Here is a 57159-nt window from a genome sequence, read left to right as displayed (position 1 = left end):
CGGCTGGTGAGTACGTACGACAGGCCCTCCGTGCCCAGGCGGCCGTCGGTGAGGCTGGGGGCGGCCAGCAGCGCGGCGAGTACGAGCAGGGAGGCCAGCACGCCGGCCGTGGTGAGCGCGGACAGGATCGTCCGGGGCGCGACCCGGCGCGGGTGGCGGGTCTCCTCGCTCATCTCGCCCGCGCTGTCGAAGCCGATCATGACGTAGGCAGCCGCGAAGGAGCCGATCAGCAGCGCGGCACCCCCGCCACCGCTGTGTACGGTGACCGAGGGCGTCCGGTCCGCGTGCGTGAAGAGCAGGACGACGATCAGTACCGCGCCGACGATCTCGGCGGTCACACCGATCCGGTTGACCAGCGACATCACCCGGTTGTCGAGCAGATTGACCGCGGTGGTCAGCGCCAGCAGCGCGATGCCGAGCACCGCCGCGTTGGCCGCGCCGTCCGACGAGACCGGTGAGGTGTCGGCGCCGACGAACTGGAACCCGGACCACACGGCGGGCAGGACGACCTGGAGCGCCAGCGCCGCCGCGGCGACCACCACGATCTGGCCGAGAACCATGATCCAGCCCGCGTACCAGCCGAAGACCTTGTTGCTGAGCCGGCTCGACCACTGGTAGATCGCCCCGGAGATCGGGTAGCGGGCGGCGAGTTCGGCGAAGCACGCGGCGACCAGGAGCTGCCCGATCAGGACCGCGGGCCAGGTCCAGAAGAAGCGGGGGCCGCCGAAGGAGTACCCGAAGGCGAAGAACTGGAAGACGGTGGTGAGGACCGAGATGAAGGAGAAGCCGGCCGCGAAGGAGGCGTACCGGCCGAGGCTGCGGTGGAGTTCCTGCCGGTAGCCGAAGCCGGCGAGGCCCGCGGTGTCCGGGCCGGTCCCGCCGGCTCCTTCGGGCGGGTCGGGGCGTACGTCGGAAGGTGCGGTGGCGGTCATGGCCGTCCCCCTGTCACGAATTCCTGTCGGGCGACAGAAATTAGGGACCCGGTGTTTCACCGCGATGTCCCGGCCATGTCGGCGACGGGCCGAAGTCCTCACGCGGGCGATCGGCGCCTGCGCCGCGGCCCCGCGGGCCCGCGGGCCCGGGCATCCGGCGCCGCGTGGGCCCAGGCATCCGGCCCCCGGGCCCCGGCCCCGGGCATCCGGGCCCCCGCCCCGGGCATCCGGCCCCGCGCGTGATCGGCTACTGACCGCCGCGCAGATAGCGGGTGACCATGGCCACCAGTTCGTTCTCGAACGTCCCGACCGGGGCGGTCCGCGGGTAGGCCATGAGCTTGTGCGTGTTCGTCTCCACGGTGAACACGATCAACTCGGCCGCGGTGTCGAGGTCTTGTACGTGGACGTCGGGGTGGCGGGCGAGGAGGTCGCGCACCTGGTCGACCCGCTTCTTCTCGTGCCGGGCGATGGTGTCGAGCAGTTCCCGCGAGACCGGCGCCTCCTCGAACATGATCCGCAGCAGCTGCGGGTCGTCGCGGTGGTTGTCGATCGCATCGCGGACCAGTGCTCGGACCGTCGCCGCCAGACTCCCGGCGGACAGGTCGAGTTGGTCGGCCTGCGTCCACTTGCCGCGGTCGATGTGCCGCACCAGCAGCTCGGCGAGGATGGCGTCCTTGTTCGGGAAGTACTGGTAGAGCGAGCCGATGGAGATGCGGGCGCGCTCGGCGATGCGGTTGGTGGTGCCCGCGGCGTAGCCGTGCTCGGCGAAAACGTGAGCAGCCGCGGTCAGGACGCGGTCCCGCGTGAGTTCCGCGCGCACCTGGCGGGGCTTGCGACGTGGCTGAAGACGGCGGTCGGCCGAGGGCATCCGGGGGCCTCCTCAAGGCGCGGAAAGCGAGTAGCCAAAGAGCTGAGCTATTGCTCACAATAGTGCCATGACCTGCGAAAACAAGGCCGTGCCGAATGTCGGGGGCAGGCCGTGATCCCCAAGGTGTACCTGCCCGAGTCACGCACGATGATCACAGCGGAGGTGCGCTGCCGTGAGGTCCTGCCGGCCGCCTCTACACCCTGGGTCGCGGGCGGGTCCCGGCTGGCTACGACGTTGCGGCGGCACCTGGTCAACGACCGTGGCGTGCCCCAGCGGGACATCTCCTTCTTCGGCTACTGGCGCCTGGGCCGGTCGACCCCCGGCTGAAAGGAATCCTTGTGCAGCGAGAAAACCAGGTGAGCGCACCGCGCCGGCTGACGACGGTGGACGAGGTCGAGGCCACCGTCGGCCGCCCGGCGCCGGCGGTCGTGCTCAAGCAGATCAGTTCCCTCGACGAGGGCTGCCGGACCGTCCTCGCCCGGTGCCCGATCGCGGCCCTCGGCTACCGGGACGCGGACGGCACCAGCAGAACGACCTTCATCGGCGGCGTACCGGGATTCGCACACGTCCACTCGCCCACCCGGATCTCGTTCTCCCTGCCCGGGGCCGGCGACCCGCGCGGTCCGGTCTCGTTCTTCTTCCTCCTGCCGGGCGTCGGGGAGATCCTGCGGGTCAACGGTTCGGTGGCCGCGCGGAAGGGCGCGGAGACGACCGTCGACATCCAGCAGGCGTACGTGCACTGCGCCCAGGCCGTCCTGCGGTCCCGCCTGTGGCAGCCGCCCGCCCCGGCCGGGCCGGTCACCGGGGTCGCGGGGGACGGCCCCCTGTGCCGGCCCGGCGTCGCCGGGTTCCTGGCCGCGGCACCGTTCCTCGCGCTGTCCACGTGGGACGCGTCCGGTGGGAGCGACACGAGTCCCCGCGGGGACCGGGGGGCGGCGGCACGGATCCTGGACAGCCGCACGCTCGTCATCCCGGACCGGAAGGGCAACAAACGCGCCGACACGCTCCACAACCTGCTGCAGGACGACAGGCTCTCGTTCGCCGCGCTCGTACCGGGCCGCAGCGGTGTGCTGCACGTCCGCGGCCGCGCCGCGATCACCGACGATCCCGCGCTGCTGGAGACGATGGCGCTGCGCGGGATGCCCCCGCACCTGGCGCTGCTCATCGACGTCGAGCACGCCGAGGTGACCGGCAACGACGCCGTGGCCCGCGCCCGGCTGTGGACCCCCGGCGCACACCTCGACCGGAGTACGGCGCCGAATCTGATAGCGATCGCGGGAGAACACCTCGCCGCCGGTTCGGCCGACGCCGAGGGCGGCCCACCCGCCTTCCTGCTGAAGCTCGTCGGGGCGGTCCCGGGGGTGAGCGGGCTGCTACGGCTGGCGGCGAACCGTCTCTACCGCTCGGGGCTGCGGAAGGAGGGCTACGAGGATCTCGAGCCCGGCGGGGAAGGGCGGCGCCGTGGCTTGCCGCGCCGGCGTCCTGCCGACGGCGGCGGGACGAAGGACGCCGGGCCGAAGGACGCCGGGACGGGCAGCCCGCTGCGGGAGGTGCGCGTCACCGAGGTGCGCAGACAGACACCGACCGCGGTCACCCTCGTACTTGAGGACGCCGGCCGGAACCCGGGACCGTTCGACTTCCGGCCCGGCCAGTTCTTCACCCTTGTCGCCGACATCGGCGGACGCCCGGTACGACGGGCCTATTCGGCCTCGTCGGCACCCGGATCGTCCCGGCTGGAGGTCACCGTCAAGCACGTCGAGGGCGGCCGGTTCTCCGGCTACGTGCACCGGAGCCTCCGGGCCGGGGACCGCCTCGCGGTGCGTGGCCCGTCGGGGTCCTTCCACACCGAACCGCAGCCCCCGGACGAGATCGTGCTCGTCGCGGCGGGCAGTGGCGTGACGCCGATGATGAGCATGATCCGCACCCGGCTCGCCGACCGGCAGGGCCGCGACCGGATCGCGCTGCTCTACAGCAGCCGCAGCACGGACGAGATCATCTTCGCCGAGGAGCTGACCCGGCTGGCGAAGGACCACCCCGGCCGGCTCTCGGTCACCCACGTCCTGACCAGCCGCGACGGGCGGATCGAGGCGGACGGCGTACGCCGCTGGATCACCGGCCTGGCCCCGGCAAGGGACGCCCACTACTACACCTGCGGTCCCGAACCGCTGATGGACGCGGTCCAGGGCGTCCTGGCCGGGCTGGGAGTCCCGGCCGGGCTGGTGCACCAGGAGCGCTTCGCCAGTGCGGCGGGCACCGGGGCCGAAGTGACGGTGCCGCGGGAGATGACCGTCGAGGAGGACGGGCACGCCGTCGGCACGGTGGTGGTCGAGCCCGGCCAGACACTGCTCGACGCGGGGCTCGCCGCGGGGCTGCCGATGCCGTACTCCTGCACGGTCGGGAACTGCGGGGACTGCATGGTGCGACTCCGCAGCGGAGAAGTCACGCAGAACGAGCCGAACTGCCTCACGCCGCAGCAGCGGGCCGACGGCTATGTCCTGGCGTGCGTGAGCTGCCCCCTGTCGAAGGTCACCCTCGACATCGCGGACCCGTGATCGCCGTCCTGCCGCCCCTCCGGGCCCAGCGAAACCAGGCCCGCACCCGCGGACGCCGACAGAGCGGGAAGGCCGGTGCGTCCTGGGCGGGTGCGTCGCCCTGCCCGGACCTGGCGGGCCTACCGGTCGGCGGTGCCTCGGGCGGCGGGGGTCAGGACTCCTGTTCGCGCTCCACCTGCTCGTTCCACTCCCGCTTCGACGCCTGCCAGCCGTCCTCGTCGGCGCCGCGCCGCCAGTAGCCGGAAATGGACAGGCGCTCGCGGGGGATGGCGCGGTCGAGGCGGAGGTGGCGGCGGAGGGTCTTGACGAAGCCCGCCTCGCCGTGGACGAAGACGTGCACGTCACCGGGCGGGAAGTCGAGCGCGGTGACGGCTGAGACGAGCGCGTCGCCGACGGGCCGGCCGGCCCGGTGGATCCAGCGGACCTCCGCCTCACCGGAGCTGAGCAGCTTCTGCTCCTCCGCCGGCCCGGACACCTCGACGAAGACCTTGGCGGACGCCCCCGGCGGCAGTTGCTCGACCGCCGCCGCGATGGCCGGAAGCGCGCTCTCGTCACCGGCGAGCAGATGCCAGTCGGCCGCCGGATCGGGCGCGTATCCCCCGCCGGGGCCGAAGAAGTCGATGGTGTCGCCGGGGCGGGCGGCGGCCGCCCAGGGCCCGGCCAGGCCCTCGTCGCCGTGGTGGACGAAGTCGACGGTGAGTTCGCGGGACGCGTCGTCCCAGGCCCGGACGGTGTACGTACGGGTCCGCGGCCACTGCTCGCGCGGCAGATCGCGCCGGATCGCTTCGATGTCCAGCGGCTCGGCGTAGCGCACGCCCTCCGGCGCGAAGAGCAGCTTGACGTAGTGGTCGGTGCACTCGCCGATGTCCAGCTGCGCGGCCGGATCGACGGCCAGCACCACCCGGATCATGTGCGGGGTGACCCGCTCGGTGCGCAGGACCGTACCCCGCTTGGCCGTGGGGGTCCTGCGCTGCGGTCGTTCGGCCATGAGTTCCCCGCTCTCTCGCTGATCGTACTTAGGTAAGCCTAACCGATAGCCCGGATTCGGCCAGGCCCTCGTCCAACTCGCCTTCTTCCGCCGCCGTTTCGCCGGGACGGCATCGTGCGTACCCCCTAGGCATACCGACTGGTCGGTACTAGCCTCTGCGGAACTCGGACCAGGGCCGGTCCTGCGGTGACCGCGCTGCTCCGAGGTCACTCCCACCCGGTTACCCGCATCTCCAGGAGGGGCCGCATGTCCGCCACCCCGACGTCCTTCGACGCCGACAGACCCGGGCCGGGGGCCCCGGCAGATCCCCGCGCCCGTACGGCGCTGTCCTGGCTCTACCGCCGCGACCTGGCCGCGTATCCGGCCACGGGGCGCCGGATGGCCTACCTCGCGATCGTGGTGCTGACCACGGTCGTGCTCTACTACATGCTCTACATCCAGTACGCGGTCGCCACGTCGATCATCACCCACTTCGGCATGACCTACCGGTACTTCGTCTGGGTCTCGGTGATCGGCAACGCGGTCGGCGCCTTCTCGTCCCTGATCGCCGGGCTCGCCGACCGCTGGGGCCGGGCGAACATGGTCGTGTACGGCCTGCTGATCGCCGCCCTGCTGGTCTTCTTCGGGCTGCCGAACGCCGGCGGCAAGACCACGTACCTGGTGCTCTTCGCCCTGGTCAGCTTTATCGAGGGCATCGTGCTGGTGGCGACCCCCGCGCTGATCAGGGACTTCTCACCGCAGCTCGGCCGGGCCACCGCGATGGGCGCCTGGACGATGGGCCCGGTGGTCGGCAGCCTGGTGGTCACCTCCGTGACCAGCGCCACCCTGGACAGCTCCAGCTGGCAGGACGAACTGCGCTACTCCGGGATCGCCGGCTTCGTCGTCCTGGTGGTGGCCCTCTTCGCGCTGCGCGAGCTCTCCCCGGGCCTGCGCGACCAGATCATGGTGAGCCTGCGGGACCGGGCGCTCGTCGAGGCCCGGGCCAAGGGCATCGACCCGGCCGCCGCCCGCCGCGGGGAGTGGCGGCAGATGATGCGGCTCGACGTGACCGGCTCCGCGCTGGCCATCGCGCTCTTCCTGCTCCTGTACTTCGCCGCCGTCGGCAACTTCGTGGTCTACTTCGCCACCACCTACGGCTACACCGAGCAGCGCGCCAACGCGGTGGCGAACTGGTACTGGGCGGCCAACGCGATCGCCCTGGTGGTGGTCGGGCTGCTCTCCGACCGGATCAAGGTGCGCAAGCCGTTCATGATCGTGGGCGCCGTCGGCTCGATCGTGGTGACCGCGGTTTTCGCCGGCCTGGCCACCCACCCGGCCACCGGCTACTACACCTTCGCGTGGCTCTTCGTCGGTATCGGTGTCTTCAGCGGGGTGGCCTACGGACCGTGGATGGCGAGCTTCACCGAGACGGTGGAGAAGCACAATCCGGCCGCGACGGCCACCGGCCTGGCGGTGTGGGGCTGGACCATCCGGATCGTGGTGGCCGTCTCGGCCGCCTTCATCCCGGTCCTGGTCACCTCGGTGACGCCGCTGGTTGACCACGGACCCCAGGTGACCGCGGCGCAGCGCCAGGCAGCACCGGCACTGGCCATCGTCAACGCGCATCCGCAGCTCTTCGCGGAGCTGGGCAAGTACCCGCCCGGCAAGGCGCCGGCCGCGCTGGGTGCCCAGGCGGTCCAGGAGGTCGGTGCTGCCGACCTCGCGGTGGTGCAGAAGGCGCAGCCCCAGCTGGCGGTGCTCACCAGGTACGGCGCCAAGGTGCAGAAGGCCGCACACGACGGTCCTGGGCAGTGGCGGACCTGGTGGTGGATCTGCGTCGGCGGCCAGGTGCTCTTCGTGCCGTTCGTCTTCCTGATGGCCGGACGGTGGAGTCCGAAGAAGGCCCGCGAGGACGCCGAACTCCACCAGCGGGCGGTCGATCAGGAGATGGCCGCGCTGGCGGCGGAGCGGGCGTGAAACAGGGCTGAAACACCGGCCGCCGGCGGGCCGGGCCGGCGGCCACCGCACGGGCGCGGTGGCCGCCGGCCGCGTTGGCGAATACCGGGTCTTGACACGGCCGGGCGGCTAGAGTTCCCGATCATGACCGAACGTCCGTTTGAGGCACTGGGGTTGAGCGCCGACGCGGACCGGGCCTATCCGTTGCTGATCGGCACACGCGGAATCACGGCGGAGGAACTGGCCCGGCAGCTGGCGGTGTCACCGGAGCGGGCCGAGGCCGCCTGCGGCGAGCTGGCGGCCCGCGACCTGGTGCGGCTCGGCCACGACGGCCGCTGGTATCCGCTGCCGCCGGAATCCGGGCTGCTTCCGCTGGTCTCCCGGGCCCAGGAGCAGTTGCGGCAGGGCCGGGAACTGCTCGACCGGCTCGGCGTCGAGTACCAGCGGGTGCACGAGGGGCACCGGGCCGAGGAGATCGTCCAGGTGGTGGAGGGGCCGGCCGCGGTCCGCCGGCGCATCGCCTCGGTGTACGCCGACACGCACACCGAACTGGCCGTCTTCGCCCGGCCGCACGGCAAGGCGGGGGACGCCTCGCCCGGCCACCTGCCGTGGGCGGGTGTCGGCACCTCCGCTGACATCGGAGGCGGAGCCGGGGCTGGAACCGGAGCCGGGGTCGGAACCGGGGCTGGACCCTCGGCCGGCCCCGGCCCCGGCCCCGGCACCTCGCCGGGCCCGCGCCGCCGGATCGTCGTGGAGCGGGCCGGCTTCGAGGCGCTGGGCGACGCCGGCCTCACGGTCACCCCGGCGACCCGCATCCGGGTCGCCGAACACGTACCGGTCCGGATGTGGATCGCCGACCGCGCGCTGGCCCTGCTGCCGCTGGCCGCCGCCGCGCCGCCACCGGACCCCGTTCTGCTGGTGATCCGGCCCAGCGGCCTGCTGGACGCGCTGGTCACCCTCTTCGAGAGCCTGTGGGCGACCGGTGTCCCGGTGGCCCGCCCCGACCCCGAACACCCGCGGATCGCCCTGCACTTGAGGATTCTCGCGATGCTGGTCAGTGGCAGCACGGACGCGGCCATGGCCCGCTCGCTGGGGGTCGCGGTGCGGACCGTCCAGCGCCATATCGCGGCGATGCAGCGGACCGCGGGCGTCGACAACCGTATCCAACTGGTCTGGCACGCCGCCCGCCACAACTGGCTCGACGACGCCCCGCCCGTCGCCCCGGAGATCTGACTCCGGCTACTGACGCTCCGTCACACGGCACGCCCGGGACCGCTGCCGGTCCGGGCCGCCGGGCCGCCCTGTGCTGATGACGGGAAACCGCCGCCGGGCAGCGGCACCTCGAATGTCAGGTATCCGACAAGGTGTTCGGGATTCCGGTGGGGCGAGTGATGCACAGATATACGCCAGCGGTTCGATCGGACCGCGACCGGGGGGGAATTTCCATCGTGCCCGAGCCCGGTCCATTCGGAGGTCTCCAGGGAGATACGCCTTGCGCATACCCGTTCCCAGACCGAGCCGGCGCGCCGCCACCGCGGTGGCCGCCCTCGCCTCGGCCGCCATGGCCGTGCTCGGACTGCAACTTCCCGCCGCCGCCAGCGCGTTCGCGGCACCCGCCCAGCAGCACGCCACCGCGCCGGGGGCGAACTCGCCCCGCTCCGACGTGGTACGGCAGTGCGGCGAAGCCAAGGCCGGGCAGTTCTCCTGCCTGGCACTGCGCCGTACCGACATCCCGGCCAAGGCCGGCCTGCAGCCGCACGACGCCACCCCGGACGGCTACGGCCCCGGCGACCTGCAGAGCGCCTACGCACTGCCCGCCGACGGCGGCGCCGGCCAGACCGTGGCCATCGTGGACGCCTTCGACGACCCCACCGCGGAAGCCGACCTGGCCATCTACCGCGCGCAGTTCGGCCTCCCCGCCTGCACCACGGCCAACGGCTGCTTCACCAAGGTCGACCAGCGCGGCGGCACCGACTACCCCACGCCGGACCCGGACTGGGCCGGCGAGATATCCCTTGACGTCGACATGGTCTCGGCCGCCGCGCCCAACGCCCATATCCTGCTGGTCGAGGCGGACACCCCGAACTTCGAGGACCTCGGCGCGGCGGTGGACGAGGCGGTCGCGCTCGGCGCGAAGTACGTCTCCAACTCCTACGGCACCGGCTACTCCTCGGTCCCCGGCAGCGGCGAGGACCCCTCCGAACTCACCGCCATGGACCCGTACTACAACCACCCGGGCGTCGCGGTGGTCGCCTCCTCCGGTGACGACGGCTTCGGCGTCAGCTACCCGGCGGCCTCGCAGTACGTGACGTCGGTGGGCGGCACCGCGCTGACCCCGGACGCCGGCTCCCCCCGGGGCTGGACCGAGTCGGTGTGGAACAACGCCTTCGGCGGCCCCGGTTCGGGCTGCTCGGTGTACGAGCCCAAGCCGGCCTTCCAGACCGACACGGCCTGCGCCAAGCGTTCCGTCACCGACGTCTCGGCCGTCTCCGACCCGGTGACCGGCGTCTCGGTCTACCAGACCTTCGGCGGTGGCGGCTGGTCGGTGTACGGCGGCACCAGCGCCGCGTCCCCGCTGATCGCGGGCATCTACGCCTCGGCCGGCACCCCGACGGCAGGGACGTACCCCAACTCGTACCTGTACGCGCAGAAGAGCGCCTTCAACGACGTCACCCAGGGCAACAACGGCACCTGCACCCCGGCCGCGCTCTGCACCGCGGGACCGGGCTACGACGGCCCCACCGGCCTTGGCACTCCCAACGGCCTGGCCGCCTTCCGCAGCGGTCCGCACGGCGTGATCAGCGGCACCGTCACCGACCACGCGACCGGCGACCCGCTGGCCGGTGCCACCGTCAAGGCCGGTGACTACACCGCCACGGCCGACGCCACCGGCGCCTACAAGCTCGATATCCCGCCGGGCAGTTACGACCTCACCGCCAGCGCCTACGGCTACGCCGACGGGACCGCCACCTCCGTGGTGCTCGCCGACGGAGCCACCGTCACCGAGTCCTTCGCCCTCGACGCGGTGCCGACCAGGACCGTCTCCGGCAAGGTCACCGACGGCTCGGGCCACGGCTGGCCGCTCTACGCCAAGATCACCGCGGCGGGCGTGCCCGGCGGCCCGGTCTTCACCGACCCCGCCACCGGCGCCTACTCCCTCACGCTGCCGGAGAACACCTCCTACACCCTGCACGTCGTGGCCAACTACCCCGGCTACACGGCCGTCGACAAGACCGTGCAGATCGCGGCCGCCGACCGGACGGTGAACTTCGCCGTACCGGTGGACGCGGTCACCGCCGAGGCACCCGGCTACAGCGTGCACCTCAGCGGCCCGACCGAGCCGTTCACCTCGACCACCGGCCCGCCGGCCGGCTGGAGCGTCGTCAACGGCCCCGGCACCACCGGTGGCTGGAGCTTCGACGACTCCGGGTCGCGCGGCAACCGCACCGGCGGTGACGGCGGCTTCGCCATCATCGACAGCGACCACATCGGCCAGGGCCTGGAACAGGACAGCACCCTGCTCTCGCCGTCCTACGACCTGACCGGCCAGACCAACCCGGTGCTCGGCTTCGACACCGACTACCGGGAGTTCTCCAACTCCACCGCGGACGTGGACGTCTCGGCCGACGGCGGCACCACCTGGACCAACCTGTGGAAGCAGACCACCACCTCGGTGACCGGTCCTGCCCACTTCGACATCCCGCTCACCGACTACGTCGGCAAGACCGATGTGCGGCTGCGCTTCCACTACACCGGCAGCTGGGCCTACTGGTGGGAGCTCGACAACGTTTTCGTCGGCCAGCGCAGCTACGACCCGGTGCCCGGCGGCCTGATCGTCGGCAACGTCACCGACGCCAACACCAAGGCGGGCGTCAACGGGGCCACGGTGACCAGCGCCGACGCCCCCGACGACCACACCACCACCACGGCGACGCCCGACGACCCGAACCTGGGTGACGGCTTCTACTGGACGTTCTCGCACCTCACCGGCAAGCACCCGGTGACCGCTTCGGCGTCCAAGTACACCTCGGTCACCGCCACCGCCAACATCCCCCCCGACGGGACCGTCAACCGTAACCTCAAGCTCACCGCAGGCCAGTTGAAGGTCACCCCGGCGTCCATCGCCAAGACCGTCGGCTGGGGCAAGACCGCCACCCAGAAGGTGACGGTGAAGAACACCGGCACCGCCCCCGCCACCCTCACGGTCGGCGAGAACTCCGGCGGTGTCGTCGTCCAGCAGGCCGGCGCCCCGCTCAACCTCGTCAAGGGCCAGTACTCGCGGCTCTCGCTGAAGGCGCAGAGCGGCAAGTCCGGTGCCAAGCCGGGCGCGAAGGCCGGCGCCGATGCCTCCCCGGGGGCCGCGGGCGACGCCTGGCAGGCGGCTCCTGACCTGCCGGTCGCCACCGGTGACAACGCGGTCGCCACCTACCAGGGCACCGTCTACTCCGCGTTCGGCTTCACCGGCAGCACCGACACCAGCGACCTGTACGCGTACAGCACGGACGCGGGCGCCTGGACCAAGCTCGCCTCCGCCGCCGACACCCGTGAGGCCCCGGCCCACGGCATCATCAACGGCAAGCTCTACGCGGCCGGCGGCTGGGGTGCCTCCGGTGACCCCGACGCCAAGCTCGAGATCTACGACATCGCCTCCAACACCTGGAGCACCGGGGCGAGTACCCCCAAGCCGTACGCCGGTTCCGGCAGTGCGGTGCTCGACGGCAAGCTGTACGCGGTGGGCGGCTGCACCGCCAGTGCGTGCGGTACGACCGATGTCACCGTGTACGACCCGGCCACCAACTCCTGGTCCAGCGTGGCGGCTTACCCGAAGCCGGTGTCGTGGGAGTCGTGCGGCGCCATCGCCGGCAAGCTCTACTGCGCCGGCGGCACCACCGACGCGGGCAGCTTCGCCGACGCCTACGTCTACGACCCCGCCGCCGACGCCTGGTCGCCGATCGCGGACCAGCCGACCGACGCCTGGGGCGCGTCCTACACCGCCGCCAACGGCCTGCTGCTGGTCGAGGGCGGCGCCGTCAACGGGGGCGCGGCACTGACCAACCAGACCTGGGCCTACCAGCCCGACGACAACACCTGGACGGCACTGCCGAACTCCAACGCCTCGCTCTACCGCGGTGGCGGCGGCACCGGCTTCTACGCGGTCGGCGGCCTGGCCGGCGGTCAGCCGGCCGTCCCGGCCAAGACCACGGAGGTGCTGCCCGGCTACGACCAGGGCGAATCCAGCGATGTGACCTGGCTCAGTGAGAGCACCGACACGGTGACCGTGGCGGTGGGCGCCAGCGCGACCTTCACCGTCACGCTCGACGCATCCGTGCCGGAGATCACCCAGCCGGGCACGTACACCGCGTCGCTGAGCCTCGGCTCCGACACGCCCTACCAACTCGCCCCGATCGGGGTGTCGTTCACGGTGAACCCGCCCGCGACATGGGGCAAGATCGCCGGCACCGTGAAGGCGTCCGGGGGCGCTCCGCTGGCCGGGGCGACCGTGCAGATCAACACCTGGGCGACGCACTACACCCTCAAGACCGGGACCGACGGCACCTATCAGCTGTGGCTCGACACCCGGAACAACCCGCTGCAGCTGATCGTGGCCAAGGACGGCTACCAGCCGACCACGGCCACCGTGAAGATCACCAAGGGGGCGACCACCACCAGCAACTTCACGCTGCTGAAGGACTGACCGGTCCGGTGGCGGGCCCTTGCCGGCCGGGGCCCGCCACCGGCACCTCGCACGCTGTCATTCCAGACCGGTGACCCGCAGGGTCACATTGAGCCGGCCACTGGTCAGTCCGGTGGCCGGCTCGCCCGTGCCGGGCCGCACCTTGGGCACCCCGTGGAAGGCGAAGCGCGAAGGACCGCCGAAGACGAAGAGGTCGCCGGACTCCAACTCGACGTCGGTGTACGGCTTTCCGCGTGTTGCGGTGTTCCCGAACCGGAAGACGCAGGTGTCGCCGATGCTCAGCGACACCACCGGCGCGGCGGACTTCTCGTCCTTGTCCTGGTGCATGCCCATCGTCGCCCCGTCCTGGTAGAGGTTCACCAGGGCGGTGTCCGGACGGTACGCGGCGCCGGCTGCCGGGTCCCGGTAGGCGGCGGTGACCGCCCGGCGCCCCAAGTCGCCCAGCCAGTCGGGGAATTCCGGTACCCGGGCGCCATTGACATCGCCGGCGGTCCGCTCGTAGGCGTACGGGCGCCAGTGCCAGCCCACACCGAGCGTCCGCACCGACATCACGCCGCCGCGCGGCAGGCGGGTGTGCCGCATCGGCACCGGGCCCATCGCCCAGGCCCGGCACGCGGTCACCAGCTCCCGCTGCCCGGCGGGCGACAGCCACCCGGGCACGTGGACCGCGCCGGGCGCGACCTCCCGGCGGGGCCGCGGGATCAGCGCGTCCACGCGGTCCCTCCGTCCGGTCCTCCGGTCCGCGCTGTCATACGCTCCCGTGTCCTTCGGGCCTCGGCGGCCGGAGCGGTGTCAGCGACTGCCGGGTGACCTGCTCGCCGCAGTGCGTGCAGGTCAGCTCAAAGGCCAGCTGCTCGCCGCAGATGTGCCGGAAGACCACCGCGGGGGAGTCGACGGCCCACTTGTCGCCCCAGCGCAGCAGGCTGATCATCACCGGGAAGAGCTCCCGGCCCGCCTCGGTGAGGTGGTACTCGTAGCGCGGCGGGTGCTCGCTGTACTGCCGGCGCTCGATGACGCCGGCCTCCTCCAGCTTGCGCAGCCGGTCGGTGAGGATGTCGCGGGAGGCGCCGGTGAAGCCGGCGATCTTCGCGAACCGGTGCACACCGTAGGCCATCTCCCGCACGGCCAGCAGCGACCAGCGCTCGCCCAGGATCTCCAGCGAGGCCGCGAGCGAGCAGGGCCGCACCCTCAGCGGTGCCTCGGCCATCACGTTCCGCCGGCCCGGCGCGCCGGCACCGCCGTCTTCCCTCGTGGCCTTCGTCTCCATGCCTCCAGCGTAAACCGCCGTCGGTTGTTGTTTCCTACTCACTCCTGCTAGCGTCCCGAGTCGGTAGGAAATCACAACTCACCGGGTCGACGAGACTCCCACGACACTCTGGACGAGGGGCACCATGACCATCCCCGAGGAGCGGACCTCCGCCACCGGATCCGTGCCGTCGGCCGCGGCGGCGCAGGAAGAAGCCCCCCAGGAAGAGACTCCACAGGAGGAGGCCCCCCAGGACCCCGCGGCCAGACGGCGCGCACTGCAGGTCCTCGCGCTCAGCAGCCTCGGCGTCTTCGTGGTCTTCCTCGACACCACGATCGTCAACGTCGCCTTCGAGACGATCAGCCGCAGCTTCCACACCACCACCGACCACCTGGCGTGGGTGCTCAACGCCTACAGCCTGGTCTTCGCCGCGATGCTGATCCCCGCCGGACGGCTCGCCGACCGGTACGGGCGCAAGCGGATCTTCCTCATCGGCATCAGCGGATTCGCGCTGACCAGCGCCCTGTGCGGGCTCGCGCCCAGCTCGGGCATCCTGATCGGCGCGCGGGCCCTGCAGGCCGCCTTCGCCGCCCTGGTCACCCCCACCTCGCTCGCCCTGGTGCTGCCGGAGTTCCCGGCGTCCCGCCGGCCGGTGGCGATTGGCACCTGGGGCGCGATGGGCGCCGCCGCCGCGGCCCTCGGCCCCACCCTGGGCGCGCTGCTCACCCAGTACGCGTCCTGGCGGTGGATCTTCCTGGTCAACGTGCCCATCGCGGTGGTCGTCGTCTCCTTCGGCCTGCGGCTGCTGCGCGAGAGCCGTGACCCGCAGGCCAGCGGGCTGCCCGATCCGCTGGGCGTGCTCCTGGTCGCCGCCATGCCCGCCTCGCTGAGCCTGGCCATCATCGAGGGGCCGAAGTGGGGATGGGCCGACCCGCGGGTGATCGCCGGCTTCGTCCTGGCCGCCGCGCTCCTGCCGGTCTTCCTGCTGCGCACCCGGGCCGCGGCCCAGCCGGTGATGGACCTCGCGCTCTTCAAGGTCCGGCAGTTCCGGCTGGTCAACGCGGCGACCCTGCTCTTCGCCGCCGCCTTCTACGGCATGCTGCTGGGCAACATCATCTTCCTGCAGACGGTCTGGCACTACTCCGTGCTGCGCGCCGCGCTCGCCACCGCGCCCAGCCCGCTGGTGGTCACCGTGCTGGCCCGCACCGCCAGCCGGCTCTCCCACACCTACGGCCCCCGGCGCATCCTGACGGCCGGCGCCCTGCTGTGGACCGCGGGCCTGTCGCTGAACGCGAGCATCGTCGGCAGCACCCCGCACTGGACCGTCCACTGGCTCCCTGGGGCGCTGCTGATGGGCCTCGGCATCGGCATGACCCTGCCGGTCCAGTCCGGCGCCGCCGTCCAGGCGCTGCCGCCGAACAGGTTCGCCGTCGGCTCGGCCGTCAACGCCGGCTTCCGTCAGCTCGGCGCGGTCCTCGGCATCAGCGTCTTCGTCGCCGTCCTCGGCGCCCCCGGGCCGTCCACCGCTCTCGACGCCTTCCACCACATCTGGTGGGTGCTCGCCGGGCTGGGCCTGGCCGCCGGACTGGTGCTCCACCTGCCGCGGATCCGCCGGGCCGGCGAACTCGGCCAGGCCGGCCCGGCCTGACGGCCCGACCGGACCCGCGCCCGCCCCTCGGCGGTTCCGCTCAGACCTTCGCCTTCTCCAGGGCGTCCAGCAGGCGAGTGAGGGAACCGCCGAGACCCCAGCGCACGGCCAGTTCCTGGAGCGCCTCCGGGTGGGTGGCCCCGGCCGGCAACGCCGGGTCGAAGTCCGGCAGCGGGACGTCGGTGGCGACCCGGACCACCTTCGGGGCCACGTCGAGGTAGGGGCCGGCGTCGGTGATGTTGCGGCGGCGGGACGGGGTGAGCCGGGAGAACGGGTCGGCGGCGGCCGCCCGTACCCCCGCCAGGTCGCCGTACCGGGTCACCAGTTCCGCCGCGGTCTTCTCGCCGATGCCTTTCACGCCCGGCAGCCCGTCGCTCGGGTCACCGCGCAGCGCCGCGAAGTCGGCGTACTGGCCGGCGCGGACGCCGTACCGGGTGAGGATCGCCTCCTCGTCGATCAGGTCGTAGTCCCCGACGCCCTTGCGGGGGTAGAGGACGCGTACGTCACGGGCGTCGTCCACCAGCTGGAAGAGGTCGCGGTCGCCGGTGACGATGGCCACCGGGACGGCGGAGCGGGTGGCGAGGGTGCCGATGACGTCGTCGGCCTCATAACCGGTGACGCCGACCCGGGTGAGGCCGATCGCGTCCAGCACCGCCTCGATCACCGGCACCTGCGGGGAGAGGGTGTCCGGGACCTGTTCGGCGGAACCCTCCGCGCCGTCCTGGGCGTCCGGGTCGTCGACCACGCGGTGGGACTTGTACGAGGGGATCAGCTCGACCCGCCACTGCGGCCGCCAGTCCGCGTCCATGCAGGCCACCAGGGCGGTGGGGGAGTGGTCGCCGACCAGCCGGGCGATGAAGTCGAGCAGACCGCGTACCGCGTTGACGGGCGTGCCGTCCGGCGCCTTCACCGATTCGGGCACCCCGAAATAGGCGCGGAAGTACAGGCTCGCGGTGTCCAGGAGCAGCAGCCTGGCGGGCTTGTCGTCAGTCACGGCGCCAGCATGGCACGCCCCGCCGACAGACCGCCGTACCGTGGGGCGGTGACCCCCACGAGCCCATCGCGCACCGCGGGACGCCCGGTCCGCCGGGTGGTGTCGCTGGTGCCGTCCCTCACCGAGGCGGTCGCCGTCACCGCCCCCGGCCTGCTCGTCGGTGCCACCGACTGGTGCAGCCGTCCGGCCGGCCTTGAGGTGGTACGGATCGGCGGCACCAAGAATCCGGACGTGGCCGCGGTCGCCGCGCTGTCCCCCGATCTGGTGATCGCCAACGAGGAGGAGAACCGTCCCCCCGACCTGGCGGCGCTGCGGGCCGCGGGTCTGCGGGTGATGGTCACCGAAGTACGGTCGCTGCCGCAGGCGTTCAGCGAACTGGAGCGGGTGCTGGTCGAAGGGTGCGGGCTGGTCCGGCCCGGGTGGCTGGACCAGGCGGCCGCCGCGTGGCGGGAGGTGATCCCCCGCGCACCGCGGCTGCGGGCCGTCGTCCCGGTCTGGCGGCGCCCCTGGATGACGCTCGGCCGCGACACCTTCGCCGGGGACCTGCTCGCCCGGCTCGGCGTCGACCATGTGCACGCCCAGGACCCCGAGCGCTACCCGAGGGTCGACCTCGCGCGGCTGCCCCCGGCCGACCTGGTGGTGCTGCCCGACGAGCCGTACCGCTTCACCGCGCGGGACGGCCCGGAGGCGTTCCCCGGCCTGCCCGCCGCGCTGGTCAGCGGACGGCATCTGACCTGGTACGGGCCCTCGCTGGCGGAAGCGCCCGCGGTCATCGGGCGGGCGCTGCGGGCGGCCCTGCGCTGACCGGAACCGGAGGGCGCCGCCGGGCCGCGACAACCACCCTGTCGTACCCCCGTGGGCGGTATGTCCGGGTGTAATCGTGGTGTGACCCGGTTGCTTACGGGATTCTCATGCTGGGGCCATAAGGTGACCGCGTGACGACGACGACCCCGCCCGGCTGGTATCCAGAACCCGGGCACACAGGCAACGGCCCGGCTCTGGAACGCTGGTGGGACGGCACCACCTGGACCGAGTACACCCGGACCGCGCCCACCGCCGCACCCGCGCCGCAGGCGTACCCGGTGTACCCGGGCTACCCGGCCGGCTATCCCTCCGGTGACCTGCTGACCTCACCCGGGGCGGACAAGCCGCGCAGGACCGGCACCGTCGTCGTCGCCATCGTGGTCGCGCTGGTGGTGATCGGCGGGGTGATCGCGGGGGTGCTGACACTCGGCGGCGGCAGCGACGACAACGACGCCAAGGGCGGCCCGACGACCGGCGCGAGCGCCCCCGGCGGGCAGCAGCAGAGCCCCGACCCTGACCGGACGCCGGACCCCGGTGGCCCCAGCGATCCCGCCGAACCGCCCGCCGACGGGCCGCCGGTGGACGTCTACGACGGCATCCGGCTGCCCGTGCCGGACGGCTGGCAGGGCAGCCCAGGCGAGCAGGGCCTGGGGGCCAGCATCGTCACCGGCCAGTACCAGTGCCCGGGCGACCCCACCCAGAGCTGCGTGCGCGGTGGTGTCTTCTCCCAGCCCGCCGCGGCACTGAAGCTCACCTCCCGCACGGCGGAGGCCGCGGCCAAGGAGGACATCGCGCCGAACGCGTCCGACTCCTACGGCACCGCGATATACGGCGCGACCACCTCGCACCAGGAGCTGGCCTCGAAGGCGGTCACCGTCGCCGGGCAGAAGGGCTACATGGTCCGCTGGAAGGTGGCAACCAAGTCCGGCACCGACGGCTATGTCGAGTCGCTGGCCTTCCCGTCCCCCGGCGACAGCTCGGTGCTGGTCGTGGTCCGCTTCGGCTTCGACGTCGGCGACAAGGCTCCGGGCCTTTCCGTCATGGACCAGATCACCAAGGGCATCACCGCGGACAGCAGCGGCGGCCCGGCCGGCCGCAGCGGCGGCGCCTCGGGCGGCACCGGCGTCTGACCGGGCCAGGCGCCCGGGCGGCGCCCCCTGGTGGCGGCTCCCACGGAGCCGCCACCAGGGCGACCGGCCTCAGAGGAACGTTTTTCCCTCGCCGCGGTACGTCGGTACCACCGCCGTCACCTCGTCACCCGTCACCAGCTGCAACTCGGCGAAGCGCTCGCACAGTTCACCGGCCTTCGCATGCCGGAACCACACCTTGTCGCCGATCAGCAGATCGTCGGCGGCCGACCCGAGCAGCGGCGTCTGCACCTCGCCCGGGCCCTCCTGCGGGTCGTAGCTCAGCCCTTCCGGCAGATACGGCACCGGCAGCCGGTCGGCGCCGGCGGCACCCGAGGCCGGGTAGCCGCCGCCCAGCACGGTGACCACGCCGACACCCGGGCGGCGCACCACCGGCTGGGCGAAGAGCGCGGCCGGCCGGCCGTGGAAGGACGTGTAGTTGTCGAAGAGCCGCGGCACATAGAGCCCGGAGCCGGCCGCGATCTCGGTCACCGCGTCCTCGGCCGCGGTGTGCTGCACGCTGCCGGTGCCGCCGCCGTTGACGAACTCCAGGTCGGGCACCACGGCCCGCACCGCGTCCACCGCCTCCGCGCGCCGCGCCGCCAGCTCCTTGCGGGCCGCGGACTGCATCAGCCGGATCGCCAGCGACCGCACCGGCCGGCCCGCGACCGCGTCACCGACACCGGCGACATGGCCCTCGTACGCCATGATCCCCACCACCCGGAAACCCGGCCGGGCGGCGACGGTACGGGCCAGCGCGGCCAGCCGCTCCGGCGCGTGCAGCGGCGACCGCCGTGCGCCCACCCGCAGCCGGCCGCCCAACTTCCGCAGGGACGTGTCCAGTTCAAGACAGACCCGGACGGTCTCGGTGCCGTCGGCGCCCCGGGCGGCGTCGATCAGGTCGAGTTGGGCGACGTCGTCGATCATCACCGACACGGTCTGCGCCAGCTTGGGGTCCGCGGTCAGTTCGGCGAAGCCGCCACGGTCCGCGGACGGATAGGCCAGCAGGACGTCGGTGAAGCCGGTTCTGGCCAGCCAGAGGGACTCGGCGAGCGTGAAGGACATGATGCCCGCGAAGCCGTCCCGGGCCAGCACCCGTTCCAGCAGCGCGCGGCACCGCACGGACTTGGAGGCGACCCGGACCGGCTTTCCGCCGGCCCTGCGCACCAGGTCGTCGGCGTTGGCGTCGAAGGCTTCCAGGTCCACGATCGCCAAAGGGGCGTCGAGATGAGCGGTGGCCCGGTCGTACCGGGTCCGGTCGGCAGCGCGTTCGGACATGCGGTGCAGCCTGCCAGACCGGGGCTACCGTAGGGTAGCCCCTCGCACCTCGCCCCGACGCAACCGCACCACGCCGCAACACCGTAGAGTGACGCGCAAGCCGCGCAGACAAAGGCACGAGGGGGCGCCGGGTGAGCACCGGAGTGGACAACGGACAGACTCCACCGGCTCCGTTCCCCACCCTCCACCCGCGCCCGCCGCGGGCCGCGGATCAACGGCCCACCGGGGCACCGCCCGCGCAGCCCCCGCCGATGCCCGCCGCCCCGCCCAGGCCGGTGGTGCCGCCGATACCGCAGGTGCCACCGCGCACCGCCCCGCCGGCGAAGAACCCCCCACCGCGCCCGGCGGCCCCGCCGCCACCGGTGGCCGCCCCGGCCGGCACACGGCCCTCGACCGTGCCGCAACAGCAGCGGCCCTCAGCGCCGTTGGCCGAACCGCCGGCCAACTCCAGGCCCGTGGACCCGAGTTCGGCCCTCTACGGCGCGATACCGTACGCCGCCGCGCCGGTTCCGCCGTACACCGCGCCTCCGCGGTACCCCGCGCCGCCGGCCGCCCCGCCGTATCCGCAGGACCGCCCGGCCCGGGCCGGCCGGCGGCGGCTGGTCTCCGCGGTCTGCCTGGTGCTCGGACTCGGGCTGATCGGCGGCGCGATGGCCGGCGCCGCGCTCAACCACGGGCCACGCGAGCCCAAGCCGGTCGCCGACGACAGCCCGCAGGCATTCGCCACCGCCCGGAACGTCTGGCGCAACACCCCCGTCGACCAGCTCTTCCCGCCCACGTACACCGAGCAGGGCGGCGGCCCCGGCGGCGCGAACCGGTCCTGGATCCGCATCGGTGTGGCGCCTCCCGGCCCCTGCGCGGGCGCCTTCGACCCGCTGCTCCAGCGCGTTCTGGCCCCCGTCGGCTGCGCGAAGCTGCTGCGGGCCACCTACATGGACAGCACCTCCACCACGGTCACCACCGTCGGGCTGGTCGTCACCTCGCAGCAGGTGGCCCAGATGCGCGCGCTCAATCTGCGCTGGGACAGCGAGAATCTGGGCTCGCGCGCCGATCTGCTGCCCAGGCCCGTCGCCTTCCCCGGCACCGCCGCCGCGCACTTCGGCGACCGGCAGCGCGGCAGCTGGGACGTGCAGATCTCCGCCGACCTGCCGTTCGTGGTCTACGCGGTGAGTGGGTTCGCCGACGGCCGCGCGGTACCCACCCCGCAGCCCGCCGCGAAGGCCGACGCGGCGGGTGCCACCACCGCCACCGGCCAGGCCGGCCTCGGCTTCGACGCCACCGGCCTCGCCTCCGCCGTGGACGACCGGGTGCACGCCGCGGCCACCGCGCAACTCCACCCCGCCACTGCCCGGGAGACCCACGGATGACGCTCAGCGTCCGCGCCGCCGCCCGCCTGCTGACCCCGCTCGGCTGCGCCGCCGCGGCCCTCGCGCTGCTCGCCCAGCCGGCCGCCGCCGACTCCATCCGCGACGCGGACTGGGCACTGGACGCGCTGCACGCCCAGGCAGCCTGGCAGACCACGCAGGGCGCGGGCGTCACCGTCGCGGTCCTGGACACCGGAGTGGACGCCACCCACCCGGACCTGACCGGCCAGGTGCTCGCCGGCAAGGACGAGGTCGGCTTCGGCGCCGGGCGCGGTGACCGGGCCTGGGCGCGGCACGGCACCGGGATGGCCGCGATCATCGCCGGCCACGGGCACGGCCCGGGCGGCGACTCCGGGGTGCTCGGCATCGCGCCGCGGGCCAAGATCCTGCCGGTCCGGGTGATCCTGGAGGACAAGGACCCGCAGCGGCAGAAGGCCCGGCAGACCCGCGGGGACGCCCTGCCCGACGGCATCCGCTGGGCCGTCGACCACGGCGCCGACGTCATCAACCTCTCGCTCGGCGACGACAGTTCGACCGCCGCGCCGGTGGCCGAGGAGGACGACGCGATCCAGTACGCGCTGAGCAAGGGCGTCGTGGTGGTCGCCTCCGCGGGCAACGGCGGCGAGGAGGCCGACCGCTCCTCCTATCCGGCCGCCTACCCCGGGGTGATCGCGGCCGCCGCCGTCGACCAGGAGGGCCGGCACGCGTCCTTCTCCACGCGCCGCTGGTACGCCTCCGTCTCCGCCCCCGGGGTGGACGTGGTGATCGCCGACCCGGACCGTACGTACTACACCGGCTGGGGGACCAGCGCGGCCTCCGCGTACGTCTCCGGAGCGGCGGCGCTGATCCGCGCGGCGAATCCCCGGCTCAGCCCGGTCCAGGTCAAGCAGGTGCTGCAGTCCACCACCCGGTTCAAGCCCAAGGGCGGCCGCAGCGACGCGCTGGGCACCGGGATGATCGACCCGGCCGCCGCGCTGGCCGCCGCCGCGAAGATGAAGCCCGAGCCCGTGGTGCCGCGCGCCGCGTCCTACCCCCAGCGCTACTTCGCGCCGGGGCCGGTGCCCGCCCCCAAGCCCGAGGACCCGGCCAAGGTGCTGGGCGACGGCGTGGCCGCGGCCTTCGCCGCCGGCGGCGCGGCGCTGGTGGTGGCCGCCGCGCTGCTCTGGTTCCGCCCGCGCCGCCCGGCGGTCCGGCGGGAACGGATGCCGGCCGGCGACCTATCTTGACCGAACGTTCCAGATAGTCGTACGCTCCTGGGTATGGCCAGAACCCGGGAGTTCGACACCACCGCCGCCGTCGAAGCGGCGATGGCGGCGTTCCGGCGTACCGGCTACGAGGGGACCTCCATCCAGGACCTCGTCGAGGCGACGGGCCTCGGCCGGGGGTCGATCTACGGCGCCTTCGGCAGCAAGGAGGGCCTCTACCTGGCCGCGCTCGACCTGTACCGGGAGCGATTCGCCCGGCCGCTGGTCGAACTGCTCCAGGAGGGCGCTCCCGCCCGGGAGCTGATCCGCGAGGTCCTGGTCGGCGCGGTGGACGAGATCGTCCGCGACGGCAGCCGGCACGCCTGCCTGATCGTCGGCGCCGCCACCGAAAGGGCGCATCTCGACCTCGACGTCAGGGACCGGCTGCGCGACACCGCCCGCTCGCTGGAGGCGGCGTTCTTCGAGGTCATCGTCAGGGCCCAGGAGTCCGGCGAGCTGCCCGGCCGGCGCGGCGCCGCCGACCTGGCCCGCTTCCTGGTGACGAGCCTGCAGGGGCTGCGCGTGATGGGCGCGATCGAGCCGGACCGTGCGGCGCTGACGGCCTCGGCCGAGGTCGCGCTGGCGGCACTGGACTGAAACCGGCACTTGCGCGGCCGGTGTCCACTGCCGCTCCGATTATGGAATGAACGTTCAAGATATCGATGTCCAAGACCACTGAGAGGCTGTCGCCATGACCGAGCAGAGCACACCCGGACACCCCGCCGCCGACCGGAGCCGGCCGCCGCGGATCGGCGTCGGCATCATCGGCGCGAGCACCGGCGGCTGGGCGTCCATCAGCCACGTACCCGCCCTGAAGTCGCTGCAGGACCGGTACGAACTGCGGGCCGTCAGCACCTCCCGCCGGGCCTCCGCGCAGGCCGCCGCCGAGCAGTCCGGCGCAGCCGCCGCGTACGACAACCACACCGACCTCATCGCCGACCCCGGCGTCGACCTGGTGGTGGTCGCGGTGAAGGTCACCCACCACCGGGAACTGGTCACCGCCGCCCTGGACGCCGGGAAGAACGTCTACAGCGAGTGGCCGCTGGGCGTGGACCTGCCGGAGGCGGCCGAACTGGTCCGCCGGGCCGGCGCCGCCGGGGTGCGGACCGCGATCGGCCTGCAGGCCCGGTTCGCCCCGCAGGTCCGGCACGCCCGGGACCTCATCGAGCAGGGCTGGATCGGCCGCGTGCTGGGCACCACCCTGGTCGGCTCCGGCATCTCCTGGGGCCCGGTCACCGACCGTGCCCACGCCTACTGGTTCGACGCCGCCAACGGCGTCACGCCGCTCTCGGTCCCCGCCCTGCACGCGCTCGACGCGGTGCACTGGACGCTGGGGGAGTTCACCGACGTCAGCGCCAACCTCGTCACCGGCCGTACCGAGACCACCCTGGCGGAGGACGGCAGCACCCTCCCGGTCACCGCCCCCGACCAGGTGAGCGTCATCGGCACCCTGAGCGGTGGCGCGGCGGCCTCACTCCACTACCGCGGCGGCCTGTCCCGCGGCGACAACCTCCGCTGGGAGATCAACGGCACCGAGGGCGACCTCGTCCTCACCTCCCCGGTCGGCAACCTCCAGGTCGCCGACCTCACCCTGGCCGGCGGCCGGGGCGACGACACCACCGTCACCCCGATCGCCACCCCGTCCGCGTACTTCACCGACGTGCCCGCCGACCTGACCGGCCCCGCCCACAACGTGGCCCAGCTTTACGCCCAGTTCGCCCGTGACCTGCGCGAGGGCACCTCGGTGGTGCCCGGCTTCGACCACGCCCTGGTCCGGCACCGGCTGCTCGCCACGATCGAGGAGGCCGCCGCCACCGGGCGCCGGGCGACCCTGTGACACCCCGGCGGCGGCACGGCGGCTAGGGTTCCGGGGTGGCGCTCAAGAGCATCCCGGACCCCGGCTTCTCCGACGACGACGGCTCCGCCGCCCCCGCACTGGCGGCCGCGCTCGCCCAGTACGCCCGGGACCGCGCCACCGAACCGGCCGTCGTCGCGGCGCTGCACACCGCCCGGCTGCTGGTGCCCGTGGTGGCGCTGCTCGGCGAGGCGGAGACCGGCCCGGACGGGCTGCGCCGGGAGAAGACCAGTGACATGGCGGTCCCCACCATCCAGGCGCCCGACGGCCGGCGTGCACTGCCGGCCTTCACCTCCACCGCGAGCCTGGCCCGCTGGCGCCCCGACGCCCGCCCGGTCGCCGTGCCCTTCGCCCAGGCGCTCCGGGCGGTGGCCCACGAGGGCGCCGACACGCTGCTGATCGACCTCGCGGGACCGGTCGTCTACGAGCTGACCGGCCCCGCGCTGCGGGCCGCCGCGCTCGGCCCCGGCCGGCCCGATCCGCTGGACAGCCCCGCGGTGCGGGAGGCGCTGCGCACCGCGGTGTCCGCCGAGCCGGGCATCGTCCGGGCCCATCTCATCGGCGGAAAGCCGGGCAGCGACGGCACCCTCGGCCTGGTGGTGGCGCCGGGCGCCGATGTCGCCGCCACCGGCAGGGCACTGGCCGCCGCCCTCGCCGCCGACGAGGTGTTGCGCGGGGCCCTCGTCCAGGGGCTCGACCTGGCGCTGCTGCCGCCGGACGCGGCAGTGCCGGGGGATCCGCTCTTCCACCGCTGAGGGCAGACCCCCCGGGCGCCCTTTTCCTCCCGAGATGTAGAGATCACCCCTGGGGCCGACAATGCAAGGACGGCCCAGTGATCATCTCTGAGGAGGTCCGATGGAGATCCGCGAAGGTCCGCTGAGCAAGCTCGAAGGAATGGACCCGCTGCCGTTGGTCTGCGAATTCCTCGGCACCCTGCTACTGGTCTTCTTCGCCGTCGGCGCCGCCGTGCTCTCCGGCGAGTTCATCGGCTCCCTGGGAATCGCCCTGGCCTTCGGCTTCGTCCTGCTGGCCCTGGCGTACGCGATCGGCCCGATCTCCGGCAGCCACCTCAACCCGGCGGTCACGCTCGGCATGCTGATCGCCAAGCGGATGGACCTCCGTACGGCCGTCGGCTACTGGGTCGCCCAGGTCGTCGGCGCCATCGTCGGCGCCGCTCTGCTCCTGCTGGTCGCCGAGCAGGTGCCGGGGTTCAGGCGGCACGGCGCTTTCGGCACCAACGGCTACGGCACCCGGTCGGCGATCGGCGTCAACATCTTCGGCGCCTTCGTGACCGAGGTGATCCTGACCTTCCTGCTGGTCTTCGTCTATCTCGCGGTCACGCACCGGATCGCGGTCTACGGCTTCGGCGGGCTGCCGATCGGCATCGCGCTCGCCGTGGTCCATCTGATCGGCATCCCGCTCACCGGCACCTCGGTGAACCCGGCCCGCAGCCTGGCGCCCGCCCTCTTCGCCGGCAGTCCGGCGCTGACTCAGGTGTGGCTCTTCCTGGTGGCGCCACTGGTCGGCGGCGCGCTGGCGGCCGTGGTGCACGAGGCGGCACGCCCGGCGCTCAGCGCCGCGAAGGAGGCCAGGGCGGCGGCCGCCGCGGCGGAGCAGGAGTGAGGCCGCGGCCGGCGGGGGCCGTACGGTCAGCCGTAGACCGGTCCGGTGAACTTCTCGCCGGGCCCCTGGCCCGGGGCGTCCGGCACCAGCGACGCCTCGCGGAAGGCCAGCTGCAGCGATTTGAGGCCGTCCCGCAGCGGCGCCGCGTGGAAGGAGCTGATCTCGGTCGCGCTCGCGCTCACCAGCCCGGCCAGCGCCTGGATGAGCTTGCGGGCCTCGTCGAGGTCCTTGTGCTGGTCGCCCTCTTCGGCCAGCCCCAGGTTCACCGCCGCGGCGCTCATCAGATGGACGGCCACGGTGGTGATCACCTCGACCGCCGGCACGTCGGCGATGTCGCGGGTCAGGTCGTCGAAGCCCGGCGCGCCGGTGGCGGGGCCGGAGGAGGGTGCGTCGCTCATGCGACACACGATATGCCCAGCCCGGCCGATTACGGTCTGCGGGCGGCTGAGGGTATAGTGGCAGGAAGACCGGCCGTACACCCATGTGTCCGGCCACCAAGTGGAGGCTCCGATCTCCCACCTGCTCGGCCTGACGGCCGACGGGTCCCGGTCAGACGGTAACCCGATCGGCTTCCCGCCGGACGGGCGCCGTCCGACGCGCCCCGCGGAATAACGCGGCGGTGCTCCCGGTTGTGAGGAGCCCCGCCTGTGTCCCGTACGGGGCGTTTTTTGACGCCTTGGGTGCGGGAGTCGGACGAAAACAGACTCAAGCGCGGCTGTCGGCCAGTCAGTCGCGTCGTGCAACCGAGGAGGCCCCATCAGCGCCGAGCCCCGCATCAACGACCGGATTCGCGTTCCCGAGGTGCGACTTGTCGGTCCCAGTGGCGAGCAGGTCGGCATCGTGCCGCTTGCCAAGGCCCTGGAGCTTGCGCAGGAGTACGACCTCGACCTGGTCGAGGTCGCGGCGAACGCCCGTCCGCCCGTGTGCAAGCTCATGGACTACGGGAAGTTCAAGTACGAGTCGGCCATGAAGGCCCGTGAAGCGCGGAAGAACCAGGCGCACACGGTCATCAAGGAGATGAAGCTCCGGCCGAAGATCGACCCGCACGACTATGACACCAAGAAGGGTCACGTCGTCCGGTTCCTCAAGCAGGGTGACAAGGTCAAGATCACGATCATGTTCCGCGGACGCGAGCAGTCCCGGCCGGAGCTGGGTTACCGGCTGCTGCAGCGGCTCGCGGAGGACGTCCAGGACCTCGGCTTCATCGAGTCGAATCCCAAGCAGGACGGCCGCAACATGATCATGGTCCTCGGTCCGCACAAGAAGAAGACCGAGGCGATGGCCGAAGCCCGCGAGGCTCAGGCCGCCCGTAAGGCGGGCCGCCAGGGTGACGGCGGCGAGTTCTCCGCGGACGACGCCGACGACGCCGACGGTGTGGACACGGTCGATGAAGTCGATGAAGTCGACGAAGAGGTACCGGCGACACACGACGCCGGCTGAGAACTTCCCGGAGCCGCCTGGCTTCAGGACGGACATGCAGAACTGACGCTCTCCGTGCGCCCGACGGCGTACGGGAGGGCCAGCGACGAGGAGACCACGGCGCCATGCCGAAGAACAAGACGCACAGCGGTGCTAGCAAGCGCTTCAAGATCACCGGCTCCGGCAAGGTGCTGCGCGAGCGCGCCGGCAAGCGCCACCTGCTTGAGCACAAGCCGTCCAGCAAGACGCGCGCCCTCACCGGCACCGTCGAGGTGGCCCCGGCGGACGCCAAGAAGATCAAGAAGCTTCTCGGCAAGTGACCTGCGCGCCCCGGCCGGGGCGCGCGGTCCGATCCGGGACCCCCATTCGCTTTCGGGCCGCGTGAGTAGCACCGCGGTCCCCTAGAAGGAGTCATCAAGTGGCACGCGTCAAGCGGGCAGTCAACGCCCAGAAGAAGCGCCGGGCGATCCTGGAGCAGGCCAGCGGTTACCGCGGTCAGCGTTCGCGCCTGTACCGCAAGGCCAAGGAGCAGGTCACCCACTCCCTGGTCTACAACTACAACGACCGCAAGAAGCGCAAGGGCGACTTCCGCCAGCTGTGGATCCAGCGGATCAACGCGGCCGCCCGCGCCAACGGCATCACCTACAACCGCTTCATCCAGGGTCTCAAGGCCGCGAACGTCGAGGTCGACCGGAAGATCCTCGCGGAGCTGGCCGTCAACGACGCCAACGCGTTCGCGACGCTCGTCGAGGTGGCCCAGAAGGCGCTGCCGTCCGACGTGAACGCGCCGAAGGCCGCGTGACATCGCGCCTGAGCGCGTAAGTGCGGTTTCCGGGCCCGCGGGTGGGTTGTCCCCTGCGGGCCCGTGGCTTGTCCCCCTCCGACCGAGAAGCGAGTCCTGCGTCATGCCCACGCCCGAGCTGACCTCTCTGCGCTCCGCCCGGGTGACCGCCGCGCACCGGCTGGGCAAGCGCAGCTTCCGCGGCAAGGAGCGGCGGTTCCTCGCCGAGGGACCGCAGGCGGTCCGCGAAGCCGTCGCGCATCCCGGCGGCGAGGCGGGCCGGACCCTCATCGAGCTCTACGCCACCCCCGAGGCCGCCGAACGGCACGCCGAACTGGTGGCCGCGGCCCGCGCGGCGGGCGCGCCGGTCCTCACCGCCACCCCCGAGGTCATCGCGGAACTCTCCGACACCGTCACCCCGCAGGGCTTGGTCGGGGTGTGCCGCTTCCTGGACTCGCCGTTCGCCGCGGTGCTCGCCGCCCGCCCGCGGCTGGTCGCCGTGCTGGCGCACGTCCGCGACCCCGGCAACGCCGGCACCGTCCTGCGCTGCGCCGACGCGGCCGGCGCCGACGCGGTGGTGCTCACCGACGCGTCGGTTGACCTCTACAACCCCAAGGCGGTACGTGCCTCGGCCGGCAGCCTCTTCCACCTGCCGGTCGCGGTCGGCGTCCCGGTGGCCGAGGCGGTGGCCGGGCTGCGCGCCGCGGGCGTACGGGTGCTGGCCGCGGACGGCGGCGACGGCAGCCGGGACCTGGACGCCGAACTCGACGCCGGCGCCATGAGCGGGCCCACCGCCTGGGTGTTCGGCAACGAGGCGTGGGGCCTGCCCGAGGAGACCAGGGCACTCGCCGACGAGGTGGTGCGGGTTCCCATCCACGGGCGCGCGGAGAGCCTCAACCTCGCCACGGCCGCCGCTGTGTGCCTCTATGCCTCCGCGCGCGCCCAGCGCGCTCCCGGAGGGTGCCGCAGCGTCACCTCCAGCTAGTAGGGTGGCGGCCCGGGGGCCCTGAGAGGGGGGTGGCGCGGATGGATGTCATGCCACAGAACGGCATGCTGACAGGCCGGCCCGGTGAGTCCCGCCCCGATGCAGCGCAGCCGCCGTACCCCGGCTGGAGCGAACCGCCCGGCGCCCTCGGCATCGACCCCGACGACCTGCCCGACGGCCTGGTGGTCGCCGACGAACAGCACCGGGTGATCTGCTTCAACGCCGCGGCGGCCCGGATCACCCGGCTGCGCCCGGCCGACGTGCTCGGCCTGCCGGTCGAGCAGGCACTGCCGCTTGAGGACCTCGAAGGCCGCCGCTGGTGGCAGCTCACCGACCCGTACGCGGGCCTGGTCATCAGGACCGGCCAGCCGGAACGCAATCTGCTGCTGCCCGGCGGACGCGAGGTGCTGGTCGTCGCCCGCTTCGTACGCGACCACCCCGGCGGCCCGGTGCGGCGGCTGGTGGTCACACTGCGCGGAACCGAGGCCCGGCGCCGAACCGAGCGCAGCCACGCCGAGCTCATCGCCACCGTGGCCCATGAACTGCGTTCCCCGCTCACCTCGGTGAAAGGATTCACCGCCACCCTGCTGGCCAAATGGGAGCGCTTCACCGAGGACCAGAAGAAGGTCATGCTGGAGACGGTGGACGCCGACGCCAACCGCGTCACCCGGCTGATCGCCGAACTGCTGGACATCTCCCGGATCGACTCGGGGCGGCTGGAGATACACCGCCAGCCGGTGGACATCGCCGCCGCCGTGCAGCGGCACGTGGACGCCCATGTCGCCGCCGGCCAGCTCCCTGACCGCTTCCACCTGCGGGTCGGCGGACCCCTGCCGGCGCTGTGGGCCGACCCGGACAAGGTGGACCAGATCCTCGGCAACCTGCTGGAAAACGCGGTGCGGCACGGCGACGGAACTGTCACCATCGAGGTGGCACCCGCCCCGGCGACCGGCGGCGACCGCACGACGGAGGGCACGGCAGTCACCGTGAGCGACGAAGGGCCCGGCATCCCCGAGGAGTCGATGAGCCGCGTCTTCACCCGCTTCTGGCGGGGCAGCAAGCGCGGCGGCACGGGCCTGGGCCTCTACATCGTCAAGGGCATCGTCGAAGCCCACGGCGGCACCATCGCGGTCGGCCGCGCCCCGGGTGGCGGTGCCGAGTTCCGATTTATTCTGCCCGTCGGGACCCCCGCGTTCCTGGCCTGAGCGGCGCGCCGAGCACGCGTCCCCGCCCAGCCGCCACCGGAACCGCGCAGGAGCCGTCCGGACGGGCGCAGCAAGTTGTCCACAGGCGTTCAGAGCGGTCCCTGCCAGGCCAGTAGACTCGTGCTTTGGCATGTGTCCGGCCCGGTCACCGCCGCGCACAGCACCCAATTTTCGGAACGGGAAGAGATGTCGGCACCGAACAAGTCGTACGACCCTGTCGAGGTCGAGGCGTTGCAGCCGGAGCAGATCGAGCGGATGCGGGACGAGGCGGTCGCCGCCATCGCGGCCGCCGCCGATCTGGACGAGCTCGCGCACGTCAAGACCGCGCACGCCGGCGGGACCTCACCGCTGGCGCTGGCCAACCGGGAGATCGGCGCGCTGCCGCCGCAGGCCAAGGCCGAGGCGGGCAAGCGGGTCGGCCAGGCCCGCGGCGCGGTCAACCAGGCGCTGGCCGCCCGGCAGACCGAGCTGGAGGCCGAGCGGGACGCCCGGGTGCTGGTCGAGGAGGCCGTCGACGTCACGCTGCCGTACGACCGCAGGCCGGCCGGCGCCCGCCACCCCTTGACCACGCTCTCGGACCGGATCGAGGACATCTTCGTGGCCATGGGCTACGAGGTCGCCGAAGGCCCCGAGGTCGAGGCCGAGTGGTTCAACTTCGACGCGCTGAACTTCCCGCCCGACCACCCGGCCCGCGAGACCCAGGACACCTTCTTCGTCGAAGGCGCCGACCAGCAGGCCGAGTCCGGGGTCGTGCTGCGCACCCACACCTCGCCGGTGCAGGTCCGCGCGCTGCTCCAGCGCGAGCTGCCGGTGTACGTCATCGCCCCCGGCCGGGTCTACCGCTCCGACGAGCTGGACGCCACCCACACCCCGGTGTTCGCGCAGGTCGAGCTGCTCGCGGTGGACGAGGGTCTGACCATGGCCGACCTCAAGGGCACCCTGGACCACATGGTGGTCTCGCTCTTCGGCGAGGGCATGACCACGCGGCTGCGGCCGAACCACTTCCCGTTCACCGAGCCGTCCGCCGAGATGGACATGCTCTGCTACGTCTGCCGCGGTGACTCCGTCGGCAACCCCGACCGCCCCTGCCGCACCTGCTCCTCCGAGGGCTGGATCGAGCTGGGCGGCTGCGGGGTGGTCAACCCCAAGGTGCTGATCGCCTGCGGTGTGGACCCCCAGAAGTACAGCGGTTTCGCCTTCGGCTTCGGCATCGAGCGGATGATGATGTTCCGCCACAACGTCGAGGACATGCGAGACATCGTCGAGGGTGACGTGCGCTTCACCCTTCCGTTCGGGATGGAGATCTGATGCGGGTCCCGCTTTCTTGGCTGCGGGAGTACGTCGACCTGCCCGCCGGTGCGACCGGCCGCGACGTCCAGGCCAAGCTCATTTCCGCCGGCCTGGAGGTCGAGACCGTCGAGCAGCTCGGCGCCGGCCTCAAGGGCCCGCTGGTGGTCGGCGAGGTGCTGACCATCGAGGAGCTGGAGGGCTTCAAGAAGCCGATCCGTTTCTGCACCGTCGACGTCGGCGCCGCCGGGGCAGCCGACGGCGCCCCGCAGGAGATCGTCTGCGGCGCCCGCAACTTCTCGGTCGGCGACAAGGTCGTGGTGGTCCTGCCCGGCGGAGTGCTGCCCGGCGGCTTCGAGATCTCGGCCCGCAAGACCTACGGCCGCACCTCGCACGGCATGATCTGCTCCGCCCGCGAGCTGGGCATGGGCGACGACCACGACGGCATCATCGTCCTCCCGCCGGAGCACGAAGCCGGCACCGACGCGATCGGCCTGCTGGAACTCGTCGACGAGGTGCTCGACATCGCGGTCACCCCGGACCGCGGCTACTGCCTGTCGCTGCGCGGGGTCGCCCGCGAGACCGCGATCGCCTACGGGCTGTCGCTGAGCGACCCGGCGCTGATCGACGTGCCGGGCCCCAACGCCAACGGGTATCCGGTCAAGGTCGCCGACCCGATGGGCTGCGACCGCTTCACCGCCCGCACGGTGACCGGCGTCAACCCTGACGCGAAGTCCCCGATCTGGCTCCAGCGCCGGCTGCAGAAGGTCGGCATGCGCCCGATCTCGCTCGCCGTCGACATCACCAACTACGTGATGATGGAGATCGGCCAGCCGCTGCACGCCTACGACCGGACCCGGCTGAGCGGGCCGATCGGGGTGCGCCGCGCCGACTCCGGCGAGAAGCTCACCACCCTGGACGGCGCCGAGCGGGTGCTGGACGCCGAGGACCTGGTCATCACCGACGACAGTGGCGTTATCGGCCTGGCCGGCGTGATGGGCGGCGCCCACACCGAGATCGCCGACGCCGACGAGGACCGCGGCACCACCGAGATCGTCATCGAGGCCGCGCACTTCGCGCCGGTCTCCGTCGCCCGCACCGCCCGCCGCCACAAGCTCGCCTCCGAGGCGTCCCGCCGGTTCGAGCGCGGCACCGACCCGGAGGCGACCTCGGCCGCCGCCCAGCGGGCCGTCGACCTGCTGGTGCTGCTGGCCGGCGGCAGCGCGGACCCCGGTGTCACCGAGGTGGTCACGCCGTCCGCACCGCGCACCATCGCGATGCCCGCCGACCACCCCGACCGGGTGGCGGGCACCACGTACGGCCGGGAGACCGTCGTACGGCGGCTGCAGCAGATCGGCTGCGATGTCTACGGCTCCGACGAGCTGATCGTCACCGTGCCGAGCTGGCGCCCCGACCTGGCCTTCCCCAACGACCTGGCCGAAGAGGTCATCCGGCTCGAAGGCTACGAGAACCTGCCGTCCACCCTGCCCCGGCCGCCGGCCGGCCGCGGGCTGACCGAGTCCCAGCGGCTGCGCCGCCGGGTCGGCCGCGCACTGGCCGGGGCCGGTTACGTCGAGGCGCCCAGCTATCCGTTCCTCAGCGGTGAGGTCTTCGACCAGTTCGGCCTCGACCAGGACGACTCCCGGCGCCGTACCGTCCGGCTCGCCAATCCGCTGTACGACAGCGAGCCCGCGCTGCGCACCACCCTGCTGCCCGGACTGCTGGCCACCCTGCGCCGGAATCTCGGCCGCGGCGCCCACGACCTGGCGCTCTTCGAGACCGGCCTGGTCTTCCACCCCAAGGCGGAAGCCGTGGTCCCGCCCCGGCTGCCGGTGGACCGCCGGCCCACCGAGGAGGAGATCGCCCAGCTGGAGGCCGCGCTGCCCGACCAGCCGCGACGGGCCGCCGTCGTGCTCGCCGGTTCGCGCGAACCTGACGGCTGGTGGGGCAAGGGCTCCCCGGCGATCTGGGCGGACGCCATCGAGGCGGCCCGGACCGTGGCCAGGGAGGCGCGCGTCGAGCTGACCGTGCGGCAGGAGCAGTACGCGCCCTTCCACCCCGGGCGGTGCGCCGCGCTCTTCGCCGGCGACGAACTCGTGGGCCACGCCGGTGAGTTGCACCCGCGGGTCACCAAGGCGCTCGGGCTGCCCGAGCGGAGCTGCGCGATGGAGCTGGACCTGGACCTGGTGGAACGAGCGGGGGGTGGCGTCGCCACCGGGCCGCGCATCTCCACCTTCCCGGTCGCCACCCAGGACGTGGCGCTGGTGGTGGACGCGTCCGTACCGGCCGCCGACGTGGAGCGGGCGCTGCGCGAGGGGGCGGGCGAACTGCTCGAATCCCTGCGGTTGTTCGACATCTTCACCGGGCCGCAGATCGGCGAGGGCCGCAAGTCCCTCGCGTACGCGCTGCGGTTCCGCGCGCCTGACCGCACCCTGACGGCGGAGGAAGCCTCCGCGGCCCGGGACGCGGCGGTTGCCGCGGCGGCGGAGCGCACCGGGGCGGTGTTGCGGGGCGCCTGACCCCGGCCCCGCGGCCGGCGGGGCCCACCACCGGGGATGCGGTGCGTTCCTGACCTCGCGCCGGTGGCGGGTTGCCCGCGCAGTTCCCCGCGCCCCTGGAGGGGCAGCCCCTTGCGGTACGCGGTCATCCAGCGGCCCGTACTGGTTGCCCGCGCAGTTCCCCGCGCCCCTGGTGGGTGCCGAACTTCGCGGAGAGGCCGCACCACCAAGGGGCGCGGGGAACTGCGCGACCAGCCCACACGGACGGGTGGTCGCCCACGGACCGCAAGGGGCACCCCCGGGCGCAGCCCGGGAACGGGGCCCGGACGTGCCGCGACGCACGGGTGGGCGCCCAGCGGCGGAAAGGGCCGCAGCCCGGGAGAAGGGCTACCGCGAGAGCGCGGCCACTACCGCCGTGGCGAGTGCGTCACGGTGGGCCGGCCCGTAGGGCTCGCGCATGACGGTGACGCGCCAGTAGAGCGGTCCCGCCAGGAGGTCGAGCGCGAGGCCCGGGTCCGTATCCGAAGGGATCTCCCCGCGGTCCGCGGCCTGCCGCAACACCGTCGCGGTGACCGCCCCCTGCGCCTCGCGCAGCGCCACGCTCAGCGCCTGCCCCAGTTCGGGACTGCGGGCCGCCTCCGCGAGCAGGTCGGGGATGATCTGCGCCGCCACCGGATGCCGCAGCGCCCGCTCGCTCACATCCAGCAGCTCCCGTACGTCCCCCAGCAGGCTCCCGGTGTCCGGCACCGGCAGGCCCTGCGCGGCCACCGCCGGCACCAGGTCCAGCACCAGCGGCAGCTTCGAGCGCCACCGCCGGTACACCGCGGCCTTGCCCACGCCCGCCCGCCGGGCGATCCCCTCCATCGACATCCGCCCGTAGCCGACCGCGGCCAGTTCGGCGAAGACGGCGGCCCGGATCGCCTCGGTGACGTCCTCCCGGAGCACGGCCGCGCCCGCGGGCGCCCGGCGGACGGGGGAGTCGGAGGGCGAGGGGTCTGCGGTCATACCGATGAGCGTAGCCGATGAACGTACCGGCACCGTGGCGACGGAACGGTTGCGTTCCGACGTTCATCTGCCCTACCGTCGGACACGTCGATACGGTTCCGTTCCGTGGTCAGAGCGCTGCACTTCCCCCGGGCCGTGCTGCCGCTCGCGGCCGTGCTCGGCCGGCTCCAGCAGTTGCTGCTCTCGCTCGGCGTGCTCGCGGTCATCCTGGTCGCCTCCGGCGTACCGGTCACCGCACGCTGGCTGCTCGCGGTGCCCGCACTCGCCCTGCAGACCGCCTTCAACTGCGGGCTCGCCCTCGCGCTGGCCAGGCTCGGCGCCAGAACCACCGACTTCTCCCAGCTGCTCCCCTTCCTGCTGCGCACCTGGGGGTACGTCTCCGGGATCTTCTACGACCTCTCCCGGATCAGTTCGGGCGCACCGCACCTCGTGCTGCGGCTGCTGGACGCGAATCCGGTGTACGTCTACGTGAGCCTGGTCCGGTACGCGCTCATCGACTCCGTCACCCGCGGGCAGCTCCCGCCGCACGGGTGGCCGCTGGCGCTGATCTGGGCGACTGTGGCGACAGCGGCTGGGTACGCGTTCTTCTGGTCGTCCGAGGAGGAGTACGGACGTGGCTGACCGAACAGCTGAGCAGGCGGCGGCCGAGCGCCCCGCCACGGGACAGGGCCCCGGCCGGGCCCCGGCCGGGCACGGCCCGCAGCGGAGCGCTGAACGGGGCCCTCAGCCGCCCGCGGATCCGACGGACGCGCGGGGCGCAGGGAAGACCGCTGAACGGACTACCGAAGCCACCGCCGGAACGACCGCCGGGCAGACCGCGGAACAGGGCCTCGCCCAGGCCGGGAACGGGCAGCCGTCCCCCGCGGACCGGCTGGAGAAGCCTGAGCCTGAGCCTGAGTCCGAGCCCGCCGCCCTGCCGCAGCCGGCCCTCCCCGAGACGCGCGTGCCCACCGTGGTCGTGGAGAACCTGCACGTGGTCTACCGGATCTACGGCGCCGGCGCCGGCCGGGGCAACGCCGCCGCGGCCCTGCGCCGACTGGTCCTGCGCAGGGGCGCGCCCAACGTGCACACCGTCCACGCGGTACGCGGCGTCACCTTCACGGCCTACCGCGGCGAGGCGATCGGCATCATCGGTTCCAACGGCTCCGGCAAGTCCACCTTGCTCAAGGCCATCGCCGGCCTGCTGCCCGCCGACCGCGGCAAGGTCTACACCGAGGGCCAGCCGTCCCTGCTCGGCGTCAACGCGGCGCTGATGAACGACCTCACCGGCGGCACCAACGTCATCCTCGGCGGTCTTGCGATGGGCATGACCCAGGAGGAGGTGCGCACACGCTACAAGGGCATCGTCGACTTCTCCGGCATCAACGAGAAGGGCGACTTCATCTCGCTGCCGATGCGCACCTACTCCTCCGGCATGGCCGCCCGGCTGCGCTTCTCCATCGCCGCCGCCAAGAACCACGACGTGCTGATGATCGACGAGGCCCTGGCCACCGGCGACCGCGCCTTCCAGAAGCGCTCGGAGGACCGTATCCGCGAACTGCGCAAGGAAGCCGGCACCGTCTTCCTGGTCAGCCACAACAACAAGTCGATCCGCGACACCTGCGACCGCGTGCTGTGGATCGAACGCGGCGAGCTGCTGATGGACGGCCCCACCGAGGAGGTCGTCAAGGCGTACGAGGAGCACGGCGGGAAGTGACCCGGCGTGCTCCCGTGGCCGGCCGGGCCGGCCGGGTACGCGTCAGTGCTCGTCAGGACGCGTCAGTACGTGTAGAAGCCGGCGCCCGTCTTACGGCCCAGCCGCCCGGCGTCCACCATCCGCTGCAGGATCGGCGGCGCCGCGTACAGCGCCTCCTTGTACTCGCCGTACATCGAGTCGGCGATGGCGGCCACCGTGTCCAGGCCGATCAGATCGGAGAGCTTCAGCGGTCCCATCGGGTGCGCGCAGCCCATCTCCATGCCGTTGTCGATGTCCTCGCGGGTCGCCATGCCCGACTCGTACATCCGGATCGCGGAGAGCAGATACGGCACCAGCAGCGCGTTGACGACGAAGCCGGAGCGGTCCTGGGCGCGGATCGCGTGCTTGCCCAGTACCTCGGTGACCAGGTGCTCGGCCCGCTTCACGGTGTCGCTCGCGGTGGTGAGCGCCGGGATCAGCTCGACCAGGCGCTGCACCGGCGCCGGGTTGAAGAAGTGGATGCCGAGCACGTGGTCCGGGCGGGAGGTGGCGACCGCGAGCCGCACCAGCGGGATGGAGGAGGTGTTGGACGCCAGAATCGCGTCGCGGCGGGTCACCACCTGGTCGAGCACCTTGAAGATGTCGGTCTTCACCCGCTCGTTCTCCACCACGGCCTCGATCACCAGGTCGCGGTCGGCGAACTCGCCCAGGTCGGTGGTGAAGCTCAGCCGGTCCAGCGCGGCGTCGCGCTCCTCGGCGGTGATCTTGCCGCGTTCCGCGGCCTTGCCGAGTGAGCCGGTCAACCGGGTACGGCCCAGCTCCAGCGCCTCGCCGGTGGTCTCGGCGACCCGGACGTCGAGCCCGGCCTTCGCGCACACCTCGGCGATGCCCGAACCCATCTGGCCCGCGCCCACCACTCCGACGCGCTGGATGTCACTCACTCGTCAGCCCCTCGCCCTCTCCGGCACTTTTCTGTCGCTACCCGAGAGACGTTACCCGCGCCCGGTACGGGCCCGGCTTGGGGGCCGGGCGCGGGGCCGGGCGCGGTGACGGGGACTGCTCGCCCGGGCCGGGGTGCGGTCCGCGCCCCGTACCGGCGCCCAGGGGAGTGCACCACGGGGCGGCGGGGGAGCCTGGTGGTCACGAGACACGACGGGCGGAAGGGTTGTGGGAGGTGACCGGGATCACCCATCATCGGCAGGTCGTGACGGGCGATCAGGAGGATGCGATGGGACGGCTCACGCGCAGGGGCTTCACCCGGGGCTTCACCGTGGCGGCGGCCGGTGCGCTGGCCGGGGCGGCGGGACTGCCGGGCTCGGCGGTGGCGGCCGCGCCGGGAACCCAGGGAGCCCCGGGGCCGGCCGGCCAGGGCTCTCGCCACCGCGAGCTGCGCGGGATGTGGATCGCCTCGGTCACCAACACCGACTGGCCCTCGGAGCCCGGCCTGCCCGCCGCCCAACAGCGCCGGGAACTGCTCGACTTGCTGGACCTCGCGGTCGAACGGCGCCTCAACGCCGTGATGTTCCAGGTCCGGCCGACCGCCGACGCGTTCTGGCCGTCGCCGTATGAGCCGTGGTCGCGGTATCTGACGGGCACTCAGGGCCGCGACCCGGGCTGGGACCCGCTGGGCACCGCGGTCCACGAGGCGCACCGGCGGGGTCTGGAGCTGCACGCCTGGTTCAACCCCTACCGGGTGGCGATGACCGAGGACCCCGGCACCCTCGCGGCCGGCCACCCGGTGCGCCGGCACCCCGAGTGGGCGGTCCCGTTCGGCGGCAAGCTCTACTACAACCCGGGCCTGCCCGAGGTCCGCCGCTTCGTCGAGGACGCGATGCTGGACGCGGTCCGCCGCTACCCGCTCGACGCGGTGCACTGGGACGACTACTTCTACCCGTACCCGGTCGCCGGACAGACCTTCCAGGACGACGACGCGTACGCGCGCTACGGTGCCGGATTCCCGGACCGCGACGCGTGGCGCCGTAACAACACCGATCTGCTGGTCCACGAGACGGCCGCCCGGATCAAGCGGATCCGGCCGCGCACCCGGTTCGGCATCAGCCCGTTCGGAGTCTGGCGCAATGCCGCGACCGACCCGCTCGGCTCCGCCACCACGGCCGGCGTCCAGACGTACGACGACCTGCACGCGGACACCCGCCGCTGGGTGCGCGAGGAGTGGATTGACTACATCGCACCTCAGGTCTACTGGAACATCGGCTTCGCCGCGGCCGACTACGCGACGCTCGTCCCGTGGTGGTCCGACGTCGTCACCGGCACCCGGGTCCGCCTCTACATCGGCGAGGCCCTGTACAAGGTCGGCGTCGCAGGCCAGCCGCCCGCCTGGCAGGACCCGGCCGAGCTGACCCGCCACCTCGACCTGTGCGCCGGCCACCCGGAGGTCCGCGGGAACATCTACTTCTCGGCAACCCAGGTGGCCGCCGACCCCTTGGGCGCGATGAGCCTTGTCGCCGAGCGTTACAAGTTCAGGCGGGAAGTTCGGTGATGCTGAGGGAGAAGTCCAGGTTCCCCACCCCGTGGTTGGCGAGGCCCACCGTCAGCAGGCCCGCTCCTTCCAGCCAGTGCGCCATTTTCAGGCCGCCGACGTCGAGCGGGCGCAGCCCGAGGCTCTTGATGAACGCTTCCACACGCGCCTTGGCCTGATCGCTGTCGCCGGCGATGAAGATGTCGGGCCGGCCCTTCTCCAGGACCTGGCGGAAGACGGTGTTGAACGCCTTCACCACGCCGGCGGCGGCCGGGGCCGCCTTGGCGACCTCCTGCGCGATGGAGGTCTCCTCGCGGTGGGCCAGGCCGTCGAACGTGGAATTGAAGGGATTGCTGATGTCGACGATGACCTTGCCCGCCAGAGCGTCTCCGTACTGGGTGACGACCGGCACGACGCCGTCGTACAGCAGAGCCACGATGACGATGTCCCCGGCCGGGGCGGTGCCCCATTCTCCTGTCGTGGCGCCGTCGCCGAGAGCCTTGGCCAGGTCAGCGGCCTTGGACTGATCACGGCCCGTGAACTCGACGGTGTTACCGCCCGCCAGCGCCCGTGCGCCGATGGTGCGGGCCATGTTCCCGGTGCCGATGATGCTGATGTCGCTCATGAGATGCCCTTCCTGGTAGTGGCTGTCCGGTTCAGACGGCGGTGGTGCCGCCGTCGGCGACGAGTTCCATGCCGTTGACGTAGCTGGAGTCGTCGGAGGCGAGGAAGAGGGCGGCGGTGGCGATTTCGTCGGGGCGCCCCATCTGGCCGCGGGGGATCAGGGACTCGAACTGGCGCTTGGTGGCCTCGTCGAAGAGTTCTTCTTGCTTGGCGGTGGCGACCTGGCCGGGGGTCAGGACGTTGACGCGGATGCGGCGGTCCTTGAGCTCGTTGAGCCAGATGCGGGCCCATGCCTGCTGGACGGCCTTGCTGCCGGCGTAGACGCTCCAGCCGGGGAAGGCGCCGAGGGAGGCGTTCGAACCGGTCATGAGGATGGAGCCGCCGTCGTTGAAGAGCGGGAGGGCCTTCTGGACGGTGAACAGGGTGCCGCGGGCGTTGAGCCCGAACCAGGTGTCGAACTGGGCCTCGGTGATCTCGCCGAGCGGAGCGGGCTCGCCCCCGCCGGCGCTGGCCCACAGCACGTCGAGGCTTCCCTTCTCCCGCTTGACGGTGTCGTACAGGCGGTCCAGGTCGTCCAGGTCGGCGGCGTCGCCCTGGACGCCGGTGACGTTGCGGCCGATCTGCTTCACGGCCTCGTCCAGGGCGTCCTGGCGGCGGCCGGTGATGAAGACGTGCGCTCCCTCGTCGACGAACAGCTTCGCGCCGGCCAGCGCCATGCCGGTGGTGCCGCCGGTGATGACCGCGACCTTGCCGTCGAGCTTTCCCATAGTCGTTCCCTTGGGTTCATAGTGCCCTATTTACCTGCGGCGATGGCATTAAGTACACCACCCTGTGTGCTTACCGTACCGGGCGGGCGCCGGGGCCGCAAGCTATGTACACCGGTCGTTACCCAGCTGCGGTACGATCGCCCTATGACGGAGTTGGAGAAGGGCCCCACGGGCCGCCGCCGCGGCCGGGGCGCCCGCGAACGCATCCTCAGCGCGTCCCAGCAGCTCTTCCGCGAGCAGGGCATCAACCGCACCGGCATGGAGCAGCTCTGCGCGGTGGCCGGGGTGTCCAAGCGCACGGCCTACCAGCACTTCGCCGGCAAGGACGAACTCGTCGCCGAGTACCTGCGCCGGTTCGACCCCTCCGTTCTGTCCGGCGTGTTCGACCGCACCGACCTCACGCCCCGCGAACGGCTGCTGGCCGCGTTCGACATCCCCCCCACCACCCCCTTGTGCCCCTACATCTCCGCCGCCGTCGAGCTCCACGACCCCCAGCACCCGGCATCCCAGTACGCGCGCGACTACAAGAAAGCCGTCGCCGCGCGGCTCGCGGACGCCGCCCGCGAAGCCGGCGCCGCCGACCCTGAACAGCTCGGCGAGCAACTGGCGCTGCTCCTCGACGGCGCCGCGGCCCGCACCCGGGTCCTCAACGCCGACGCCTTCCCCACCGCCGCCGCGATCGCCGCCGTCCTCATCGACAACGCCATCCCCGCGGCAGCCGGCGACGACCGGCGCCGGGAGGAAGTGGCGAGCTGACGCGGCACGGCGCAGCCGCACGGCTCCTTGACGGCGCCGCGGCCCGCACCCGGGTCCTCAACGCCGACGCCTTCCCCACCGCCGCCGCGATCGCCGCCGTCCTCATCGACAACGCCATCCCCGCGGCAGCCGGCGACGACCGGCGCCGGGAGGAAGTGGCGAGCTGACGCGGCACGGCGCAGCCGCACGGCTCCTTGCGCAGCGACTCCGAGTGCTTGCCGTGATTCATGGCGGACCGGCGCGCCTGCGGCTCCATCGCCGGATACTCGGGCTGAGCCGGCATCCGCCCTTCGTTCCCTATTGGCCAGGCGCGTTGAAGCCGTACGGAGTGCCTGGGAGGGGCGGGATGTGGCGCGTGTTCTGGGCGCCGACTCGGGCGGTGGAGGTGACGGTGCGGTTGCCGGTGTTGAGGCCCTGCGGCGATCTGCGGGAGCGCGAAGCTTCGGTCCGGATCCGGCCGGGTGATCCGGTGCTGCCGGCGCCGGACTACCGGGTCGACGAGCTGCCGACCATCGGGCGCGTCACGGCCCTTCCCCCGACCCTGCGGAGCACAGCCCGCTCCCGGCAAGCCGGACATGCACAAGCCCGACCGTCACCGCGGTGAGCGGGTGACGATCGGGCCTCGCTTGTTCCAGTTGATTCATTCGTGCAGGAAGCACACGTCTTCGCCGACGCCGCTCGCGTGAGCTTCACGCTTTCACGGGGGCGCCCATCGCGTGATAGCCGCCATCCACGTGGAGCGTGCTGCCGGTCACTCCTCGGGACAGTTCGCTGAACAGGTAGACCGCCGTGCCCGCGACCACTCCGGAATCCTGGACGTCCCATCCCAGCGGGGCCTGCTCGTGCCAGTTGTCGGCCAGCACTTCGAACCCCGGGATCGACTTCCCCGCCATGCTGCGGATCGGCCCGGCCGAGATCGTGTTGACGCGGATGCCCAGCGGCCCCAGGTCACGGGCCAGATAGCGGGTCACCGACTCCAGCGCGGCCTTCGTCGGCCCCATCCAGTCGTAGACCGGCCACGCCACCTGGGCATCGAAGTCCAGCGACATCACCGACGCACCGTTCGGGGCCTTCTCCAGGAGCGGTTGAAGCGCGACCGTCATCGCCTTGAGGCTGTACGCCGAGACGTGCATGGCCGTGCTGACCGATTCCCACGGGGTGTTGAGGAAGTTTCCGCCGAGGGCGTCAGCGGGTGCGAAGGCGATCGCGTGCAGCATGCCGTCAACGTGGTCCCACACGGCGGCCGTTTCCGCACCCAGCTGTTCCAGCTCGTCCGGCTTGGTGACGTCGGCCGAGAGCAGGGCCACCGGCTCCTTGGGAAGACGCCTGGCGATACGACCCATGATCGAGGACGGCCGGCCGGGCGCGTTCGTCAGGATGACGTCAGCACCGTGTTCCATCGCCTGACGTGCGATGGCGAAGGCGATGGAATCCTCGGTGAGCACACCGGAGATCACGAGGCGCTTGCCGTCGAGCAGCATGAAGTTCTCCTGGCTGAGCTTGCCGGACACGTACGCGTCCAGCGATGACGCCCCAACATATCCACCGTCCTGGGCGATGAGAGGCATGGCGAGGTCGGGGCGAAGCACGCAGCCGGACGCTTTGAGGTCTGCGGTGATGCGGATGCCGCAGCCCATCCAGCCTTCCAGGCAGGCGTCCTTGACGCGGCAGCCCTGGCAGACGGGCGCGGTGTGCTGAGTGCGGGGGTGGTTCAGATTCGTCTCAATCGAGGCGCCACCGTTCAGCCACCACACCATGTTGACGCGTCCTGGCAGGCCGTACGTCCACACGGTGATCCGCTCGGTGCGGTCGGCCCGCAGGCTGGTGATTTCCTGCCAGGAGATGTGGTTGCGAAGCCACTGATCTTCCTGGCCCGGCATCCACATCACGTCGTAAAGACGCACCCGGAGTCCGCGCCTGTCGATCCAGTCCAGGAAGCCGGGGATGTCCTGGTGGAAACCCTTGAGGATTACCCGGTTGACCGCGACCGGCAGCCCGATGTCGCCCGCCAGGTCGATCACTCGCAGAGCGTTGTCGAAGGCGTCCCGGCCCATGATGTCGGCGTACGCCCGCCGCTCGAAAGCCTGTACGGACATTACGATGCCGGACAGTCCGGCGGACATGAGACGCGGCAGCCGCAGGCCGTCGTCGGGCGTGCCGTAGCGAACCAGTCGGGCCGGCGCCGTGGTGTCCAGGTTTCCAGGTCGGTGCCGTCGATCCAGCCGTCAACGGGGGCGTACCGCCCGCGCCAGCCGTGCTCCGTGCGCAGGCAGTCCAGTTCGGTGCCACCGGCCCCGAGGTCCATCAAGAGGTCACGACCGGAGCGGGGATGAGGGACCGTTGGCCCGGGCGCATCGCCGCAGACGACCCGCGCGATGGTGGTGATCCCGTCGGAGAACCGGGCAGTGGTGGTCACGCCCCCACTGAGGGCCGGGGCTGCTGACTGATGGCACCTTGGGTGTCGGGGCGGACAAACGTGAGTCGCGCCCAGACGTACTTTCCCGGCCTGTCGACGGAGGGCTGCCAGCCCCATTCGCCGTCCGTCAGCCCATCGACGAGGGCGACGCCCCGACCGGTCTCCGAATCGTCCGGGGCTTGTCGCAGGACAGGCGGCCGGCTCCGGGCCTCGTCGTAGAACGAGATGTAGAGCCCGTCAGAGAGGACCAGGAGTGACAAGGCACAGAGACGGTCCTCCTGCCGACCGGGCTGGGGGTCGTGAGACACGGCTGATGCTCCAGCGTGGCGGACGGCGTTGGTGGCCAGTTCGGAGACGATCAACAGAGCGTCGTCCACGAGCTCCCGGGGCATTCCCCACCTCCCGAGTACGTCCTTGGCATGCGCTCGGGCGTACCGAGGGGCGGAGGGCTCGCAGGCCAGTTCCAGCCTGTTCTGATTCCCGGAGCTGGGTCCCATCCCGAACCTCCCTGCTTGCTCAACGCGCCGAGGCAACGTCCGTGTCTCTCCGTAGCGATTCCGCTACCAAGACGGCTCAGCGTGGCCTAGAGTCAGGAACCCTTCAACTGATCAGGAATGAAGGAGGGGTTGGCGCAACATGGTCAATCGCAAGGAGCTGCACCCGGACAGCAGCCCGCAAGCGGCTTACGGCGCGCGCGTTCGCAGGTGGCGAGAGGACCACGGCTGGAACCAGGAGCAACTGGCCGCAGCCGTGGCATATTCGAGTCAGCATATTTCGGCCATTGAAACTGGTCGGAAGCCGCCAACTCTCCCGTTCGCACGTGCAGTTGACCTTGCACTGGGGACCGCAGACTCACCGGACTCGTTCGAGCGCGAGTGGCGCGAGATGCGGCGTGGCTCATTACTGGAGGGCTTCCCCGAGTACGTGGCCCATGAGGGCCGGGCAGCAGAGATCCGGATGTTTGAGATCGGGATCGTTCCCGGCCTGTTGCAGACACCGGAGTACGCCTGGGTGCTGGCCAACACGGCGGTGCGGCGGGGAGCCATCACACCGGCACAGGCGGAGGAACGGGTCTCGTTCCTGGCTGACCGGCAGGCTGCGCTGGTCCGGGCCCGCCCACCCATGCTGTTCGTGACCATGGATGAGAGCTGCATCCGTCGGCCGATTGGCGGAGCTGCCGTGATGGATGCTCAGTTGGCGCGGCTGGTCGAGTTCGCCGCGATGCCGAACACGCTGCTGCAGGTGGCACCGTACGAGATCGGAGAACGTCGTACGTTCGACCTGCCTGTCAACCTCTTGACGCTGCCCGACCGGTCCGTCGTCGCCTACGCCGAATCACAGGCTCAGGGGCATCTGGACCGAGAAAGTGTGACCGTGCTCCCCCTGTTGACCGCCTACCATCAACTGCAGGCCGAATCGCTGTCGCAGACCGCATCGGTGGCCATGATCGAAGAGGTACGAAAGGGCACCCCGTGATGACCACGAACGAGTCACCCCGTTGGTTCAAGTCCTCCTACAGCAACAACGGCGGCAACTGCATCGAGGTCGCCGCCAACCTCACCGCCTCATGCGGCGTGGTCCCCGTTCGCGACTCCAAGAACCCGCGCGGCCCGGTTCTGGTCTTCCCGGCTGAGGCGTTCTCCTCCTTCGTGGCCGCGGTTGCCCAAGGAGAGTTCGAGCGGTCCTGACCACAGTGGGGGCCGGGTGAGCGGGGCGGTGGGGGAGAGGGCGGCGGGTGCGGGGGTGCGGTCGGATAATCCGGTCGAACCGGCGAACGGTGGCTGTTACGGTCGGGCCGTGGCGAAACTGAACCAGATCATCGCGGTCGAGAAGGGCGTCAAGTCCAAGGCGCAGCAGGAGCTGACCCAGGCCCATCACGACCTGCAGAAGCCCGCGTTGCTCTCCGGAATCTCCCGGACCTACCAGCCCAAGGACGAGGAGGGCGAGCAACTGCCGCCCGAGTCGACCCGCGTGCAGATCCAGGCCGAGAGCGTGCTGCGCTCCACCGCGACCGCGCTGACCCGGCTCTTCGACGTGACCGCCACCAAGGACTGGGCCAACTGCGAGGCCCGCGCGGATGTCACGGTGGACGGCACCGCGCTGCTGCGGGACGTACCCGTGTCCTACCTGCTCTTCCTGGAGAAGCAGCTCACCGACCTGAACACCTTCGTCCGCAAGCTGCCGGTGCTGGACGCGGCCGAAGCGTGGAACCTGGACGCCTCCACCGACGCGTGGAAGACCGAGGCGGTGCGGACGATCCGCACCAAGAAGGTGCCGCGCAACCATGTGAAGGCGGAGGCGACCGAGAAGCACCCCGCGCAGGTGGAGGTGTACTACGAGGACGTGCCGGTCGGTTACTGGACCACGGTCAAGTTCTCCGGCGCGCTGCCTGCCCGCCGGGTGAACGAACTCCTGGAGCGCGTCGAGAAGGTGCAGCAGGCGGTGAAGTTCGCCCGGGAGGAGGCGAACGGCGCTGAGGTCGCCGACCGGCGGGTCGGCGACGCGGTGTTCGGGTACCTCTTCGGGTAGCCGCCGTCTTGACGTCCCCGACGTGCCTGGACGACGTTCGATGATGACGGCTGACGGCGGCAGTACCCCCTTGGATGCCCTCCGCGGGAGCGCGGAGGGTGCGCGAGAAGCGCAAAGCTGAAGCTGAGGCTTGTCGTGATGGAGGCGGTTCCAGTGAGGGTTCGAATCCCTCCCCCGGCACATTTCTGGCCGGGGTGGCCCAATCGGCAGAGGCAGACCGCGATCAATCTCAGACTCTCGCTCCAGACTCAGCAGTCGCCGCTTATCGCCGGATCGACCGGCCGTGGGCTAGGTCGTCAGGTGCCGGTTCGAATCCGGTCCGGTGCTCTTCCTGCACCGGTAGTTCAATGGCAGAACGCGACGACATCAGACTGACCCGCGGCCTCAAGTGTGCCGGCGTGTGCACGGAAGCGGCATTCTCAGGGGCCCGGAGGCTGGACATGCCTCCGGGCCCCGCCGCATGCCGGCGCCCGGCCCCGTAAGCACCCGGCCCCGCCCGGACCGTCTCCGTATGCCCGCGGTCCGGCCCGGCCCGACCCGCATGTCCCCGGCCCCGCCCGGCTCAGCCCGGCCCAGCGCCCGTATGCCCGCGGCCCGGCCCGGCCCGGCCCCGCCCGGCCCGCACGTCCGCAGCCCAGCGACGCACCCCCCGGACCGCCGGCCGGCGACGCACCCCCACGGCACCACGCCACCGCCCCCCGGCGCCCCCGCCCGGCGGCCCACACCGCGCCGGCCGCGCAGGCCCTACGCTTGCAGGCACGATGTACCGATTCAACGCGCCCTGGGGCGACCTCGACCTGACCCGATTCCCGGCCGAACCGCGGGAGCAACTGCGGGCGTGGGATGCCGCCGACGACTATCTGCTGCGGCACCTCGCGGAGGAGGGGCTCACCCGGGACGGCGAGATCGTGGTGGTGGGCGACCGCTGGGGCGCCTTGGCGACCGCGCTGGCCCCGTGGGGGCCCACCCAGATCTCGGACTCCTTCCTGGCCCAGCAGGCCACTCGGGCGAACCTGCGGCGCAACGCCCCGCAGGCGCGGCTGCGGCTGCTGTCCACCCAGGACACCCCGCCGGAGCGGATCGACCTGCTGCTGATCCGGGTGCCCAAAAGCCTCGCGCTGCTGGAGGACCAGCTGCACCGGCTGGCGCCCGCCGTCCGCCCGGACACCCTGGTGGTCGGCACCGGCATGGTCACCGAGATCCACACCTCGACGCTGCGGCTCTTCGAACGGATCCTCGGTCCGACCCGCACCTCCCGGGCGGTCCGCAAGGCGCGGCTGATCTTCTGCACGCCGACCCCGGAGATCACCGCGCGCGGCCCGAACCCGTGGCCGCTGCGGTACGCGCTCCCGGAGGGTGTCGGCGCGGTCTCCGGCCGTACCGTCACCAACCACGCCGGCGTCTTCTGTGCCGACCGCCTCGACATCGGCACCCGCTTCCTGCTCCAGCACCTGCCCGAGCGCGGCGGCCAGGACCGGGTGGTCGACCTCGGCTGCGGGAACGGCGTCGTCGGTACGGCCGCGGCGCTGGCCAACCCGGCCTGCGAGGTGCTCTTCACCGACGAGTCGCACCAGGCGGTCGCCTCCGCCGAGGCGACGTTCCGCGCCAACGCGGACCCGGCCACCAAGGCCGAGTTCCAGGTCGCCGACGCCCTCACCGCGGTCCCGCCGGAGAGCGTCGACCTGATCCTGAACAACCCGCCCTTCCACTCCCACCGCGCCACCACCGAGACCGCGGCCCGGCACATGTTCGCCACCGCCCACGCCGCCCTGCGCCCCGGCGGCACCCTGGTTGTGGTGGCCAACCGCCACCTGCCCTACCACCTGCGCCTGCGCCGTCTCTTCGGCAGCTGCGAGGTCGTCGCCTCCGACCCCAAATTCGTCATCCTCCGCGCCACCAAAGCCTGACCACCGCCGCCCCCGCCGCTCCGATACGGGCATTGCATAAAAGTGCAAGCGACCGTATAGTCATGCTGTCGAGCATGGAGGAGTGGAGCGATGGCGGTGCGGGTGGCGGTGGCCGGGGCCAGTGGGTATGCCGGAGGAGAGGCGCTCAGGCTGCTGCTCGGGCACCCCGCGGTGGAGATCGGGGCGGTGACCGGGAACGCCAGCGCCGGGCAGCCGCTCGGGACGCTGCAGCCGCATCTCCTGCCGCTCGCCGGACGGGTGCTCCAGGAGACCACCGCCGAGGTGCTCGACGGGCACGACGTGGTCTTCCTCGCCCTGCCGCACGGCCAGTCGGCCGCCGTCGCCGAGCAGTTGGGCCCGGACGTGCTGGTCGTGGACATGGGCGCCGACTTCCGGCTGAAGGACCCGGCGGACTGGGAGCGGTTCTACGGATCGCCGCACGCGGGCACCTGGCCGTACGGGCTGCCCGAGCTGCCGGGCGGCCGCGCCGCGCTGGAGGGGTCCAAGCGCATCGCGGTCCCCGGCTGCTACCCCACCGCCGTCTCGCTCGCGCTGGCCCCCGCCTATGCCGCCGCCCTGGTCGAACCCGAAGCGGTGATCGTCGCCGCGTCCGGCACCTCCGGCGCCGGCAAATCCCCCAAGCCGCACCTGCTCGGCTCCGAGGTGATGGGCTCGATGAGCCCGTACGGCGTGGGCGGCGGCCACCGGCACACCCCCGAGATGATCCAGAACCTCAGCGCGGCGGCCGGCGTGCCGGTGAACGTCTCCTTCACCCCGACGCTCGCGCCCATGTCCCGCGGCATCCTCGCCACCTGCAGCGCGAAGGCGACGCCGGGCATCACGGCCGACGACGTACGGACGGCGTACGAGAAGGCGTACGGCGACGAGCCGTTCGTCCACCTGCTGCCCGCCGGCCAGTGGCCCACCACCGCCGCGGTGCACGGCTCGAACGCCACCCAACTCCAGGTCGCCTACGACGAGTTCGCGGGCCGGGTGATCGTCGTCAGCGCCATCGACAACCTGACCAAGGGCACCGCGGGCGGCGCGGTGCAGAGCATGAACATCGCCCTCGGGCTGCCCGAGGCGACGGGACTTTCCACGATCGGCGTCGCTCCGTGACCGACGTACGCGAGGCCGCCGCGCGGCGGACGGCGCCGGCCGCGGCTTCCTGCCGGGCGGGCACGGACGCGGGGAACGCGAAGAGCGCGACCAAGAAGAGCGCGAAGAACGCGACAAAGGAGTCAAGGTGAGCGTGACGGCAGCGAAGGGGTTCACGGCCGCGGGCATCGCCGCCGGGATCAAGGCGAGCGGCAACCCGGACCTGGCCCTCGTGGTCAACACCGGACCGCGCCGCGCCGCGGCCGGTGTCTTCACGTCCAACCGCGTGAAGGCCGCCCCCGTGCTCTGGTCGCAGCAGGTCGTCAAGGGCGGCGAGGTGACCGCCGTCGTCCTCAACTCCGGTGGCGCCAATGCCTGCACCGGTCCGAAGGGCTTCCAGGACACGCACGCCACCGCCGAGAAGGCCGCCGAGGTGCTGGGCCACAGCGCCGGCGAGATCGCCATCGCCTCCACCGGGCTGATCGGCGTCCTGCTGCCGATGGACAAGCTGCTGCCCGGGATCGAGAAGGCCGCCGCGGCCCTGTCCGAGCACGGCGGCGAGAAGGCGGCCATCGCCATCAAGACCACCGACACCGTCCACAAGACGGCCGTCGCGGCCAGTGCGGCCGGCTGGACGGTCGGCGGCATGGCCAAGGGCGCCGGCATGCTCGCACCGGGCCTGGCCACCATGCTCGTCGTGCTCACCACCGACGCCGACCTCGACGCCGGCACCCTGGACAAGGCGCTCCGTGACGCCACCCGCCAGACCTTCGACCGGATCGACTCCGACGGCTGCATGTCCACCAACGACACCGTCCTGCTGCTCGCCTCCGGGGCCGCGGGCGTCACCCCGGACTACGACGAGTTCGCCGACGCGGTGCGGACCGTCTGCGGCGACCTGGCCCGCCAGCTGATCGGCGACGCCGAGGGCGCGAGCAAGGACATCAGGATCGAGGTCGTGCACGCGGCGAGCGAGGAGGACGCGGTCGAGGTCGGCCGGAGCATCGCCCGCAACAACCTGCTCAAGTGCGCCATCCATGGCGAGGACCCCAACTGGGGCCGGGTGCTGGCCGCGATCGGCACCACCGCGGCCGTCTACGAACCGGACCGGCTGGACGTCGCGATCAACGGCGTGTGGGTCTGCCGCGACGGCTCGGTCGGTGAGGACCGCGACCTGGTGGACATGCGCTTCCGGGAGGTCGTGATCACCGCCGACCTCGCGGCCGGCGACGCCTCCGCCGTCATCTGGACCAACGACCTCACCGCCGACTACGTCCACGAGAACAGCGCGTACAGCTCATGAGCACTCGCAAGCACACCGCACTGCCCAAGGCCCAGATCCTCATCGAGGCGCTGCCCTGGCTGACCCGCCACCACGGCCGGACCGTCGTCATCAAGTTCGGCGGGAACGCCATGGTGGACGAGGAGCTGAAGGCCGCCTTCGCCCAGGACGTGGTCTTCCTGCGGCATGCCGGGCTCAAGCCGGTCGTGGTGCACGGCGGCGGCCCGCAGATCAGCGCCCAGCTCGACCTGCACGGTCTGGTCAGCGAGTTCAAGGCCGGACTGCGGGTCACCACCCCCGAGGCGATGGACGTCGTACGGATGGTGCTGGCCGGCCAGGTGCAGCGCGAACTGGTCGGCCTGCTCAACCAGCACGGCCCCCTCGCGGTCGGCATGACCGGCGAGGACGCGCACACCATCACCGCGGTCAAGCACTACCCGACGATCGACGGGCAGCGCGTGGACATCGGGCGGGTCGGGGAGATCACCGCGATCGACACCGGAGCCATCCAGGCGCTGCTGGACGACGGCCGCATCCCGGTGGTCTCCTCCATCGCCCGGGCCGGCGACGACAGCCATGTCTACAACGTCAACGCCGACACCGCCGCCGCGGCGCTGGCCGCCGCCCTCGGCGCCGAGACGCTGATGGTCCTCACCGACGTCGAGGGCCTCTACGAGGACTGGCCCAACAGCGATGACGTGATCAGCCGGCTCACCGCCACCGAGCTGGAGAAGCTGCTGCCCGAGCTCTCCAGCGGCATGGTCCCGAAGATGGAGGGCTGCCTGCACGCGGTCCGCAACGGCGTGCACACCGCCCGGGTCATCGACGGCCGCGTCCAGCACGCGATCCTGCTGGAGATCTTCACCGACGAGGGGATCGGCACCATGGTCGTGCCCGACCCCGGGACACCGGGCGCACCAGGCGCGCCCGACGCCTGGAACAGCGTGCCGACGACCGAAGGGGGAGCCCGGTGACCACCGGCAACGAGGAACTGTCCCAGCGCTGGCAGGGCGCGCTGATGGACAACTACGGCCTGCCCCGGCTGCCGCTGGTCCGCGGCGAGGGCACCCGGTTCTGGGACGCCGACGGGAAGGTCTACTACGACTTCCTCGCCGGTATCGCCGTCAACGCCCTCGGCACCGCCCACCCGGCGATCGTCGCTGCCGTCACCCGGCAGGTCGCCGCCCTCGGGCACGTCTCCAACCTCTTCATCGCCGAGCCCCCGGTGGCGCTGGCCGAGAAGCTGCTGCAGCTCTTCGGCCGGCCCGGCCGGGTGTTCTTCGCCAACTCCGGCGCCGAGGCGAACGAGGCCGCCTTCAAGATCGGCCGGCTCACCGGCCGCCCGCGGATGGTCGCCACCCAGGGCGCCTTCCACGGCCGCACCATGGGCTCGCTCGCCCTCACCGGCCAGCCGCCGAAGCGCGACCCCTTCCTGCCGCTGCCCGGTGACGTCACCCATGTGCCGTTCGGCGACGCCGAGGCGCTGCGGGCGGCGGTCGGCACCGACACCGCGCTGGTGGTCATCGAACCGATCCAGGGCGAGAACGGCGTCATCGTCCCGCCGCCGGGATATCTGCGGGCAGCCCGCGAGATCACCGCCGCCACCGGCACGCTGCTGGTGCTGGACGAGGTGCAGACCGGCGTCGGCCGGACAGGGCACTGGTTCGAGTGCCATGCCCAGGGCGTCGAACCCGATGTGATCACCCTCGCCAAGGGCCTCGGCGGCGGGCTGCCGCTCGGCGCCGCCATCGCCTTCGGCCCGGCCGCCGGCCTGCTCACCCCCGGCGCCCACGGCACCACCTTCGGCGGCAACCCGATCGCCTGCGCGGCCGGCCTCGCGGTGCTGGACACCATCGAGACCGACGGCCTCCTCGACAACGTCAAGCGGCAGGGCGAGAAGCTGCGGCAGGGCATCGAGGCGCTGCGACACCCACTGGTCGATCATGTGCGCGGTTCCGGGCTGCTGATCGGTATCGTGCTCACCGAGCCGCTGTCCGCGCAGGTCCAGCGGGCGGCTCAGGACGCCGGACTGCTGGTGAACGCGGCCGTCCCCGACACGGTGCGGCTCGCGCCGCCGCTGATCGTCGGCGACGAGGAGACGGACGCGTTCCTGCGGCTGCTGCCGGGCGTCCTCGACCAGGTGTACCGGGGTGCCGGGGAGAAGTGAGACGGAGAATGACGCGACGATGAGCGAGGCGCAGGGGCACGGCGGCAGCCAGGCGGTACCGCAGACCCGCACCGCACGGCACCGCAGGATCGTGGACATCCTCGGCCGGCAGCCGGTGCGGTCGCAGAGCCAGCTGGCCAAGCTGCTCGCCGACGACGGGCTGAGCGTCACCCAGGCGACGCTCAGCCGCGACCTCGACGAACTCGGCGCGGTGAAGATCCGCACCAATGACGGCGAACTCATCTACGCCGTTCCCTCCGAGGGCGGGTACCGCACCCCGCAGGCGCCGCTCGGCGAATCGGTCAAGGAGGAGCGGATGAAGCGGCTGGCAGCCGAACTCCTCATCTCCGCCGAGGCGTCCGCCAACCTCGTGGTCGTCCGCACCCCGCCGGGCGCCGCCCAGTTCCTCGCCTCCTCGATCGACCAGGCCGAGGTCTACGACATCCTCGGCACCATCGCAGGCGACGACACGGTGGTCCTGATCAGCCGCGACCCGACCGGCGGCCAGAAGCTCGCCGACCACCTCCTGCGGCTGGCCCAGGGCGAGTCCTAGCGCCCCCGCTCCTGCTCCGGAGGCCCGCCGCGGGCCCCCGCGGGGGTACCGTCCACAGCCCTGGCAGGCCGCTGACCTGCCGCGTTGACGAAGCATGCGGTGCAGTGCATACTTATACCAGTTAGCGTATGCATCGTAAGGAGAGACCCGTGACCGAGCGCGTCGTACTCGCCTACTCAGGCGGCCTGGACACCTCCGTCGCCATCGGCTGGATCGCCGAGGAGACCGGCGCCGAAGTCATCGCCGTCGCGGTGGACGTCGGCCAGGGCGGCGAGGACCTGGACGTCATCCGCAAGCGGGCCATCGCCTGCGGTGCCGTCGAGGCCGAAGTCGCCGACGCCAAGACCGAGTTCGCCGACGAGTACTGCCTGCCGGCGCTCAAGGCGAACGCGCTGTACATGGACCGCTACCCGCTGGTGTCCGCGCTGTCCCGGCCGGTGATCGTCAAGCACCTGGTGGCCGCCGCGCAGAAGCACGGCGCCGACACCGTCGCGCACGGCTGTACCGGCAAGGGCAACGACCAGGTGCGGTTCGAGGCCGGCATCTCCTCGCTGGCCCCCGGCCTGAAGTGCATCGCCCCGGTCCGCGACTACGCCATGACCCGCGACAAGGCCATCGCCTTCTGCGAGGAGAAGAACCTCCCGATCGTCACCACCAAGAAGTCGCCGTACTCCATCGACCAGAACGTCTTCGGGCGGGCCGTCGAGACCGGCTTCCTGGAGGACATCTGGAACGCGCCGATCGAGGACGTCTACGAGTACACCCAGAACCCGGCCACCCCCCGGGAGGCCGACGAGGTCGTCATCAGCTTCCGGCAGGGTGTGCCGGTCGCCATCGACGGCAGCCCGGTCAGCGTGCTCGAAGCCATCCAGCAGCTCAACGTACGGGCCGGCGCCCAGGGCATCGGCCGGATCGACATGGTCGAGGACCGGCTGGTCGGCATCAAGTCCCGGGAGATCTACGAGGCCCCGGGCGCCATCGCGCTGATCACCGCCCACCAGGAACTGGAGAACGTCACCGTCGAGCGCGAACTCGCCCGCTACAAGCGGCAGGTCGAGCAGCGCTGGGGCGAACTGGTCTACGACGGCATGTGGTTCTCGCCGCTCAAGCGGGCACTGGACGGCTTCATCAACGAGGCCAACGAGCACGTCAACGGCGAGATCCGGATGGTGCTGCACGGCGGCCGGGCGGTCGTCACCGGCCGGAAGTCCGACACGTCGCTCTACGACTTCAACCTCGCCACGTACGACACCGGCGACACCTTCGACCAGTCGCTCTCCAAGGGCTTCATCGAGATCTTCGGCATGTCCTCGAAGATCGCCGCCAAGCGGGACCAGGCGCAGTGACCCAGGGCGGCAACCCCGACGTCAAGCTCTGGGGCGGGCGGTTCGCCGACGGACCGTCCGCCGCCCTGGAGGCGCTCTCCGCGTCGGTGCACTTCGACTTCCGGCTCGCGCCCTACGACATCGCCGGCTCCCGGGCCCACGCCCGGGTGCTGCACCACGCCGGACTGCTCACCGCGGACGAACTGGACCGGATGACCGCCGGTCTCGACGACCTCGAAGCAGCCGTGGCCGCGGGGGAGTTCACGGGCACCGTCGCCGACGAGGACGTGCACACCGCGCTGGAGCGCGGTCTGCTGGAGCGCCTCGGCCCCGACCTCGGCGGCAAGCTGCGGGCCGGGCGGTCCCGGAACGACCAGGTCGCCACGCTCTTCCGGATGTACCTGCGCGACCACGCCCGGATCATCGGCGGACTGATCGCCGGTCTCCAGGACGCCCTGGTCGGCCTCGCCGAGGCCCACCCGGACGTGGCCATGCCCGGCCGCACCCATCTGCAGCACGCCCAGCCGGTGCTCTTCGCGCACCACATGCTGGCGCATGTGCAGGCGCTGTCCCGGGACGCCCAGCGGCTGCGCCAGTGGGACGAGCGCACCGCGGTGTCGCCGTACGGCGCCGGCGCGCTGGCCGGCTCCTCGCTCGGCCTCGACCCGGAGGCGGTCGCCCGCGACCTCGGCTTCGAGCACGGCAGCGCGGCCAACTCCATCGACGGCACCGCCTCGCGTGACTTCGTGGCCGAATTCGCCTTCATCACCGCGATGATCGGCGTCAACCTGTCGCGGATCGCCGAGGAGATCATCATCTGGAACACGAAGGAGTTCTCCTTCGTGACCCTGCACGACGCCTTCTCCACCGGCTCCTCGATCATGCCGCAGAAGAAGAACCCGGACATCGCGGAGCTGGCCCGCGGCAAGTCCGGCCGGCTGATCGGGAATCTCACCGGACTGCTGGCGACGCTCAAGGCACTGCCGCTGGCGTACAACCGTGACCTGCAGGAGGACAAGGAGCCGGTCTTCGACTCCTGCGACCAGCTGGAGGTGCTGCTCCCGGCGTTCACCGGGATGATGGCCACCCTCACCGTGCACCGGGAGCGGCTGGAGGCACTGGCACCGGCCGGCTTCTCGCTGGCCACCGACATCGCCGAGTGGCTGGTACGGCAGGGGGTGCCGTTCCGGGTCGCGCACGAGGTGGCGGGGGAGTGCGTCAAGGTCTGCGAGGCCGAGCACATCGAGCTCGATCAGCTGACCGACGAGCAGTTCGCCAAGATCTCACCGCACCTGACCCCCGAGGTCCGCTCGGTGCTCAATGTGGCGGGCTCACTGGCCTCCCGCAGCGCGCGCGGCGGCACCGCGCCGAGCGCCGTCGCCGTACAACTCGGCGAGGTCAAGGCGGACTTGGCCCGCCAGCACACGTGGGCGCGGGCAAAGGAGAAATAACCGGCCGCCTCAGTCCCGGTACTCCGCGGGGGGCGGCGCGAAGAGAGCACCGTCGCTGCCGTCCTCCGGCCACTTCCGCTCCAGCTTCAGCAGCGAACCGTCGTGGCGCATCTGCTCCAGGACGCCGTTGACGAACCGTACGAAGTCGATCTGCCGCGGCCGCATCGCGATCCCGCGCGGTTCGTCGGTGAAGCGCGGCCCGATCAGCTTGGTGTTCGGGTGACGCCGGCTTTCCCCGCGCGGTTCCCGCCGAACCCTGCGGCGGTCAGGCCGCCTTCGCCTTGGTGGCGTAGATGTCGACGTACTCCTGTCCGGACAGGTGCATCACCTGGCTCATCACCTCGTCGGTGACGGCCCGCAGGACGTAGCGGTCGCGGTCCATGCCCTCGTAGCGGGCGAAGTGCAGCGGTGTGCCGAAGCGGATGGTGACCGGGGCCAGCCGGGGCATTCCGGTGCCGCCGGGCTGCACCTTGTCGGTGCCGATCATGGCGAAGGGCACGACGGGGGCGCCCGTCATCAGGGCCAGCCGGGCGATGCCGGTACGGCCGCGGTAGAGCCGGCCGTCGGGGGACCGGGTGCCCTCGGGGTAGATGCCGAAGATCCGGCCCTCGTCGAGGACCCGGCGTCCGGTCATCAGGGCCGCCACCCCGCCGTGACCGCCGTCGCGGTCCACCGGGATCATGCCGCAGGTGGTGAAGAACCACGCCATCAGCCGGCCCTTGACGCCCTTGCCGGTGACGTACTCGTCCTTGCCGATGAAGTACACCTGACGGCGGACCACCAGCGACAGGAACATC

Annotated in this window: 52 protein-coding genes (2 of these 52 running past the window's edge); 36 read left to right on the top strand and 16 right to left on the bottom strand. The window is 72.0% G+C overall.

What is annotated here, in order from left to right; all coding sequences use genetic code 11:
* Positions 1–932: the 5' portion of an amino acid permease gene (locus OG552_RS06370; RefSeq protein ID WP_329130208.1), read on the bottom strand. It extends 631 nt beyond the left edge of the window; only the first 932 of its 1563 coding nucleotides appear in the window; its start codon is at positions 930–932; its stop codon lies beyond the left edge, outside the window.
* Positions 933–1179: 247 nt separating this feature from the next.
* Positions 1180–1800 (bottom strand): TetR/AcrR family transcriptional regulator, encoded by a 621-nt coding sequence (locus OG552_RS06365; protein WP_329130207.1) that lies wholly within the window; start codon positions 1798–1800, stop codon positions 1180–1182.
* Positions 1801–1911: 111 nt separating this feature from the next.
* Here OG552_RS06365 and OG552_RS06360 point away from each other — a divergent pair, with 111 nt between their 5' ends.
* Both OG552_RS06360 and OG552_RS06355 read left to right on the top strand, forming a co-directional pair.
* On the top strand, positions 1912–2127 hold the full coding sequence (locus OG552_RS06360; RefSeq protein WP_329130206.1) for an SIP domain-containing protein: 216 nt from the start codon (positions 1912–1914) through the stop codon (positions 2125–2127).
* 11 nt (positions 2128–2138) lie between these two features.
* Positions 2139–4352, top strand: coding sequence for a 2Fe-2S iron-sulfur cluster-binding protein (locus tag OG552_RS06355; protein ID WP_329130205.1), 2214 nt, complete (start codon positions 2139–2141; stop codon positions 4350–4352).
* Positions 4353–4503: 151 nt separating this feature from the next.
* Here the strand turns inward: OG552_RS06355 and OG552_RS06350 are convergent, their stop codons facing one another.
* Complete coding sequence (locus OG552_RS06350) at positions 4504–5340, bottom strand: siderophore-interacting protein (protein WP_329130204.1); 837 nt, start codon at positions 5338–5340, stop codon at positions 4504–4506.
* A gap of 246 nt (positions 5341–5586) precedes the next feature.
* Between OG552_RS06350 and OG552_RS06345 the strand changes: the two genes are divergently transcribed.
* The 3 genes from OG552_RS06345 (at position 5587) to OG552_RS06335 (ending at position 12970) form a co-directional block, all read left to right on the top strand.
* The gene (locus OG552_RS06345) at positions 5587–7296 is read left to right on the top strand and encodes an MFS transporter (protein ID WP_329130203.1); all 1710 of its coding nucleotides are present in this window, start codon (positions 5587–5589) and stop codon (positions 7294–7296) included.
* 123 nt (positions 7297–7419) lie between these two features.
* Positions 7420–8508, top strand: a complete 1089-nt coding sequence (locus tag OG552_RS06340) for a helix-turn-helix transcriptional regulator (protein WP_329130202.1) — start codon at positions 7420–7422, stop codon at positions 8506–8508.
* 328 nt (positions 8509–8836) lie between these two features.
* The gene (locus OG552_RS06335; protein WP_443071144.1) at positions 8837–12970 is read left to right on the top strand and encodes a carboxypeptidase regulatory-like domain-containing protein; all 4134 of its coding nucleotides are present in this window, start codon (positions 8837–8839) and stop codon (positions 12968–12970) included.
* A gap of 57 nt (positions 12971–13027) precedes the next feature.
* Here OG552_RS06335 and OG552_RS06330 read toward each other — a convergent pair whose 3' ends face one another.
* Positions 13028–13684 (bottom strand): alpha-ketoglutarate-dependent dioxygenase AlkB family protein, encoded by a 657-nt coding sequence (locus OG552_RS06330; protein WP_329130200.1) that lies wholly within the window; start codon positions 13682–13684, stop codon positions 13028–13030.
* Between the two features lie 34 nt (positions 13685–13718).
* On the bottom strand, positions 13719–14237 hold the full coding sequence (locus OG552_RS06325; RefSeq protein WP_329130199.1) for a winged helix-turn-helix transcriptional regulator: 519 nt from the start codon (positions 14235–14237) through the stop codon (positions 13719–13721).
* 124 nt (positions 14238–14361) lie between these two features.
* On the opposite strand from OG552_RS06325, the gene OG552_RS06320 reads away from it, so the two are divergent.
* Positions 14362–15864: an MFS transporter gene (locus OG552_RS06320; RefSeq protein ID WP_329130198.1), complete on the top strand. Its 1503-nt coding sequence runs from the start codon at positions 14362–14364 to the stop codon at positions 15862–15864.
* A gap of 40 nt (positions 15865–15904) precedes the next feature.
* On the opposite strand, the gene OG552_RS06315 is transcribed toward OG552_RS06320, so the two are convergent.
* Positions 15905–16831, bottom strand: coding sequence for a 5'-3' exonuclease (locus OG552_RS06315; RefSeq protein ID WP_329140589.1), 927 nt, complete (start codon positions 16829–16831; stop codon positions 15905–15907).
* 75 nt (positions 16832–16906) lie between these two features.
* On the opposite strand from OG552_RS06315, the gene OG552_RS06310 reads away from it, so the two are divergent.
* Complete coding sequence (locus tag OG552_RS06310; protein ID WP_329130197.1) at positions 16907–17662, top strand: helical backbone metal receptor; 756 nt, start codon at positions 16907–16909, stop codon at positions 17660–17662.
* A 131-nt stretch (positions 17663–17793) separates the two neighbouring features.
* Positions 17794–18792 carry a DUF2510 domain-containing protein gene (locus tag OG552_RS06305; RefSeq protein ID WP_329130196.1) on the top strand — a complete coding sequence of 333 codons (999 nt, stop codon included), beginning with the start codon at positions 17794–17796 and terminating at the stop codon, positions 18790–18792.
* A 69-nt stretch (positions 18793–18861) separates the two neighbouring features.
* On the opposite strand, the gene OG552_RS06300 is transcribed toward OG552_RS06305, so the two are convergent.
* The gene (locus tag OG552_RS06300) at positions 18862–20067 is read right to left on the bottom strand and encodes an amino acid deaminase/aldolase (RefSeq protein ID WP_329130195.1); all 1206 of its coding nucleotides are present in this window, start codon (positions 20065–20067) and stop codon (positions 18862–18864) included.
* A 455-nt stretch (positions 20068–20522) separates the two neighbouring features.
* On the opposite strand from OG552_RS06300, the gene OG552_RS06295 reads away from it, so the two are divergent.
* The 6 genes from OG552_RS06295 (at position 20523) to OG552_RS06270 (ending at position 26153) form a co-directional block, all read left to right on the top strand.
* The gene (locus tag OG552_RS06295; protein ID WP_329130194.1) at positions 20523–21434 is read left to right on the top strand and encodes a hypothetical protein; all 912 of its coding nucleotides are present in this window, start codon (positions 20523–20525) and stop codon (positions 21432–21434) included.
* A complete protein-coding gene (mycP, locus tag OG552_RS06290; RefSeq protein ID WP_329130193.1) occupies positions 21431–22657 on the top strand; it encodes a type VII secretion-associated serine protease mycosin in 1227 nt (408 codons plus the stop codon). Before OG552_RS06295 ends, mycP begins: the two co-directional genes overlap by 4 nt.
* A gap of 33 nt (positions 22658–22690) precedes the next feature.
* Positions 22691–23272, top strand: coding sequence for a TetR/AcrR family transcriptional regulator (locus OG552_RS06285; protein WP_329130192.1), 582 nt, complete (start codon positions 22691–22693; stop codon positions 23270–23272).
* Between the two features lie 94 nt (positions 23273–23366).
* A complete protein-coding gene (locus OG552_RS06280) occupies positions 23367–24512 on the top strand; it encodes a Gfo/Idh/MocA family protein (protein ID WP_329130191.1) in 1146 nt (381 codons plus the stop codon).
* 35 nt (positions 24513–24547) lie between these two features.
* Positions 24548–25285: an SseB family protein gene (locus tag OG552_RS06275; protein ID WP_329130190.1), complete on the top strand. Its 738-nt coding sequence runs from the start codon at positions 24548–24550 to the stop codon at positions 25283–25285.
* A 100-nt stretch (positions 25286–25385) separates the two neighbouring features.
* Complete coding sequence (locus OG552_RS06270; protein ID WP_329130189.1) at positions 25386–26153, top strand: MIP family channel protein; 768 nt, start codon at positions 25386–25388, stop codon at positions 26151–26153.
* Between the two features lie 26 nt (positions 26154–26179).
* On the opposite strand, the gene OG552_RS06265 is transcribed toward OG552_RS06270, so the two are convergent.
* On the bottom strand, positions 26180–26551 hold the full coding sequence (locus OG552_RS06265) for a DUF1844 domain-containing protein (RefSeq protein ID WP_329130188.1): 372 nt from the start codon (positions 26549–26551) through the stop codon (positions 26180–26182).
* Between the two features lie 358 nt (positions 26552–26909).
* Here OG552_RS06265 and infC point away from each other — a divergent pair, with 358 nt between their 5' ends.
* From infC to pheT, 7 genes are all read left to right on the top strand, one after another.
* On the top strand, positions 26910–27593 hold the full coding sequence (gene infC, locus OG552_RS06260) for a translation initiation factor IF-3 (protein WP_329140587.1): 684 nt from the start codon (positions 26910–26912) through the stop codon (positions 27591–27593).
* A gap of 104 nt (positions 27594–27697) precedes the next feature.
* Positions 27698–27892, top strand: a complete 195-nt coding sequence (gene rpmI, locus OG552_RS06255; RefSeq protein WP_103886374.1) for a 50S ribosomal protein L35 — start codon at positions 27698–27700, stop codon at positions 27890–27892.
* A 98-nt stretch (positions 27893–27990) separates the two neighbouring features.
* Positions 27991–28374, top strand: coding sequence for a 50S ribosomal protein L20 (gene rplT, locus OG552_RS06250; RefSeq protein ID WP_093739444.1), 384 nt, complete (start codon positions 27991–27993; stop codon positions 28372–28374).
* 103 nt (positions 28375–28477) lie between these two features.
* Positions 28478–29338, top strand: a complete 861-nt coding sequence (locus OG552_RS06245; protein WP_329130187.1) for a TrmH family RNA methyltransferase — start codon at positions 28478–28480, stop codon at positions 29336–29338.
* 41 nt (positions 29339–29379) lie between these two features.
* A complete protein-coding gene (locus OG552_RS06240) occupies positions 29380–30543 on the top strand; it encodes an ATP-binding protein (protein WP_443070878.1) in 1164 nt (387 codons plus the stop codon).
* A gap of 186 nt (positions 30544–30729) precedes the next feature.
* Entirely contained in the window at positions 30730–31851 is a 1122-nt protein-coding gene (gene pheS, locus OG552_RS06235; protein ID WP_329130186.1) for a phenylalanine--tRNA ligase subunit alpha, read from the top strand.
* Positions 31851–34349, top strand: a complete 2499-nt coding sequence (pheT, locus tag OG552_RS06230; RefSeq protein WP_329130185.1) for a phenylalanine--tRNA ligase subunit beta — start codon at positions 31851–31853, stop codon at positions 34347–34349. Before pheS ends, pheT begins: the two co-directional genes overlap by 1 nt.
* 366 nt (positions 34350–34715) lie before the next feature.
* On the opposite strand, the gene OG552_RS06225 is transcribed toward pheT, so the two are convergent.
* On the bottom strand, positions 34716–35333 hold the full coding sequence (locus OG552_RS06225; RefSeq protein WP_329130184.1) for a TetR/AcrR family transcriptional regulator: 618 nt from the start codon (positions 35331–35333) through the stop codon (positions 34716–34718).
* A 105-nt stretch (positions 35334–35438) separates the two neighbouring features.
* On the opposite strand from OG552_RS06225, the gene OG552_RS06220 reads away from it, so the two are divergent.
* Both OG552_RS06220 and OG552_RS06215 read left to right on the top strand, forming a co-directional pair.
* Positions 35439–35954, top strand: coding sequence for an ABC transporter permease (locus OG552_RS06220; protein WP_329130183.1), 516 nt, complete (start codon positions 35439–35441; stop codon positions 35952–35954).
* A gap of 292 nt (positions 35955–36246) precedes the next feature.
* Entirely contained in the window at positions 36247–37029 is a 783-nt protein-coding gene (locus OG552_RS06215; RefSeq protein ID WP_329140582.1) for an ABC transporter ATP-binding protein, read from the top strand.
* A gap of 62 nt (positions 37030–37091) precedes the next feature.
* On the opposite strand, the gene OG552_RS06210 is transcribed toward OG552_RS06215, so the two are convergent.
* Complete coding sequence (locus tag OG552_RS06210) at positions 37092–37949, bottom strand: 3-hydroxybutyryl-CoA dehydrogenase (protein ID WP_329130182.1); 858 nt, start codon at positions 37947–37949, stop codon at positions 37092–37094.
* A gap of 287 nt (positions 37950–38236) precedes the next feature.
* Here OG552_RS06210 and OG552_RS06205 point away from each other — a divergent pair, with 287 nt between their 5' ends.
* A complete protein-coding gene (locus tag OG552_RS06205) occupies positions 38237–39508 on the top strand; it encodes a glycoside hydrolase family 10 protein (protein ID WP_329130181.1) in 1272 nt (423 codons plus the stop codon).
* On the opposite strand, the gene OG552_RS06200 is transcribed toward OG552_RS06205, so the two are convergent.
* Both OG552_RS06200 and OG552_RS06195 read right to left on the bottom strand, forming a co-directional pair.
* Entirely contained in the window at positions 39489–40112 is a 624-nt protein-coding gene (locus OG552_RS06200; RefSeq protein WP_329130180.1) for an NADPH-dependent F420 reductase, read from the bottom strand. The genes OG552_RS06205 and OG552_RS06200 overlap by 20 nt on opposite strands.
* Positions 40113–40143: 31 nt before the next feature.
* Positions 40144–40878, bottom strand: a complete 735-nt coding sequence (locus OG552_RS06195) for an SDR family NAD(P)-dependent oxidoreductase (RefSeq protein ID WP_329130179.1) — start codon at positions 40876–40878, stop codon at positions 40144–40146.
* 144 nt (positions 40879–41022) lie between these two features.
* Here OG552_RS06195 and OG552_RS06190 point away from each other — a divergent pair, with 144 nt between their 5' ends.
* Positions 41023–41634: a TetR/AcrR family transcriptional regulator gene (locus OG552_RS06190; RefSeq protein ID WP_329130178.1), complete on the top strand. Its 612-nt coding sequence runs from the start codon at positions 41023–41025 to the stop codon at positions 41632–41634.
* A gap of 689 nt (positions 41635–42323) precedes the next feature.
* Here the strand turns inward: OG552_RS06190 and fabI are convergent.
* Both fabI and OG552_RS06180 read right to left on the bottom strand, forming a co-directional pair.
* On the bottom strand, positions 42324–43115 hold the full coding sequence (fabI, locus tag OG552_RS06185) for an enoyl-ACP reductase FabI (RefSeq protein WP_329140580.1): 792 nt from the start codon (positions 43113–43115) through the stop codon (positions 42324–42326).
* A 931-nt stretch (positions 43116–44046) separates the two neighbouring features.
* Positions 44047–44547, bottom strand: a complete 501-nt coding sequence (locus tag OG552_RS06180) for an ATP-binding protein (protein ID WP_329130177.1) — start codon at positions 44545–44547, stop codon at positions 44047–44049.
* Positions 44548–44686: 139 nt separating this feature from the next.
* Between OG552_RS06180 and OG552_RS06175 the strand changes: the two genes are divergently transcribed.
* The 11 genes from OG552_RS06175 (at position 44687) to argH (ending at position 56362) form a co-directional block, all read left to right on the top strand.
* The gene (locus OG552_RS06175) at positions 44687–45526 is read left to right on the top strand and encodes a helix-turn-helix domain-containing protein (RefSeq protein WP_329130176.1); all 840 of its coding nucleotides are present in this window, start codon (positions 44687–44689) and stop codon (positions 45524–45526) included.
* Positions 45526–45738: a DUF397 domain-containing protein gene (locus OG552_RS06170; RefSeq protein WP_329130175.1), complete on the top strand. Its 213-nt coding sequence runs from the start codon at positions 45526–45528 to the stop codon at positions 45736–45738. Before OG552_RS06175 ends, OG552_RS06170 begins: the two co-directional genes overlap by 1 nt.
* Before the next feature lie 109 nt (positions 45739–45847).
* A complete protein-coding gene (locus OG552_RS06165) occupies positions 45848–46579 on the top strand; it encodes a DUF7873 family protein (protein ID WP_329130174.1) in 732 nt (243 codons plus the stop codon).
* Between the two features lie 761 nt (positions 46580–47340).
* The gene (locus OG552_RS06160; protein WP_329130173.1) at positions 47341–48486 is read left to right on the top strand and encodes a methyltransferase; all 1146 of its coding nucleotides are present in this window, start codon (positions 47341–47343) and stop codon (positions 48484–48486) included.
* 90 nt (positions 48487–48576) lie between these two features.
* Positions 48577–49605: an N-acetyl-gamma-glutamyl-phosphate reductase gene (gene argC, locus OG552_RS06155; RefSeq protein WP_329130172.1), complete on the top strand. Its 1029-nt coding sequence runs from the start codon at positions 48577–48579 to the stop codon at positions 49603–49605.
* Between the two features lie 127 nt (positions 49606–49732).
* Positions 49733–50887, top strand: coding sequence for a bifunctional glutamate N-acetyltransferase/amino-acid acetyltransferase ArgJ (gene argJ / locus OG552_RS06150; RefSeq protein WP_329130171.1), 1155 nt, complete (start codon positions 49733–49735; stop codon positions 50885–50887).
* Positions 50884–51840, top strand: a complete 957-nt coding sequence (gene argB, locus OG552_RS06145; RefSeq protein ID WP_329130170.1) for an acetylglutamate kinase — start codon at positions 50884–50886, stop codon at positions 51838–51840. The genes argJ and argB overlap by 4 nt, the downstream gene beginning before the upstream one ends.
* Complete coding sequence (locus OG552_RS06140; protein ID WP_329130169.1) at positions 51837–53033, top strand: acetylornithine transaminase; 1197 nt, start codon at positions 51837–51839, stop codon at positions 53031–53033. Before argB ends, OG552_RS06140 begins: the two co-directional genes overlap by 4 nt.
* A 19-nt stretch (positions 53034–53052) precedes the next feature.
* Entirely contained in the window at positions 53053–53586 is a 534-nt protein-coding gene (locus OG552_RS06135) for an arginine repressor (protein WP_329130168.1), read from the top strand.
* A gap of 149 nt (positions 53587–53735) precedes the next feature.
* A complete protein-coding gene (locus OG552_RS06130) occupies positions 53736–54932 on the top strand; it encodes an argininosuccinate synthase (RefSeq protein ID WP_329130167.1) in 1197 nt (398 codons plus the stop codon).
* On the top strand, positions 54929–56362 hold the full coding sequence (argH, locus tag OG552_RS06125; RefSeq protein WP_329130166.1) for an argininosuccinate lyase: 1434 nt from the start codon (positions 54929–54931) through the stop codon (positions 56360–56362). The genes OG552_RS06130 and argH overlap by 4 nt, the downstream gene beginning before the upstream one ends.
* Positions 56363–56371: 9 nt before the next feature.
* On the opposite strand, the gene OG552_RS06120 is transcribed toward argH, so the two are convergent.
* Positions 56372–56527, bottom strand: coding sequence for a hypothetical protein (locus OG552_RS06120; RefSeq protein WP_443070877.1), 156 nt, complete (start codon positions 56525–56527; stop codon positions 56372–56374).
* A gap of 100 nt (positions 56528–56627) precedes the next feature.
* On the bottom strand, positions 56628–57159 hold the 3' portion of the coding sequence (locus OG552_RS06115) for a lysophospholipid acyltransferase family protein (RefSeq protein ID WP_329130165.1). It continues 137 nt past the right edge of the window; only the last 532 of its 669 coding nucleotides appear in the window; its start codon lies off the right edge, out of view — the gene reads right to left on this strand; it ends in the stop codon at positions 56628–56630.

The organism is Streptomyces sp. NBC_01476 (genome assembly GCF_036227265.1).
Lineage (GTDB): Bacteria > Actinomycetota > Actinomycetes > Streptomycetales > Streptomycetaceae > Actinacidiphila.
This window is presented reverse-complemented; position numbering and strand designations above follow the sequence as displayed.

Coding starts and splice junctions, on each gene's coding strand:
- fabI (WP_329140580.1), bottom strand. CDS start 43,115: ATGCTGCTCGACGGCAAGCGCCTCGTGATCTCCGGTGTGCTCACCGAG.
- OG552_RS06280 (WP_329130191.1), top strand. CDS start 23,367: ATGACCGAGCAGAGCACACCCGGACACCCCGCCGCCGACCGGAGCCGG.
- OG552_RS06265 (WP_329130188.1), bottom strand. CDS start 26,551: ATGAGCGACGCACCCTCCTCCGGCCCCGCCACCGGCGCGCCGGGCTTC.
- OG552_RS06160 (WP_329130173.1), top strand. CDS start 47,341: ATGTACCGATTCAACGCGCCCTGGGGCGACCTCGACCTGACCCGATTC.
- OG552_RS06170 (WP_329130175.1), top strand. CDS start 45,526: ATGACCACGAACGAGTCACCCCGTTGGTTCAAGTCCTCCTACAGCAAC.
- pheS (WP_329130186.1), top strand. CDS start 30,730: ATGTCGGCACCGAACAAGTCGTACGACCCTGTCGAGGTCGAGGCGTTG.
- OG552_RS06200 (WP_329130180.1), bottom strand. CDS start 40,112: ATGAGCGACATCAGCATCATCGGCACCGGGAACATGGCCCGCACCATC.
- OG552_RS06350 (WP_329130204.1), bottom strand. CDS start 5,340: ATGGCCGAACGACCGCAGCGCAGGACCCCCACGGCCAAGCGGGGTACG.
- OG552_RS06335 (WP_443071144.1), top strand. CDS start 8,837: ATGGCCGTGCTCGGACTGCAACTTCCCGCCGCCGCCAGCGCGTTCGCG.
- OG552_RS06285 (WP_329130192.1), top strand. CDS start 22,691: ATGGCCAGAACCCGGGAGTTCGACACCACCGCCGCCGTCGAAGCGGCG.
- OG552_RS06270 (WP_329130189.1), top strand. CDS start 25,386: ATGGAGATCCGCGAAGGTCCGCTGAGCAAGCTCGAAGGAATGGACCCG.
- OG552_RS06120 (WP_443070877.1), bottom strand. CDS start 56,527: ATGCGGCCGCGGCAGATCGACTTCGTACGGTTCGTCAACGGCGTCCTG.
- OG552_RS06175 (WP_329130176.1), top strand. CDS start 44,687: ATGGTCAATCGCAAGGAGCTGCACCCGGACAGCAGCCCGCAAGCGGCT.
- OG552_RS06190 (WP_329130178.1), top strand. CDS start 41,023: ATGACGGAGTTGGAGAAGGGCCCCACGGGCCGCCGCCGCGGCCGGGGC.
- argB (WP_329130170.1), top strand. CDS start 50,884: ATGAGCACTCGCAAGCACACCGCACTGCCCAAGGCCCAGATCCTCATC.
- OG552_RS06245 (WP_329130187.1), top strand. CDS start 28,478: ATGCCCACGCCCGAGCTGACCTCTCTGCGCTCCGCCCGGGTGACCGCC.
- argC (WP_329130172.1), top strand. CDS start 48,577: ATGGCGGTGCGGGTGGCGGTGGCCGGGGCCAGTGGGTATGCCGGAGGA.
- OG552_RS06300 (WP_329130195.1), bottom strand. CDS start 20,067: ATGTCCGAACGCGCTGCCGACCGGACCCGGTACGACCGGGCCACCGCT.
- mycP (WP_329130193.1), top strand. CDS start 21,431: ATGACGCTCAGCGTCCGCGCCGCCGCCCGCCTGCTGACCCCGCTCGGC.
- OG552_RS06340 (WP_329130202.1), top strand. CDS start 7,420: ATGACCGAACGTCCGTTTGAGGCACTGGGGTTGAGCGCCGACGCGGAC.
- pheT (WP_329130185.1), top strand. CDS start 31,851: ATGCGGGTCCCGCTTTCTTGGCTGCGGGAGTACGTCGACCTGCCCGCC.
- OG552_RS06320 (WP_329130198.1), top strand. CDS start 14,362: ATGACCATCCCCGAGGAGCGGACCTCCGCCACCGGATCCGTGCCGTCG.
- OG552_RS06345 (WP_329130203.1), top strand. CDS start 5,587: ATGTCCGCCACCCCGACGTCCTTCGACGCCGACAGACCCGGGCCGGGG.
- OG552_RS06240 (WP_443070878.1), top strand. CDS start 29,380: ATGGATGTCATGCCACAGAACGGCATGCTGACAGGCCGGCCCGGTGAG.
- OG552_RS06135 (WP_329130168.1), top strand. CDS start 53,053: ATGAGCGAGGCGCAGGGGCACGGCGGCAGCCAGGCGGTACCGCAGACC.
- rpmI (WP_103886374.1), top strand. CDS start 27,698: ATGCCGAAGAACAAGACGCACAGCGGTGCTAGCAAGCGCTTCAAGATC.
- OG552_RS06180 (WP_329130177.1), bottom strand. CDS start 44,547: ATGGGACCCAGCTCCGGGAATCAGAACAGGCTGGAACTGGCCTGCGAG.
- OG552_RS06325 (WP_329130199.1), bottom strand. CDS start 14,237: ATGGAGACGAAGGCCACGAGGGAAGACGGCGGTGCCGGCGCGCCGGGC.
- OG552_RS06205 (WP_329130181.1), top strand. CDS start 38,237: ATGGGACGGCTCACGCGCAGGGGCTTCACCCGGGGCTTCACCGTGGCG.
- OG552_RS06365 (WP_329130207.1), bottom strand. CDS start 1,800: ATGCCCTCGGCCGACCGCCGTCTTCAGCCACGTCGCAAGCCCCGCCAG.
- OG552_RS06225 (WP_329130184.1), bottom strand. CDS start 35,333: ATGACCGCAGACCCCTCGCCCTCCGACTCCCCCGTCCGCCGGGCGCCC.
- OG552_RS06195 (WP_329130179.1), bottom strand. CDS start 40,878: ATGGGAAAGCTCGACGGCAAGGTCGCGGTCATCACCGGCGGCACCACC.